The sequence below is a fragment of the Micromonospora halotolerans genome (genome assembly GCF_032108445.1).
Classification (GTDB): domain Bacteria; phylum Actinomycetota; class Actinomycetes; order Mycobacteriales; family Micromonosporaceae; genus Micromonospora; species Micromonospora halotolerans.
Map to the genome: position 1 here is coordinate 1 of NZ_CP134876.1, position 55,397 is coordinate 55,397.

General features: G+C 72.7%; 55 protein-coding genes, 2 rRNA genes and 1 riboswitch (1 of these 58 running past the window's edge). Of the genes, 15 read left to right on the forward strand and 42 right to left on the reverse strand.

From position 1 onward, the window contains the following. From RMN56_RS00005 to tyrS, 3 genes are all read right to left on the reverse strand, one after another. A 23S ribosomal RNA gene (locus tag RMN56_RS00005) occupies positions 1 to 2,994 on the reverse strand. Between the two features lie 372 nt (positions 2,995 to 3,366). Continuing rightward, positions 3,367 to 4,881: ribosomal RNA gene (locus tag RMN56_RS00010) — 16S ribosomal RNA — on the reverse strand. The 16S and 23S rRNA genes sit together here, the layout of an rRNA operon. 648 nt (positions 4,882 to 5,529) lie before the next feature. Continuing rightward, on the reverse strand, positions 5,530 to 6,813 hold the full coding sequence (gene tyrS / locus RMN56_RS00015) for a tyrosine--tRNA ligase (protein ID WP_313724611.1): 1,284 nt from the start codon (positions 6,811 to 6,813) through the stop codon (positions 5,530 to 5,532). Between the two features lie 103 nt (positions 6,814 to 6,916). Between tyrS and RMN56_RS00020 the strand changes: the two genes are divergently transcribed. The 4 genes from RMN56_RS00020 to RMN56_RS00035 all read left to right on the forward strand — a co-directional run bounded on the left by RMN56_RS00020 (position 6,917) and on the right by RMN56_RS00035 (position 9,297). Then, complete coding sequence (locus tag RMN56_RS00020; RefSeq protein WP_313721712.1) at positions 6,917 to 7,306, forward strand: PaaI family thioesterase; 390 nt, start codon at positions 6,917 to 6,919, stop codon at positions 7,304 to 7,306. A gap of 83 nt (positions 7,307 to 7,389) precedes the next feature. Next, positions 7,390 to 8,616, forward strand: coding sequence for an NRAMP family divalent metal transporter (locus tag RMN56_RS00025; RefSeq protein ID WP_313721713.1), 1,227 nt, complete (start codon positions 7,390 to 7,392; stop codon positions 8,614 to 8,616). After that, positions 8,613 to 8,993, forward strand: a complete 381-nt coding sequence (locus tag RMN56_RS00030; RefSeq protein WP_313721714.1) for a hypothetical protein — start codon at positions 8,613 to 8,615, stop codon at positions 8,991 to 8,993. The genes RMN56_RS00025 and RMN56_RS00030 overlap by 4 nt, the downstream gene beginning before the upstream one ends. Then, the gene (locus tag RMN56_RS00035) at positions 8,980 to 9,297 is read left to right on the forward strand and encodes a PRC-barrel domain containing protein (RefSeq protein ID WP_313721715.1); all 318 of its coding nucleotides are present in this window, start codon (positions 8,980 to 8,982) and stop codon (positions 9,295 to 9,297) included. Before RMN56_RS00030 ends, RMN56_RS00035 begins: the two co-directional genes overlap by 14 nt. Before the next feature lie 2 nt (positions 9,298 to 9,299). Here the strand turns inward: RMN56_RS00035 and RMN56_RS00040 are convergent, their stop codons facing one another. From RMN56_RS00040 to RMN56_RS00050, 3 genes are all read right to left on the reverse strand, one after another. Continuing rightward, on the reverse strand, positions 9,300 to 10,643 hold the full coding sequence (locus RMN56_RS00040) for a hemolysin family protein (protein WP_313721716.1): 1,344 nt from the start codon (positions 10,641 to 10,643) through the stop codon (positions 9,300 to 9,302). 124 nt (positions 10,644 to 10,767) lie between these two features. Next, the gene (locus RMN56_RS00045; RefSeq protein WP_262287266.1) at positions 10,768 to 11,394 is read right to left on the reverse strand and encodes a YgjV family protein; all 627 of its coding nucleotides are present in this window, start codon (positions 11,392 to 11,394) and stop codon (positions 10,768 to 10,770) included. Between the two features lie 10 nt (positions 11,395 to 11,404). After that, complete coding sequence (locus RMN56_RS00050; protein ID WP_313721717.1) at positions 11,405 to 11,908, reverse strand: GNAT family N-acetyltransferase; 504 nt, start codon at positions 11,906 to 11,908, stop codon at positions 11,405 to 11,407. Positions 11,909 to 12,066: 158 nt separating this feature from the next. Between RMN56_RS00050 and RMN56_RS00055 the strand changes: the two genes are divergently transcribed. Then, positions 12,067 to 12,363, forward strand: coding sequence for a hypothetical protein (locus tag RMN56_RS00055; protein WP_313721718.1), 297 nt, complete (start codon positions 12,067 to 12,069; stop codon positions 12,361 to 12,363). Here the strand turns inward: RMN56_RS00055 and RMN56_RS00060 are convergent. Further along, positions 12,333 to 12,809 (reverse strand): cyclic nucleotide-binding domain-containing protein, encoded by a 477-nt coding sequence (locus RMN56_RS00060; protein WP_313721719.1) that lies wholly within the window; start codon positions 12,807 to 12,809, stop codon positions 12,333 to 12,335. The two genes, RMN56_RS00055 and RMN56_RS00060, sit on opposite strands and share 31 nt — an antisense overlap. 208 nt (positions 12,810 to 13,017) lie before the next feature. On the opposite strand from RMN56_RS00060, the gene RMN56_RS00065 reads away from it, so the two are divergent. Beyond that, positions 13,018 to 13,914, forward strand: a complete 897-nt coding sequence (locus RMN56_RS00065; RefSeq protein WP_313721720.1) for a universal stress protein — start codon at positions 13,018 to 13,020, stop codon at positions 13,912 to 13,914. A gap of 108 nt (positions 13,915 to 14,022) precedes the next feature. Beyond that, a complete protein-coding gene (locus tag RMN56_RS00070; RefSeq protein ID WP_313721721.1) occupies positions 14,023 to 14,913 on the forward strand; it encodes a universal stress protein in 891 nt (296 codons plus the stop codon). A 63-nt stretch (positions 14,914 to 14,976) separates the two neighbouring features. Here the strand turns inward: RMN56_RS00070 and RMN56_RS00075 are convergent, their stop codons facing one another. From RMN56_RS00075 to RMN56_RS00095, 5 genes are all read right to left on the reverse strand, one after another. Beyond that, positions 14,977 to 15,603, reverse strand: a complete 627-nt coding sequence (locus RMN56_RS00075) for an FMN reductase (protein WP_313721722.1) — start codon at positions 15,601 to 15,603, stop codon at positions 14,977 to 14,979. Beyond that, positions 15,600 to 16,739 carry an LLM class flavin-dependent oxidoreductase gene (locus RMN56_RS00080; RefSeq protein WP_313721723.1) on the reverse strand — a complete coding sequence of 380 codons (1,140 nt, stop codon included), beginning with the start codon at positions 16,737 to 16,739 and terminating at the stop codon, positions 15,600 to 15,602. The genes RMN56_RS00075 and RMN56_RS00080 overlap by 4 nt, the downstream gene beginning before the upstream one ends. A gap of 227 nt (positions 16,740 to 16,966) precedes the next feature. Beyond that, the gene (locus tag RMN56_RS00085) at positions 16,967 to 17,242 is read right to left on the reverse strand and encodes a ubiquitin-like small modifier protein 1 (RefSeq protein ID WP_262287219.1); all 276 of its coding nucleotides are present in this window, start codon (positions 17,240 to 17,242) and stop codon (positions 16,967 to 16,969) included. Continuing rightward, positions 17,243 to 18,325 carry a WD40/YVTN/BNR-like repeat-containing protein gene (locus RMN56_RS00090; RefSeq protein ID WP_313721724.1) on the reverse strand — a complete coding sequence of 361 codons (1,083 nt, stop codon included), beginning with the start codon at positions 18,323 to 18,325 and terminating at the stop codon, positions 17,243 to 17,245. A gap of 82 nt (positions 18,326 to 18,407) precedes the next feature. Continuing rightward, a complete protein-coding gene (locus RMN56_RS00095; protein WP_313721726.1) occupies positions 18,408 to 19,025 on the reverse strand; it encodes a DNA-3-methyladenine glycosylase in 618 nt (205 codons plus the stop codon). Between the two features lie 91 nt (positions 19,026 to 19,116). On the opposite strand from RMN56_RS00095, the gene RMN56_RS00100 reads away from it, so the two are divergent. Continuing rightward, a complete protein-coding gene (locus tag RMN56_RS00100) occupies positions 19,117 to 19,542 on the forward strand; it encodes a DNA-binding protein (protein WP_313721727.1) in 426 nt (141 codons plus the stop codon). A gap of 94 nt (positions 19,543 to 19,636) precedes the next feature. Further along, positions 19,637 to 19,990: an MmcQ/YjbR family DNA-binding protein gene (locus tag RMN56_RS00105; protein WP_313721728.1), complete on the forward strand. Its 354-nt coding sequence runs from the start codon at positions 19,637 to 19,639 to the stop codon at positions 19,988 to 19,990. Between the two features lie 39 nt (positions 19,991 to 20,029). Here the strand turns inward: RMN56_RS00105 and argH are convergent, their stop codons facing one another. From argH to argC, 8 genes are read right to left on the reverse strand one after another with little or no spacing between them, the layout of a single operon-like run. Continuing rightward, a complete protein-coding gene (gene argH / locus RMN56_RS00110) occupies positions 20,030 to 21,493 on the reverse strand; it encodes an argininosuccinate lyase (protein WP_313724612.1) in 1,464 nt (487 codons plus the stop codon). A gap of 14 nt (positions 21,494 to 21,507) precedes the next feature. Beyond that, positions 21,508 to 22,713, reverse strand: coding sequence for an argininosuccinate synthase (locus RMN56_RS00115; RefSeq protein WP_313721729.1), 1,206 nt, complete (start codon positions 22,711 to 22,713; stop codon positions 21,508 to 21,510). Next, entirely contained in the window at positions 22,710 to 23,225 is a 516-nt protein-coding gene (locus RMN56_RS00120; protein ID WP_313721730.1) for an arginine repressor, read from the reverse strand. Before RMN56_RS00120 ends, RMN56_RS00115 begins: the two co-directional genes overlap by 4 nt. After that, entirely contained in the window at positions 23,222 to 24,199 is a 978-nt protein-coding gene (argF, locus tag RMN56_RS00125) for an ornithine carbamoyltransferase (RefSeq protein WP_313721732.1), read from the reverse strand. The genes RMN56_RS00120 and argF overlap by 4 nt, the downstream gene beginning before the upstream one ends. Beyond that, positions 24,196 to 25,392, reverse strand: coding sequence for an acetylornithine transaminase (locus RMN56_RS00130; protein WP_313721733.1), 1,197 nt, complete (start codon positions 25,390 to 25,392; stop codon positions 24,196 to 24,198). Before RMN56_RS00130 ends, argF begins: the two co-directional genes overlap by 4 nt. Further along, the gene (argB, locus tag RMN56_RS00135; RefSeq protein WP_313721734.1) at positions 25,389 to 26,276 is read right to left on the reverse strand and encodes an acetylglutamate kinase; all 888 of its coding nucleotides are present in this window, start codon (positions 26,274 to 26,276) and stop codon (positions 25,389 to 25,391) included. Before argB ends, RMN56_RS00130 begins: the two co-directional genes overlap by 4 nt. After that, complete coding sequence (gene argJ / locus RMN56_RS00140; protein ID WP_313721735.1) at positions 26,273 to 27,445, reverse strand: bifunctional glutamate N-acetyltransferase/amino-acid acetyltransferase ArgJ; 1,173 nt, start codon at positions 27,443 to 27,445, stop codon at positions 26,273 to 26,275. Before argJ ends, argB begins: the two co-directional genes overlap by 4 nt. Then, positions 27,442 to 28,443: an N-acetyl-gamma-glutamyl-phosphate reductase gene (argC, locus tag RMN56_RS00145; protein ID WP_313724613.1), complete on the reverse strand. Its 1,002-nt coding sequence runs from the start codon at positions 28,441 to 28,443 to the stop codon at positions 27,442 to 27,444. The genes argJ and argC overlap by 4 nt, the downstream gene beginning before the upstream one ends. Positions 28,444 to 28,674: 231 nt before the next feature. On the opposite strand from argC, the gene RMN56_RS00150 reads away from it, so the two are divergent. Continuing rightward, positions 28,675 to 30,390, forward strand: a complete 1,716-nt coding sequence (locus tag RMN56_RS00150; RefSeq protein WP_313721737.1) for a beta-1,3-glucanase family protein — start codon at positions 28,675 to 28,677, stop codon at positions 30,388 to 30,390. A 48-nt stretch (positions 30,391 to 30,438) separates the two neighbouring features. Here the strand turns inward: RMN56_RS00150 and pheT are convergent, their stop codons facing one another. The 10 genes from pheT to RMN56_RS00200 all read right to left on the reverse strand — a co-directional run bounded on the left by pheT (position 30,439) and on the right by RMN56_RS00200 (position 39,380). Then, positions 30,439 to 32,988: a phenylalanine--tRNA ligase subunit beta gene (gene pheT, locus RMN56_RS00155; protein ID WP_313721739.1), complete on the reverse strand. Its 2,550-nt coding sequence runs from the start codon at positions 32,986 to 32,988 to the stop codon at positions 30,439 to 30,441. A gap of 40 nt (positions 32,989 to 33,028) precedes the next feature. Further along, positions 33,029 to 34,102 (reverse strand): phenylalanine--tRNA ligase subunit alpha, encoded by a 1,074-nt coding sequence (gene pheS, locus RMN56_RS00160; protein ID WP_313721740.1) that lies wholly within the window; start codon positions 34,100 to 34,102, stop codon positions 33,029 to 33,031. A gap of 171 nt (positions 34,103 to 34,273) precedes the next feature. After that, positions 34,274 to 35,158, reverse strand: a complete 885-nt coding sequence (locus tag RMN56_RS00165; RefSeq protein ID WP_313721741.1) for a TrmH family RNA methyltransferase — start codon at positions 35,156 to 35,158, stop codon at positions 34,274 to 34,276. Positions 35,159 to 35,190: 32 nt separating this feature from the next. Further along, positions 35,191 to 35,583 (reverse strand): 50S ribosomal protein L20, encoded by a 393-nt coding sequence (gene rplT, locus RMN56_RS00170; protein ID WP_030335718.1) that lies wholly within the window; start codon positions 35,581 to 35,583, stop codon positions 35,191 to 35,193. 32 nt (positions 35,584 to 35,615) lie between these two features. Continuing rightward, positions 35,616 to 35,810 (reverse strand): 50S ribosomal protein L35, encoded by a 195-nt coding sequence (rpmI, locus tag RMN56_RS00175; protein WP_313721742.1) that lies wholly within the window; start codon positions 35,808 to 35,810, stop codon positions 35,616 to 35,618. 19 nt (positions 35,811 to 35,829) lie between these two features. Beyond that, positions 35,830 to 36,480 (reverse strand): translation initiation factor IF-3, encoded by a 651-nt coding sequence (infC, locus tag RMN56_RS00180; protein WP_313721743.1) that lies wholly within the window; start codon positions 36,478 to 36,480, stop codon positions 35,830 to 35,832. A gap of 317 nt (positions 36,481 to 36,797) precedes the next feature. Beyond that, a complete protein-coding gene (locus RMN56_RS00185) occupies positions 36,798 to 37,271 on the reverse strand; it encodes a PH domain-containing protein (RefSeq protein ID WP_313721744.1) in 474 nt (157 codons plus the stop codon). Then, positions 37,268 to 38,230 (reverse strand): DMT family transporter, encoded by a 963-nt coding sequence (locus tag RMN56_RS00190; RefSeq protein ID WP_313721746.1) that lies wholly within the window; start codon positions 38,228 to 38,230, stop codon positions 37,268 to 37,270. Before RMN56_RS00190 ends, RMN56_RS00185 begins: the two co-directional genes overlap by 4 nt. Then, positions 38,227 to 39,072 (reverse strand): ATP phosphoribosyltransferase, encoded by an 846-nt coding sequence (gene hisG, locus RMN56_RS00195; protein ID WP_313721748.1) that lies wholly within the window; start codon positions 39,070 to 39,072, stop codon positions 38,227 to 38,229. Before hisG ends, RMN56_RS00190 begins: the two co-directional genes overlap by 4 nt. Positions 39,073 to 39,116: 44 nt before the next feature. After that, positions 39,117 to 39,380, reverse strand: coding sequence for a phosphoribosyl-ATP diphosphatase (locus RMN56_RS00200; protein ID WP_091263821.1), 264 nt, complete (start codon positions 39,378 to 39,380; stop codon positions 39,117 to 39,119). Between the two features lie 135 nt (positions 39,381 to 39,515). Between RMN56_RS00200 and RMN56_RS00205 the strand changes: the two genes are divergently transcribed. Both RMN56_RS00205 and RMN56_RS00210 read left to right on the forward strand, forming a co-directional pair. Continuing rightward, entirely contained in the window at positions 39,516 to 40,124 is a 609-nt protein-coding gene (locus RMN56_RS00205; RefSeq protein WP_313721750.1) for a winged helix-turn-helix domain-containing protein, read from the forward strand. After that, a complete protein-coding gene (locus RMN56_RS00210) occupies positions 40,121 to 41,419 on the forward strand; it encodes an MFS transporter (protein WP_313721751.1) in 1,299 nt (432 codons plus the stop codon). Before RMN56_RS00205 ends, RMN56_RS00210 begins: the two co-directional genes overlap by 4 nt. Positions 41,420 to 41,584: 165 nt before the next feature. Here RMN56_RS00210 and RMN56_RS00215 read toward each other — a convergent pair whose 3' ends face one another. Continuing rightward, the gene (locus tag RMN56_RS00215) at positions 41,585 to 42,259 is read right to left on the reverse strand and encodes a response regulator (RefSeq protein WP_313721752.1); all 675 of its coding nucleotides are present in this window, start codon (positions 42,257 to 42,259) and stop codon (positions 41,585 to 41,587) included. 1 nt (position 42,260) lies between these two features. After that, positions 42,261 to 43,271, reverse strand: coding sequence for a GAF domain-containing sensor histidine kinase (locus RMN56_RS00220; protein WP_313721753.1), 1,011 nt, complete (start codon positions 43,269 to 43,271; stop codon positions 42,261 to 42,263). Positions 43,272 to 43,284: 13 nt separating this feature from the next. Here RMN56_RS00220 and RMN56_RS00225 point away from each other — a divergent pair, with 13 nt between their 5' ends. Further along, a complete protein-coding gene (locus tag RMN56_RS00225) occupies positions 43,285 to 43,413 on the forward strand; it encodes a hypothetical protein (RefSeq protein WP_313721754.1) in 129 nt (42 codons plus the stop codon). A gap of 90 nt (positions 43,414 to 43,503) precedes the next feature. Here the strand turns inward: RMN56_RS00225 and ribH are convergent, their stop codons facing one another. The 7 genes from ribH to rpe all read right to left on the reverse strand — a co-directional run bounded on the left by ribH (position 43,504) and on the right by rpe (position 49,701). Further along, positions 43,504 to 44,001 (reverse strand): 6,7-dimethyl-8-ribityllumazine synthase, encoded by a 498-nt coding sequence (gene ribH / locus RMN56_RS00230; RefSeq protein ID WP_313721755.1) that lies wholly within the window; start codon positions 43,999 to 44,001, stop codon positions 43,504 to 43,506. Between the two features lie 2 nt (positions 44,002 to 44,003). Further along, entirely contained in the window at positions 44,004 to 45,272 is a 1,269-nt protein-coding gene (locus RMN56_RS00235) for a bifunctional 3,4-dihydroxy-2-butanone-4-phosphate synthase/GTP cyclohydrolase II (protein ID WP_313721756.1), read from the reverse strand. Further along, complete coding sequence (gene pnuC, locus RMN56_RS00240; protein ID WP_313724614.1) at positions 45,269 to 45,964, reverse strand: nicotinamide riboside transporter PnuC; 696 nt, start codon at positions 45,962 to 45,964, stop codon at positions 45,269 to 45,271. Before pnuC ends, RMN56_RS00235 begins: the two co-directional genes overlap by 4 nt. Beyond that, entirely contained in the window at positions 45,964 to 46,575 is a 612-nt protein-coding gene (locus RMN56_RS00245; protein WP_313721757.1) for a riboflavin synthase, read from the reverse strand. Before RMN56_RS00245 ends, pnuC begins: the two co-directional genes overlap by 1 nt. Position 46,576: 1 nt before the next feature. Further along, positions 46,577 to 47,638 carry a bifunctional diaminohydroxyphosphoribosylaminopyrimidine deaminase/5-amino-6-(5-phosphoribosylamino)uracil reductase RibD gene (ribD, locus tag RMN56_RS00250; protein WP_313721758.1) on the reverse strand — a complete coding sequence of 354 codons (1,062 nt, stop codon included), beginning with the start codon at positions 47,636 to 47,638 and terminating at the stop codon, positions 46,577 to 46,579. Positions 47,639 to 47,808: 170 nt separating this feature from the next. Further along, a riboswitch (FMN riboswitch) is annotated at positions 47,809 to 47,981 on the reverse strand. A gap of 81 nt (positions 47,982 to 48,062) precedes the next feature. Next, on the reverse strand, positions 48,063 to 49,091 hold the full coding sequence (locus RMN56_RS00255; protein ID WP_313721759.1) for a GGDEF domain-containing response regulator: 1,029 nt from the start codon (positions 49,089 to 49,091) through the stop codon (positions 48,063 to 48,065). After that, positions 49,021 to 49,701 (reverse strand): ribulose-phosphate 3-epimerase, encoded by a 681-nt coding sequence (rpe, locus tag RMN56_RS00260; protein ID WP_313721760.1) that lies wholly within the window; start codon positions 49,699 to 49,701, stop codon positions 49,021 to 49,023. The genes RMN56_RS00255 and rpe overlap by 71 nt, the downstream gene beginning before the upstream one ends. A gap of 259 nt (positions 49,702 to 49,960) precedes the next feature. Between rpe and RMN56_RS00265 the strand changes: the two genes are divergently transcribed. Both RMN56_RS00265 and RMN56_RS00270 read left to right on the forward strand, forming a co-directional pair. Then, complete coding sequence (locus RMN56_RS00265; RefSeq protein WP_313721761.1) at positions 49,961 to 50,848, forward strand: septum formation family protein; 888 nt, start codon at positions 49,961 to 49,963, stop codon at positions 50,846 to 50,848. A gap of 88 nt (positions 50,849 to 50,936) precedes the next feature. Continuing rightward, positions 50,937 to 51,827, forward strand: a complete 891-nt coding sequence (locus RMN56_RS00270) for a septum formation family protein (RefSeq protein WP_313721762.1) — start codon at positions 50,937 to 50,939, stop codon at positions 51,825 to 51,827. 43 nt (positions 51,828 to 51,870) lie between these two features. Here the strand turns inward: RMN56_RS00270 and RMN56_RS00275 are convergent, their stop codons facing one another. From RMN56_RS00275 to fmt, 3 genes are all read right to left on the reverse strand, one after another. Then, positions 51,871 to 53,607: a M28 family peptidase gene (locus RMN56_RS00275; RefSeq protein WP_313721763.1), complete on the reverse strand. Its 1,737-nt coding sequence runs from the start codon at positions 53,605 to 53,607 to the stop codon at positions 51,871 to 51,873. A 213-nt stretch (positions 53,608 to 53,820) separates the two neighbouring features. After that, entirely contained in the window at positions 53,821 to 55,377 is a 1,557-nt protein-coding gene (locus RMN56_RS00280) for an RsmB/NOP family class I SAM-dependent RNA methyltransferase (RefSeq protein ID WP_313721764.1), read from the reverse strand. Then, positions 55,374 to 55,397, reverse strand: partial view of a methionyl-tRNA formyltransferase gene (fmt, locus tag RMN56_RS00285; RefSeq protein WP_313724615.1) — the end only. The gene runs 903 nt beyond the window's last position; 24 of the gene's 927 nt are visible here — the last part of the coding sequence; the start codon falls outside the window, past its right edge — the gene reads right to left on this strand; the stop codon is at positions 55,374 to 55,376. Before fmt ends, RMN56_RS00280 begins: the two co-directional genes overlap by 4 nt.

Consider the following 55,397-nt stretch of genomic DNA (forward strand, 5'->3'; position numbering starts at 1 on the left):
GAAATCTCATCTTGAAGCGAGCTTCCGCTTAGATGCTTTCAGCGGTTATCCCTTCCGAACGTAGCTAACCAGCCGTGCCCTGGCGGGACAACTGGCACACCAGAGGTTCGTCCGTCCCGGTCCTCTCGTACTAGGGACAGCCCTTCTCAAGTATCCTACGCGCACGGCGGATAGGGACCGAACTGTCTCACGACGTTCTAAACCCAGCTCGCGTACCGCTTTAATGGGCGAACAGCCCAACCCTTGGGACCTGCTACAGCCCCAGGATGCGACGAGCCGACATCGAGGTGCCAAACCATCCCGTCGATATGGACTCTTGGGGAAGATCAGCCTGTTATCCCCGGGGTACCTTTTATCCGTTGAGCGACACCGCTTCCACATGCCAGTGCCGGATCACTAGTCCCGACTTTCGTCCCTGCTCGACCTGTCAGTCTCACAGTCAAGCTCCCTTGTGCACTTGCACTCAACACCTGATTGCCAACCAGGCTGAGGGAACCTTTGGGCGCCTCCGTTACCCTTTAGGAGGCAACCGCCCCAGTTAAACTACCCACCAGACACTGTCCCTGAACCGGATAACGGTCCGAAGTTAGATACCCAAATCAACCAGAGTGGTATTTCAAGATTGCCTCCACCCATACTGGCGTATGGACTTCACCGGCTCCCACCTATCCTACACAAGCTAACTCAAGTACCAATGTCAAGCTATAGTAAAGGTCCCGGGGTCTTTCCGTCCTGCCGCGCGTAACGAGCATCTTTACTCGTAGTGCAATTTCGCCGGGCCTGTGGTTGAGACAGTGGGGAAGTCGTTACGCCATTCGTGCAGGTCGGAACTTACCCGACAAGGAATTTCGCTACCTTAGGATGGTTATAGTTACCACCGCCGTTTACTGGCGCTTAAGTTCTCCGCTTCGCCCCGAAGAGCTAACAGGTCCCCTTAACGTTCCAGCACCGGGCAGGCGTCAGTCCATATACATCGAATTACTTCTTCGCATGGACCTGTGTTTTTAGTAAACAGTCGCTTCCCCCTGCTCTCTGCGGCCATACAACGCTCCACCCGCGCGGGGCTTCACGTCTCCGGCCCCCCTTCTCCCTAAGTTACGGGGGCAATTTGCCGAGTTCCTTAACCACAGTTCGCCCGATCGCCTCGGTATTCTCTACCTGACCACCTGTGTCGGTTTGGGGTACGGGCCGCTAAGAACTCGCTAGAGGCTTTTCTCGGCAGCATAGGATCACTGACTTCACCTGAATCGGCTCGGCATCACGTCTCAGCCTTAATGCGCCGCGGATTTGCCTACGGCACGGCCTACACGCTTACCCCGGCACAACCACCGGCCGGGCTCAGCTACCTTCCTGCGTCACCCCATCGCTTGACTACTACCCGCCAGGTTCCCACGCTCCCCACCATTGACCCGAAGGTCGCCGGCGGTTCGGGTGGTTAGCACAACGAGGTTCGTCAGGGTCGCTCTTTCGCGGGTACGGGAATATCAACCCGTTGTCCATCGACTACGCCTCTCGGCCTCGCCTTAGGTCCCGACTCACCCAGGGCGGATTAGCCTGGCCCTGGAACCCTTGGTCATCCGGCGGAAGGGTTTCTCACCCTTCTTTCGCTACTCATGCCTGCATTCTCACTCGTGCCGCGTCCACAACTGGGTCACCCCGTTGCTTCACTCGCGGCACGACGCTCCCCTACCCATCCACACACCTGCACAAGGAATCAAGTCCAAGCGAGGTTAAAATGTGAATGCCACAGCTTCGGCGGTGTGCTTGAGCCCCGCTACATTGTCGGCGCGGAACCACTTGACCAGTGAGCTATTACGCACTCTTTAAAGGGTGGCTGCTTCTAAGCCAACCTCCTGGTTGTCTATGCGACCCCACATCCTTTTCCACTTAGCACACGCTTAGGGGCCTTAGCTGGTGATCTGGGCTGTTTCCCTCTCGACTACGAAGCTTATCCCCCGCAGTCTCACTGCCGCGCTCTCACTTACCGGCATTCGGAGTTTGGCTGATTTCGGTAAGCTTGTGGGCCCCCTAGACCATCCAGTGCTCTACCTCCGGCAAGAAACACGCGACGCTGCACCTAAATGCATTTCGGGGAGAACCAGCTATCACGGAGTTTGATTGGCCTTTCACCCCTAACCACAGGTCATCCCCCAACTTTTCAACGTTGGTGGGTTCGGCCCTCCACGCGGTCTTACCCGCGCTTCAGCCTGCCCATGGCTAGATCACTCCGCTTCGGGTCTAGAGCATGCGACTAAAGAGCGCCCTATTCAGACTCGCTTTCGCTACGGCTCCCCCACACGGGTTAACCTCGCCACATGCCACTAACTCGCAGGCTCATTCTTCAAAAGGCACGCCGTCACCCCGCAAGGCTCCGACGGATTGTAGGCGAACGGTTTCAGGTACTATTTCACTCCCCTCCCGGGGTACTTTTCACCATTCCCTCACGGTACTCGTCCGCTATCGGTCACCAGGAAGTATTTAGGCTTACCAGGTGGTCCTGGCAGATTCACGGCAGATTTCAGGGGTCCGCCGCTACTCGGGAACACCCACAGAAGGTCAGCAACTTTCACCTACCGGACTATCACCGTCTACGGTCAGCCTTTCCAGACTGTTCGACTAGCCACTGACTTTGTAACTTCTCGAACAAGTGTCAGCTTGTTCAGCAGGGTCCCACAACCCCGACCACGCAACCCCTGACAGGTATCACACGCAGCCGGTTTAGCCTCAATCCGCTTTCGCTCGCCACTACTCACGGAATCACTCGTTGTTTTCTCTTCCTACGGGTACTGAGATGTTTCACTTCCCCGCGTTCCCCCCACACACCCTATGTGTTCAGGTGCGGGTGACACCACATGACTGGTGCCGGGTTTCCCCATTCGGACACCCTGGGATCACAGCTTGGTTGACAGCTCCCCCAGGCCTATCGCGGCCTCCCACGTCCTTCATCGGCTCCTGGTGCCAAGGCATCCACCGTTCGCCCTTGACAACTTGACCACAAAGATGCTCGCGTCCACTGTGCAATTCTCAACAAACGACCAACCCACAACCCGATCCGCCCCACACCAGCAACCCCTAACCAGGGATCCGGTATGCGAGGCCAGGTCATGCCTGGCGCCGGCGGAACTCTCGGTTCCGCTCACGGCTCTGAAAGACAACCGAGGTTGTTCCTTCAGGACCCAACAGGGTGCTTTGCACTCGCCGCCAGCCGCACCAGGACCCCGTTCCACACCACCGAAGTGGCCGTACTAGAAGGAACCTGGCCGTTGCCGGCACCGAGCTCGCCAGTGTCTCCGCCATTGAGCACCCCGACCCGACATTCGCGGGCCGCGGGCTCCTTGCACCCTTTCGGGTGAAGGTGCTCCTTAGAAAGGAGGTGATCCAGCCGCACCTTCCGGTACGGCTACCTTGTTACGACTTCGTCCCAATCGCCAGCCCCACCTTCGACGGCTCCCTCCACAAGGGTTGGGCCACCGGCTTCGGGTGTTGCCGACTTTCGTGACGTGACGGGCGGTGTGTACAAGGCCCGGGAACGTATTCACCGCAGCGTTGCTGATCTGCGATTACTAGCGACTCCGACTTCACGGGGTCGAGTTGCAGACCCCGATCCGAACTGAGACCGGCTTTTTGGGATTCGCTCCACCTCGCGGTATCGCAGCCCATTGTACCGGCCATTGTAGCATGCGTGAAGCCCTGGACATAAGGGGCATGATGACTTGACGTCATCCCCACCTTCCTCCGAGTTGACCCCGGCAGTCTTCGATGAGTCCCCGCCATAACGCGCTGGCAACATCGAACGAGGGTTGCGCTCGTTGCGGGACTTAACCCAACATCTCACGACACGAGCTGACGACAGCCATGCACCACCTGTGACCGCCCCCGAAGGACCTCACATCTCTGCGAGTTTTGCGGCCATGTCAAACCCAGGTAAGGTTCTTCGCGTTGCATCGAATTAATCCGCATGCTCCGCCGCTTGTGCGGGCCCCCGTCAATTCCTTTGAGTTTTAGCCTTGCGGCCGTACTCCCCAGGCGGGGCGCTTAATGCGTTAGCTGCGGCACAGGGAACCGGAGAGGCCCCCCACACCTAGCGCCCAACGTTTACAGCGTGGACTACCAGGGTATCTAATCCTGTTCGCTCCCCACGCTTTCGCTCCTCAGCGTCAGTATCGGCCCAGAGACCCGCCTTCGCCACCGGTGTTCCTCCTGATATCTGCGCATTTCACCGCTACACCAGGAATTCCAGTCTCCCCTACCGAACTCTAGCCTGCCCGTATCGACTGCAGGCCCGCAGTTGAGCTGCGGGTTTTCACAGTCGACGCGACAAGCCGCCTACGAGCTCTTTACGCCCAATAAATCCGGACAACGCTCGCGCCCTACGTCTTACCGCGGCTGCTGGCACGTAGTTGGCCGGCGCTTCTTCTGCAGGTACCGTCACTTACGCTTCGTCCCTGCTGAAAGAGGTTTACAACCCGAAGGCCGTCATCCCTCACGCGGCGTCGCTGCATCAGGCTTCCGCCCATTGTGCAATATTCCCCACTGCTGCCTCCCGTAGGAGTCTGGGCCGTGTCTCAGTCCCAGTGTGGCCGGTCGCCCTCTCAGGCCGGCTACCCGTCGTCGCCTTGGTAGGCCATCACCCCACCAACAAGCTGATAGGCCGCGAGCCCATCCCAGGCCGAAAAACTTTCCACCTTCCCTCATGCGAGGAAGGGTCATATTCGGTATTAGCCCCGGTTTCCCGGGGTTATCCCAAAGCCTAGGGCAGGTTGCTCACGTGTTACTCACCCGTTCGCCGCTCGAGTACCCCGAAGGGCCTTTCCGCTCGACTTGCATGTGTTAAGCACGCCGCCAGCGTTCGTCCTGAGCCAGGATCAAACTCTCCAACAAAAATCTTTGTTGAACAATCATCCTGACAACAAAAGTGTTGCCAAAGGAATCCCAACCAGCAAAGCCTCCAAAAGAAGACCTGCCAGTCCGGGGTATAAATCAATTTGGCACTGGCTTATCAAGCACCCTGTTGAGTTCTCAAAGAACAACCACACACCATCCGAAAACCCCACACCGTGAGGCCCCCGTCCGGGGCATTTCGTTCAACCGCACCCGCCGCTCTCGCGCCGGGCACTTTTACTACGTTACCCGCTGGTTTCTGCCGTGTCAAACCGGTGTTTCGCGGTTTGTCATGCTTCCACCCTATTAACCGGGCACCACCAATCGACCGGCTGGCGCCGGGCGCTTCGTGGGTTTCGGCAGGACGGCCGCCGCGGTTTCCCGCTCGCTCGTCCGTGTCCCTGCCGGTCGACAACCTTACCCGGTCGGTTCCGCCTCACCAAATCCGCCTCCCGGCGAATCGGGGCACCGCCCGGTCCAGGGTCCGATGGAGTCAACCATCCTCACCCGGTCGTCATTCCCGCGCTCCGGCCTCCAGGTCTTTCGCCTGTTTCGTCCGTTCCGCGCTGGCAGAGAGAAAGCTACGCGCCCGGCGGATTGATCGTCAAATCCGCCGGGCGCGTCCCGCGTCACACCGTCGACGGACGGCTATCTGCCCAGCTCGACGCCGGCGAAGTTGCGCTTGCCCCGGCGCAGCACCAGGTAGCGGCCGTGCAGCAGGTCCGCCGGCGACACCGTCGCGTCCACCTCGGCGATGCGCACGTTGTTGACGTACGCGCCGCCCTCGGCGATGACCCGGCGGGCCTCCTTCATGCTCGGCACGAGACCCGACTCCTTGAGCAGGCCCGCGACGTCGGGCAGCTCGTCGAGGTGCACCAGGCCGGCCTCGGTGAGCGCGGCGCGCAGGGTCTCCGGAGCCAGTTCGTCGAGCGCGCCGCGACCGAAGAGCGCCTGGCTCGCCGCGACCGCCTGGGCCATCTCCCGCTCGCCGTGCACCAGGGCGGTCAGCTCCTCGGCGAGGGCCCGCTGGGCGAGCCGCGCCTGCGGGCGTTCCGCCGTGGCCTTCTCCAGCTCCTCCAGCTCCTGCCGGGAGCGGAAGCTGAAGTACCGCAGGTAGCGGGTGACGTCCCGGTCGTCGGCGTTGACCCAGAACTGGTAGAAGGCGTAGGGGCTGGTCATCTCCGGGTCGAGCCAGACCGCGCCGGTCTCGCTCTTGCCGAACTTGGTGCCGTCCGACTTGGTGACCAGCGGGGTGGTGAAGGCCTCCACCGGTCCGGCGCCACGGCGCCGGATGTAGTCCACCCCGGCGGTGATGTTGCCCCACTGGTCCGAGCCGCCGTACTGGAGCTGGCAGCCGTGCCGCCGGTGCAGCTCGAAGAAGTCGTTGGCCTGGAGCAGCTGGTAGCTGAACTCGGTGTAGCTGATCCCGGTCTCCAGCCGGGCCTTGACCACCTCCCGGGCCAGCATCTTGTTCACCGGGAAGTGCTTCCCCACGTCCCGGAGGAACTCCACCACCGACATCTCGCCGGTCCAGTCCAGGTTGTTGACCAGCTGGGCCGCGTTCTCCCCCTCGTACGTCACGAAGGGCGCGAGCTGGTCGCGGATGCGCTGGACCCAGCCGGCGATGACCTCGGGCGGGTTCAGGGTGCGCTCGGCGCTCTCCTTCGGGTCGCCGATCTGACCGGTGGCGCCGCCGACCAGCAGCAGCGGCCGGTGCCCGGCGAGCTGGAGCCGGCGCGCCATGACGACCTGCATGAGGTTGCCGACGTGCAGGCTGGGCGCCGTCGGGTCGAAGCCCACATAGAAGGTGGTGCTCCCGCCGTCGAGCAGCGCGCGCAGCTCGTCGAGGCCGGTCGAGTCCTGGATGAGGCCCCGCCACAGCAGGTCTTCGGTCAGGGAGTCCCGCCCCTGCGGGTGGTTGCTGTCGGTCACGGTCACCGATTCTCCCCCATCGCGGGCCCGGACCCGTACCGGGTTTGGCGACATCGGTGCCGACTAGGCTGGCGACGCCGTCGCGCGAGAGGGAGGGATCGCTGTGGAGGAGCCGGATCTGACCGGGGGCTTCGTCGCCCTGCTGGGCCTGAAGTTCGACGAGGTGAGCGGGGACCGGGTGGTCATCCGCTGGCAGGTCCGTCCGGAGCTGCACCAGCCGTACGGGATCCAGCACGGCGGGGTCTACTGCTCGGTCGTGGAGACGGCGGCCAGCATCGGCGGCGCCCTGTGGCTGGGCGACAAGGGCAAGGTCGTCGGGGTGTCCAACCAGACCGACTTCCTGCGCGCGGTCCGCGACGGGGAGCTGACCGCGGTCGGGACCCCGATCCATCGTGGCCGCAGCCAGCAGCTCTGGCTCGTGGAGATCACCGACGAGGGCGGCCGGCTGGTGTCGCGCGGCCAGGTGCGGCTGCAGAACCTCACCTCCGCCTGATCGCGGGCTGATCGATTCGCCCCAGATCGGGGATCTGACGCCGATATCGTCGCGTCGATGAGCCCGGCCACTCCCGACCCGACGTGAGGAAACTCTTCGCGGCCACGCTCGGCGTGCTGTCCGCCGTCGGCGGCTTCGTCGACATCGGCGACCTGGTGGCGGCGAGCCAAGCCGGCGCCCGCTTCGGGATGGCCCACGCCTGGGTGCTGCTTGTCGGGGTGGTGGGCATCTGCGCGTACGCGGAGATGGCCGGCCGGATCGCGGCGGTGAGCGGCCGGGCCGTGTTCGACCTGGTCCGGGAGCGGCTGGGGCCGCGGGTGGCGCTGCTCAACCTGGTCGCCTCCTGGCTGGTCACGGTGATCACCCTGGCCGCCGAGCTGGGTGGGGTGGCGCTGGCGTTGCAGCTCGCGACCGGGTGGAGCCACCTGCTCTGGGTGCCGGTGGCCGCCGTGGCGGTCTGGCTGGTGTTGTGGCGGATGCGTTTCGAACTGATGGAGCGGGTCTTCGGTCTGGCCGGGCTGGCGCTGCTGGTCTTCGCGGTCGCGCTGTTCGCGCTGCCCACGGACTGGGCGGAGCTGGGGCACGGCGCCTTGCGCGTCAGCTCCGCCGGCGAGAGCTGGTCGGTGTACTGGTTCGTGGCGGTGGCGCTGTTCGCGTCGACGGTCAGCCCGTACGAGGTGTTCTTCTTCTCCTCCGGCGGGGTCGAGGAGCGGTGGAGCGCCGCCGACCTGGCGCACGCCCGGTCGAACGTGCTGATCGGGTTTCCCGTCGGGGGCTTCCTGGCGCTGTCGCTGATCGCCGTGGCGACGGTGGCGTACCACCCGTCCGGGGCGTCGCTGGACACCCTCGACCAGGTGGCCCGGCCGGTGGTGACCGCGCTGGGCGGGGCCGGCCTGGCCGCCGCGGTGCTGGCGTTCTTCGCGGTGACCTTCGGGGCGGCCCTGGAGACCGGCCTGTCCGCCGCGTACGCGGCGTCGCAGTACTTCGGCTGGCAGTGGGGGAAGCGGGTCAGCCCCCGGGAGGCGGCCCGGTTCCACAGCGTGCTGCTGGTCGGGCTGCTGCTCGGGGTGCTGCTGCTGATGACCAGCGTGGACCCGATCCGGCTCACCGAGTACATGCTGGTGCTCAGCGCCGTGGTGCTGCCGCTGACGTACCTGCCGATCCTGGTGGTGGCGAACGACCGCAACTACCTCGGTGACCGGGTCAACGGGTGGTGGACGAACCTGCTCGGGGCGCTGTTCCTGCTGCTCATCGTCGCCGCCTCGGTGGCGGCGCTCCCGTTGGCGATCATCACGAGGATGGGGCGATGAGGATCCAGCTCGCCAAGCAGTTGCTCGACCGGCAGATCGTCGACGTCGACGGCCGGTTGGTCGGGCGGGTCGACGACATCGCGTTCGCCGTCGACGAGGACGGCTACCCGTACGTGGACTGCCTGCTCACCGGGCAGGAGGCGCTCGGGCAGCGGATCGGGGGCCGGATCGGGCGGCTGCTGGTGGCCGTCGCCGACCGGTTCACCGACGACCCGCCGGTGCCTCCGCTGCGGGTCGCGCTCACCCAGGTCGACCGGGTCGACAGCGTGGTGTGGCTGCGCTGCCCGGCGGCGGACCTGCCGCCCTCGCCGGTGGAGTCCTGGCTGCGCCGGCACCTGATCGACCGGATTCCCGGAGCGGGCCGTGCGAGCGGGTGAGCTGCTCGGCCGGACCGCGTACGACCTGCACGGGCGGCGGTTGGGCCGGGTCGTCGACGTGGTGGTGCGGGGCGGCTGGCCACCGGAGCGGCTGCGGATCACCGACGTGATCGTCGCCGGCCACTGGTGGACCCGGGTCACGAGCCGGCTGATCGGGCCGGAGCGGCATCCGTCGGGGCCGTGGCTGCTCCGCGCGATCGCCCGGGTGCTGGGGCGCAGCACCCTCCAGGTGCCCGCCGACTCGGTGCAGCTGCTCCCACCGGTGTCCGGCTTCCCGTTCGGCCCGCCGGCCGGGCGCCGCTGAGGTCAGCCCCGGGCCTCGTCGAGGACCGGCGTGCCGTGGCCGTCGGCACGCTCGGCGTCCTCGACGTGGTCGCGGCGGGTGTGCCGGCGGATCCGGACCTCGGTGATGGCGTGGTGGTCGACGCCGCCCACGGCCAGGTCCCAGCCGTCGACCCGGACCCGCTCCCCGGCCACGGTGGGGATGTGCCCGAGGCAGATGAGCACGAGCCCGGCGATCGTGGTGTAGTCCCCCGGCGGCCGGTTGGGCAGCTCGACGCCCAGGTCGGTGAGGTCGTGCACCGGGAAGGTGCCGGGCAGCACCAGCGTGCCGTCCTCCTCCGTGCGGACCGAGCCGAGGTCCCGGTCGGTCTCGTCGTAGATCTCGCCGACGATCTCCTCGAGGATGTCCTCCAGGGTGACGATGCCGTCGACGGCGCCACGCTCGTCGACCACCAGCGCGATGTGCTGGCGTTCCGCCTTGAACTGGCGCAGGGCGTCGACCACCGGCAGCGAGTCGGGCAGCAGCATGGGGGGTCGCGCGATCTCGTCGACCGGCCGGTCGTCGGGGACGCCGACCAGGTCGCGCAGGTGGATCACTCCGACCGCGTCGTCCAGGCCGCCGTGCCGGACCACCGGCGCCCGGGAGTGGCCGGTCGCGGCGAGGACCAGCCGGGCGGCCTCCGCGGTCGTCCCGCTGTCCAGGGTGAAGACCTGCAATCGGGGTACGAGCACCGCGCGCAACTGCCGGTCGGCGATCTCCACGGCGCCGGCGATGATGGTCCGCTGCTCCTTGGTGAAGCCGTGGTTGCCGGCCACGATGTCACGCAGTTCGTCGGGGCCGATCTCGTCCGGCTCGTGTTTCGGGTTGAGCCCGAACAGGCGGACCACCAGGTCGCTGGTGGCGCCGAGCGCCCAGACCGCCGGTCGGGTCACGCTGGCCAGCAGGTCGAGCGGGCGGGCCACGACGAGGGCCCACCGCTCGGCGGACTGCATGGCGATCCGCTTCGGGGCCAGCTCGCCGAAGACCAGGGTCACGAACGTCAGCGCCAGGGTGACCCCGACGATGGCGACCGTCTCGGCGGCGTCACCGAACGCCCCGAGCAGCGGGACGAGGGGCTTCGCGAGGGACACCGCCGCGGCGGCGGAGGCCAGGAAGCCGGCCAGGGTGATCCCGATCTGGATGGTGGCCAGGAACCGGTTGGGGTCCTTGGCCAGCCGGGCCAGGGTGCGCCCGGCCCGGCTCGCGCGTTCCAGCCGCTGGAGCTGGCTGTCGCGCAGCGACACCAGGGCCATCTCGCTGCCGGCGAAGGCCGCGTTGACGATCACCAGAACTGCGACCAGGGCCAGCTGGCTCCAGTAGCTCTGCACGCGCGGTTCTCTCCCTCGACCCGACCCGGGCCGGCCGCCGTGGCCGACCCGTCGCCGACCGTGGCCCGGGCGGCGTCGCCCCTCTGTGCCCCGCGGGCGGGCCGCGCAATCCTCCGGTCGCGGGTCAGGCGGGCGCGGGCAGGTCCAGCACGTACGCGTCGCCCTCCGGCCGGAAGCCCAGCCGGTGGTAGTAGGGGGCGACCATGCCGCGCGGGCTGACGACCCGGCGAAAGCCGCGGTCGGTGAACAACCGGCTGCGCCGGTAGACGAACTCGCCGGGGGTGAAGTCGCGGAACGGCGGGGTCACGTAGTCGAGGTCGATCTGCGCCACCCCGCCGGCCTCGGCGTGCGAGACCACCACACCGACCACCTCGTCGGCGCGGACCACCAGGAACGCCGAGCGGTCGGCCGCGGCCGGGTCCCAGCGGAAGTCGGGGTTGAACCGGGCGATGTCGGCGGCGTGCACCCGCAGGGTGTGGGCCAGGAAGGCGTCGCCGGTGCCCACCTCGACCACCTCGTAGGTCTGCGCGTCGTGGCGGGTGGCGAGCATCGTCCGCAGGTACCAGACGTTGATCACGGCGAGCACCACGTTGAGCCCGACCATGGGCCACACGTGCACGGCGGCGTTGTAGCCGATCAGGATGAGGCAGCCGACCAGGTTGAGCGCGCGAAGCCGCAGGATGCGGGTCTGCAGCAGCGACCAGACCAGCAGCGCGGAGCCGGCCCAGCCGACGAGTTCCAGCCAGTTCACCCCGGGGAGACTAGTGGTCACCCAGGTCAGCCGGCGCGGCGGGCAGCTCCAGCAGGTGTTCCTCGACCTCGGCGCCGCGGCTCTCCGCGTACCCCGAGTCCTCGCCGACCACGACGAAGCCGCACTTGCGCAGCACCGCCAGGGAGGCGGCGTTGTCCTTGGCGGCGCGGGCGTGCACCGGCCGCTGCGGCAGCTCGCGCAGCAGCGCGGCGAGCGCCGCGGTGGCGTGGCCCCGACCCCAGCGGGCGGGGTCGATCCAGTAGCTGACCTCGGTGCGCTCCCCCACCGGGAAGGCGGCCACGCGCCCGACCACCGCGCCGTCGACCGTCACCGTGCGGTTCACGATGCGCGGGTCGGCCCGGATGCGGGCCCAGTGGGCGTCGAAGGCGGCCCGGTCGGCCGGGTCCTTCGGGCCGAACGCGGCCATCCAGTTGGCCTGCGGATCCTGCTCGTGGGCGAAGAACGCCGGCAGGTCCTCGTCGCGTACCGGGCGGAGCCGCACCTCACTGGTCATCGCCGGAGGATACGCGGACCCACCGACGGAACCGGGGGTTCGGGCCGCCCGCTCGTGTCGGCGCCGGAGGAACGGCCGGCGGGCGTCGCATCACCCGGGCGATGGACCGGCGCCGAAGTCGGTGCCGGACGGACCGGGTGGGAGCAGAGGATCCACGGATGAACAGGATGCTGCACCGCCCGCGGCGCCGGGCGTTCCCGATGCGTACCGTCCGACCTTCCGTCGTCGGCCCCACGGCGGCCGGCCCGCGTGCCCTGGGCCCGACGGCGGCCGCGCCCCTGGCGCTCGCCGCGGCGGCGATCGGGGCCGTGGCGATCGGCCGGCTGATGATCGCGCGCCTGGCCGTCCGCCGGGCGGTGATCCGGGAGCTGCGGATCGGCCGGCTGGAGGTGGACGAGCTGGTCGTCCACCGGCACGCGGCAGGTCAGCCGGTCGGCGGAAGCGCCGTCGGGTAGCCGTACAGGTCCAGCAGTCGCACCCGGGACGCCTGCAGCCGGTCCACCACGACGCTCATGAAGCGGGTGGTGAGCTGCCGGCCGACGGCGTCGTCGGACTCCATCAGCCGGCGCACCCCCGCGGCGCTGAACTCGACCGCGGTGCTGCGCTGGACGGCGACCGCGCCGAACTGCCAGCGGTAGGGCGGGAACAGCCACGACCAGCCGAGCACCCCGCCCGGGCCGATCGTCTCGATCCCCACGTCGCCGCGGCCGGGCACCGGGAAGTCCAGCGCCACCTGGCCGCCGCGGACCAGCCAGAACCGCTCGGCCGGCTGTCCCGCGCGGAACAGCCGGTGCCCGGGGTGCCAGACCACCGGCCGGGCGTAGCCGGTCAGCGGGGGCAGCCACTCCTCCGGCAGCCCGGCGAGGAAGGGGTGTACACGGAGCATCTCCAGCGGGGTCATCGGTCGCTCGCCTCCCAGGGTCGGACGGGGGACCCCGGCCGCCCACCGGGTCAGGGTGCGCACGCGGCACGGGCGGATCGTCCCGACTCCATCGGACTCCGGTCCGGCCCGGACCGTCAGGGCCGTTGGTCCCGAACCGGCCGGGTGCAAGGCCTCTGCCGGCGGGACGCCGACCGGAGAACCCTGGAGGTGAACGAAGGAGGACGTGATGACCGACAGATCCGGCGCTCCCGTCGTCGTGGGCGTGGACGGTTCCCCCACCGCTCTGGACGCGGTCCGGGTGGCCGCGCGGACGGCGGCCACCCGGCACCGGCCGCTGCGGGTGGTGCACGCGTTCCAGTGGCCGCTGCTCGGCACCCCGCTCGGCCCGGTGGCGGCCGCCCTCCCGCACGAGGAGCTGCGGCAGGAGGCGGAGAAGGTGGTCGCCGAGGCGCTCGACGAGGCCCGCAAGGTCGAAGCCGAGCTGCCGGTGACCGGCGCGGTACGCGACGGCGCCGCCGTCCCGGTGCTGCTGGACGAGAGCCGGGACGCCGCGCTGCTGGTCCTCGGCCACCGCGGGCTCGGCGGGTTCGCCGAGCTGCTGGTCGGCTCGGCGGCCGTCGGGCTCTCCGCCCGGGCGGACTGCCCGGTGCTGGTGGTGCGGGGCGAGCCGCGCGCCGACGGCCCGGTCGTGGTCGGGGTGGACGGCTCGGCGCTGTCCACCGAGGCCATCGGCTTCGCGTTCGCCGAGGCGGCCCGGCGCGGCACCGACCTGGTGGCGGTGCACGCCTGGCTCTACCCGGCCCCGGTCGGCCCCGGCGACATGGTGCCGCTGGCGTACGACCTCGAGGCGCTGCGCGCGGAGGAGGAGCGGGTGCTCGCCGAGGCGGTCGCCGGCTGGGCCGCGCGCCACCCCGAGGTGCGGGTACGGCGCAAGCTGGTCGCCGCCGCCCCGGCGGCGGCGCTGGTGGCGGAGTCCGCCGACGCCCAGCTCGTCGTCGTCGGCGCGCACGGCCGGGGCAGCCTGGGCGGGCTGCTGCTCGGCTCGGTCAGCCACGCGGTGCTGCACCACGCCCGCAGCCCGCTGGCCATCGTCCGACACCGCCGGGGCCCCGCCGCGGGCTGACCGTCCCCCGTCCGCGCCGGCCCCTTCCCCCCTCGGCCGGCGCGGACGGCCGCGTTCGGGCTCGGCGGGCGGGGTCGTCGTCGACAATGGGCGGAGCCGACCGGAGGGATGCCGATGAACCGACCTGTCGTGGTGGGTGTCGACGGATCGTCGACCAGCCTCACCGCCGCCGAACACGCCGCCCGGGCCGCCGTGGCGCGGTCCCGGCCGCTGCACGTGGTGCACGGCTACCTGCACCCGCTCGGCTACGGGGTGCCGCTCAACCCGTACGACCTCGGGGTGCCGGCGCCCACCGAGGAGGCGCAGAAGATGTTGGAGCAGGTGGCCACCGAGCTGGTCGACCGGCATCCGGGCCTGCGGGTGGAGGTGCGCCAGGTGGCCGGTGGCCCGGGCGCCGCCCTGATCGAGGAGTCCCGCCGGGCGGAGCTCGTGGTGGTGGGCAGCCGGGGTGTGGGCGGCTTCGCCGGGCTGCTGCTCGGCTCGGTGAGCAACCAGGTGGCGCAGCACGGGCACTGCCCCGTGCTGGTGGTCCGCCCGGCGGAGCAGCCCATCCCGGTGCGGGGGCCGGTGCTGGTCGGGGTGGACGGGTCCGAGTCGGCCGCGTACGCCGTCCGGATCGCCGCCGACGAGGCGGTCCGCCGGGACGCCGATCTGGTGCTCGTGCACGTCCGCACGCCGGAGCGGGGCGCGGTGGCGCCGGACGCCGCGGCGGAGGCCACCGCCGCCGCGCAGGCTGAGTCGGCGGAGCTGCTGGCCGGGGCGGCTGCCCGGATCCGCACGGACCATCCGGTGCTGAGCGTGGCCGAGCGACCCGTGCGGGGCACGTCCCCGGAGCAGGCGCTGATCGAGGCGAGCGGGGAGGCGGCGCTGGTGGTCGTCGGCTCCCGGGGCCGGGGTGGCTTCGCCGGGCTGCTGCTCGGCTCGGTCAGCCAGGCGCTGGTGCAGCACGCCCACTGCCCGGTGCTGGTCGCGCACCCGTACGAGCCGGACGGCGACTGAGGCCGCCGGCCGGCCGTCGGGTCGCGGCCCGGGCTGACCGGCCGTCGGGTCGCGGCCCGGTTTTCAGGCCGGGTCGCGGCCGGCGAGCAGGTCCTCGAAGCTGGTGGTGAGTGCGAACGGGTCGGCCGGCCCGGTCGCCGCCGGGCGGCGGTCGACCTGCTCGGCCAGCTCGATGCCGGCCCGGCGGATCCGGGAGCGCAGCGCACGGTCGGCGCCGTCGCCGGCCCAGTCCTCCGGGGCGGCGAACACCGCCGTGGGCAGCACGACCGCCCGCAGGTACGTGAACATCGGCCGGACCGCGTGCTCCAGGGCGAGCGAGTGCCGGGCGGTGCCACCGGTGGCCCCGATGAGCACCGGCCGGTCGGCCAGCGCCTCCTTCTCGACGACGTCGAAGAACGACTTGAACAGCCCGCTGTAGGACGCGTTGAAGATCGGGGTGACCGCGATCAGGCCGTCCGCGCCCGCGACGGTGTCCAGCGCCGCCCGCAGGGCGGCCGGCGGGAAGCCGGTGAGCAGGTGGTTTACGACGTCGTGGGCGTGCTCGCGCAGGTCCACCGTGTTGATCTCCACCTCGGCGCCGCGCCGGACCAGCTCGTCGCGGGCGGCCGCGGCGAGCTGGTCGGCGAGCAGGCGGGTCGACGAGGGCTGGCTGAGGCCGGCCGAGACCACGGCCAGGGTGCGGCGGGTCATCGGGCCTCCTCCGGCGCCCTGCCGGTCACGTCGTCGACGGCGTGGACCGTGCTGTCCTTGGCGCCACCGGCCGCGGCCAGCAGCGACGCGTGGGTCGGCGCCTCGGGCACGTGCGCGGGGCGCAGCGAGTCGAACTCCTTGCGCAGCACCGGGACGACCTCCTCGCCGAGGAGGTCGAGCTGCTCCAGGACGGTCTTCAGCGGCAGCCCGGCGTGGTCCATGAGGAAGAGCTGGCGCTGGTAGTCGCCGACGTACTCCCGGAAGCTCAGCGTGCGGTCGATGACCTGCTGCGGGCTGCCCACGGTCAGCGGGGTCTCCCGGGTGAACTCCTCCAGCGACGGCCCGTGCCCGTAGACCGGGGCGTTGTCGAAGTACGGCCGGAATTCGCGGACCGCGTCCTGCGAGTTCCTGCGCATGAAGACCTGGCCGCCGAGGCCGACGATGGCCTGGTCGGCGGTGCCGTGGCCGTAGTGCGCGTAGCGCTGCCGGTAGAGGGCGACCATCCGCTGGGTGTGCTCCTTGGGCCAGAAGATGTGGTTGGCGAAGAAGCCGTCGCCGTAGTACGCGGCCTGCTCGGCGATCTCGGGGCTGCGGATCGAGCCGTGCCAGACGAACGGCGGCACGCCGTCGAGCGGGCGCGGCGTCGAGGTGAACGACTGCAACGGGGTGCGGAACCGGCCCTTCCAGTCGACCACGTCCTCCCGCCACAGCCGGTGCAGCAGGTCGTAGTGCTCGATGGCGAGCGGGATGCCGTTGCGGATGTCCTGCCCGAACCAGGGGTAGACGGGGCCGGTGTTGCCGCGGCCCATCATGAGGTCGACCCGGCCGTCGGCCAGGTGCTGGAGCATCGCGTAGTCCTCGGCGATCTTCACCGGGTCGTTGGTGGTGATCAGCGTGGTCGAGGTGGACAGCAGCAGCCGCTCGGTGCGGGCCGCGATGTGGCCGAGGATGGTGGTGGGCGACGACGGCACGAACGGCGGGTTGTGGTGCTCGCCGGTGGCGAACACGTCGAGCCCGACCTCCTCGGCCTTGAGCGCGATGGCCACCATGGCCTTGATCCGCTCATGCTCGGACGGCAGCCGCCCGGTGGTCGGGTCGACCGTGACGTCGCCGACGGTGAAGACTCCGAACTGCATGACCAGCTCCTCGGGTGGGTCCGGACCGCCCCGGCCCGGAATCGCTCCGCACAACATATTTGACGAAGCAACTATTCCACCCGGGCCCCACCCCCGGGTGGGCGGCCTCACCCTAATCCCACGGCCCAGTTGACCAAGAAGTTTGCGTCACCGACGAGCCCGATCCCGGCGCAAACTTCTTGATCAACGACGCTGCCCCCGGCGGTCCGGGGGGTCGGTGGGGTGGGTCAGCCGCCTGCTACCGAGGGGAGGATCTGGATCTCGGCGCCCTCGGGGACCCTGGTGTCGAGGGCGCCGGTGTGGCGGCAGTCCTCGCCGTCGACGTAGACGTTGACGTAGCGGCGCAGGTCGCCGCGCTCGTCGCGGATCCGGCGGGCCAGCCGCGGCCACGTGGTGGCCAGTTCGTCGAGGACCGCGCGCAGCGTGCCGGCGGCGGCCACCGCGAGGCGGCCCTCACCGCCCGTCTCGGCGCGCAGCGGACCGGGCAGCAGCACGGTGACCACTCAGACCTCCGCGGCCCGGACGCAGAGCACGTCCGGCAGGTGCGCGGCGACCAGCGACCAGGAGTCGCCCTCGTCGGCGCTGGCGTAGACCTCGCCGGAGCGGGTGCCGAAGTAGACGCCGGCCGGGTCGTGGTCGTCGGCGCACATGGCGTCGCGCAGCACCGCCGGATAGAACGGGCCGTCGGGCAGGCCGGCGGTCAGTGGCTCCCAACTCGCGCCCGCGTCGGCCGAGCGGTAGACCCGGCAGCGCCGGTCGGTGGGGAACCGCTCGCCGTCGGCGGTCAGCGGGAAGGCGTAGACGGTGCCCGGGCGGGACGGGTGGGCGACGATCGGGAAGCCGAAGTCGCTGGGCAGGCCCGCGGCGATCGAGGTCCAGCTGCGCCCGTCGTCGTCGGAGCGGTAGACCCCGTGGTGGTTCTGCGCGTACAGCCGCTCGGGGTCGCCGGCGTCCCGGGCGATCTTGTGGACGCACTGGCCGAACTCGGGCCACTCGTCAGGCAGGAAGTAGGCCCGGATCCCGGTGTTGCCCGGCGCCCAGCTCGCCCCCGCGTCCTCGGTGCGGTAGACCCCGCCGGTGGACATGGCCACCGCCATCCGGCCCGGGTCGCCCGGGTGCGGGAGCACGCTGTGCACGGCCTGGCCGCCGAAGCCGGCGCCCCACTGCTCCCGGTGGGGGTGGTCCCAGAGCGCCCGGACCAGGCTGAAGCTGCGCCCGCCGTCCTCGGAGCGGAACAGCGCGGACGGCTCGGCGCCCGCCCAGACCACGTCGGGCTGGTCCGGGCCGGCCGGGGTGAGCTGCCAGACCCGCCCCAGGCTGGCGCCGGTGTCGGCCGGGAACGCGACCGGCGCCTGCTCCGGCTCCTGCCAGGAGCCGCCCAGGTCGTCGCTGGTGGCCACGCTGGGGCCGAAGTGCGAGCTGGTCATGCCGGCCAGCAGCCGGGGCCGGCCGGGGCGCTTGTCGACGGTGACCGCGTAGACCCCGGTCATCGGGAAGTGCGGGCCGCTCACCGCCCAGTCGCGCCGGTCGGAGCTGGTGGCCAGGAAGAGTCCCTTGCCGGTGCCGATCGCGAGCAGCGTCGTCATGCCGGTCCTCCCTCATCGACGGGTGCGGTGATTATCGCCACACCCACCGACAGGATTCAGCCCCGGCGCGCCGGGCTCCCGGTCAGCGCCGGGTCCGGGGCACGTGCCGGCGGTACGCGCTCACCGTCTCCTCGCCCGTGAGCCAGAAGCGCCAGGGCACGTCGTGGGCGCCGGTGACGCCGACCCGGGGGCCGACGGAGACCGCCGCCTCGGGCACCGGCGCGAGCGGGGGCCGCAGCCGCACCGGACCGTCGCCGAGCAGGTCGGCGCCGTAGACGGACCGGTCGATGCCGAGCGCCGCGCAGAGCCGGGCCGGCCCGCGGGCGAGATCGGTGTCCCGGCGTACGGCGGGACGCCGCTCCCGCGCGACGTCGACGCCGTCGACCACCTCGCCGGCGCGCAGCAGCACGGCCGAGGCCTCGCCGTCCGGTCCGGTCACCACGTTCACGCACCAGTGCATGCCGTAGGTGAAGTAGACGTAGGCGTGCCCGGCCGGGCCGAACATCACCGCGTTGCGCGGCGTGCGGCCCCGGTGGGCGTGCGAGGCCGGGTCGCCGGCGGTGCCGGCGTACGCCTCGACCTCGGTGATCCGGACGGTGACCCCGTGCCCGGTGAGCCGACAGCCGAGCAGTCCCCGGGCGGCGGGAACCACCGGGCCGGCGAGCAGGTCGGAGAGGGCGGAGAGGTCGGTGGTGGTCACCGGGAAACCCTAGCGGGATCCGCGCGGGAGGCACGAATTGCTTTCAACGAACTGTTGACAAAATGTCGTTCAAGGGTGTGGAATCGACGACATGGTCACGATGGACAACGACCCGTTCACCGCTCCGGATGCTGCCCAGGCCCGGGCGCACCGCAACTACGCGGCGCTGCTGCGGATCGCCGAGCGGCACGCCGGCAGCGACGCCCGCCGCCGGCGCTACGCGCACCCCGACGTCCCCGACGCCTACGAGGCGGCGACGCTGGTCATGGCGCTCGCGGGCGGGGCGGAGCTGGCCGAGGGCGAGGAGCCGGTCGACCAGGCCGACCTCATGGCCGCGCTGACCCTGATCCCCCACGTGCGCGCCGAGGTCGACGCCCTGGAGGCGGGCCTGCTGCAGGTGGCCCGCGGCCGGGGTCTGACGTGGCAGGCGATCGCGTTCGGGCTGGGGCTGGGCAGCGCGCAGGCGGCCCGGCAGCGCTACGAGCGGCTCACCCTGCGCACCGGCACCGGCGACTGACCCCGGTGCGGCAGGGCTCGGCGACGTGGCGGCGCCCGGCGACTGTCACAGCGGCGGGTGAGACTGTGCCGGTGACCGGCACGGGAGGGATGCGATGACGCGCGAGGAGATGCTGTCCTACTGCCTGGCCAAGCCGGGCGCCTGGCTGGACCGGCCGTGGGAGGGCGACGAGGTGGTGAAGGTCGGCAGCCGGATCTTCGCGTTCCTCGGCGCGCCCGAAGGCGAGGCCCGGGTGGGGGTCAAGTGCGGCCCGTCCCGGGAGGTGGCCGACGAGTGGCTGCACCGGTTCCCCGAGGACGCCCGCTCCTCCCCCTACATCGGCCGCTCGGGCTGGAACACCCTGCGGCTCGGCGGGCGCATCCCCGACGAGGAGCTGATCGAGGCGGTCGACGGGTCGTACGACGCGGTGGTGGCGAAGCTGCCCAAGCGCGAGCGGCCGACGGCCTGATCCCGCGCGGCGGCCGGGCCACCGCGCGGGATCGCACGCTCAGCGGGGCACGACCCGCTCGGCGGTCCAGTCCCGCCAGCCGGCCAGCTTGTCCGCGGCGGCGGCGAGCTGATCGGCCACCGGAGCGGGGCCGGTGGAGCCGGGGGTGATCCGGGCGGCCAGGGCGGAGCGCACCGAGAGCACGTTCCGCACCGAGGGGTCGAGGTGCTCGCTGACCGCGGCCAGGTCGGAGTCGGAGACCTCGTCCAGGGCACAGTCGCGGGCCACGCAGAGCGCCACCAGCCGGCCGGTGATCTCGTGCGCGTCGCGGAACGGCACGTTCTGGCGGACCAGCCAGTCGGCCACCTCGGTGGCGAGCGAGAAGCCCACCGGCGCGGCGGCCACCAGGCGGTCGACCCGGACCGTCATCGTGGAGATCATCCCGGCGAGGGCGGGGAGCAGCAGCTCCAGGGTGTCGACCGCGTCGAAGGCCGGCTCCTTGTCCTCCTGCATGTCCCGGTCGTAGGTCATCGGCAGGCCCTTGAGCATGGTGAGCACGCTCATGAGGCCGCCGACCAGGCGCCCGGACTTGCCCCGGGCCAGCTCGGCGATGTCCGCGTTCTTCTTCTGCGGCATGATCGACGACCCGGTGGCGAACGCGTCGTCCAGCTCGACCCAGCCGAACTCCTGCGAGGTCCAGAGCACCACCTCCTCGCCGAGGCGGGACAGGTGCACGCCGATCATCGCGGTGACGAAGAGGAACTCGGCCACGAAGTCCCGGTCGGCCACCGCGTCCATCGAGTTGGCGAAGGACGTGCGGAAGCCCAGTTCCTTGGCGACGGCCGCCGGGTCCAGCGGCAGGCCGGAGCCGGCGAGCGCGCCCGCGCCCAGCGGGCTGACGGCGCACCGGTGGTCCCAGTCGCGCAGCCGTTCCAGGTCCCGCAGGAGCGGCTGCACGTGGGCGAGCAGCCAGTGGCCGAAGGTGACCGGCTGGGCGTGCTGGAGGTGGGTCATGCCGGGCGCGGCGGTCTCCACGTGCCGCTCCGCCTGCTCCACCAGGGCCTCGGCCAGCTCGACCAGCCGGGCGGCCACGCCGCGGGCGTGGTCGCGCAGGTAGAGCCGCAGGTCGGTGGCGACCTGGTCGTTGCGGGAGCGGCCGGCCCGCAGCTTGCCGCCGAGGCTCCCGAGCCGCTCCAGCAGGCCGCGCTCCAGCGCGGTGTGCACGTCCTCGTCGTCGATCGTGGGCCGGAACGTCCCGGCGGCGCAGGCGGCCTCCAGGTCGTCCAGCGCGGCCAGGATCCTCCCCAGCTCCTCGGGGTCGAGCAGGCCCGCGCCGGCCAGGACCCGGGCGTGCGCCCGGGAGCCGGCGATGTCGTACGGGGCGAGGCGCCAGTCGAACTGGACGCTCACCGACAGCCGCGCGAGCGCCTCGGCGGGTCCGCCGGCGAACCGGCCTCCCCAGAGGCTCGTCCGGTTGGCGGGGGCGCTGTTCTCGGTCAGGCTCTTGTCGTCCACCCCACCCATTGTGCTGGTCACGATCACGCGCCGCCGAGCCGGGCGTCCCGGGCGGCGGCCATCTTGCTGGGCAGACCCCAGAGCTGCACGAAACCCTTGGCCAGGGACTGGTCGAAGGTGTCGCCGGTGTCGTAGGTGGCCATGCCGAAGTCGTAGAGGCTGGCCTCGGAGCGCCGGCCCGTGACGGTGGCCCGGCCGCCGTGCAGGGTGAGCCGCACCTCGCCGGAGACGTGCTGCTGGGCGTCGTCGATGAACGCGTCGAGCGACCGCTTGAGCGGTGAGAACCAGAGGCCGTCGTAGACCAGCTCGCCCCAGCGCTGGTCGACGCCGCGCTTGAACCGGGCCAGGTCCCGCTCGACGGTGACCGCCTCGAGCTCCTGATGGGCGGCGATCAGCGCGATCGCGCCCGGGGCCTCGTAGACCTCGCGGCTCTTGATGCCGACGAGGCGGTCTTCGACCATGTCGAGCCGGCCGACGCCCTGGGCGCCGGCGCGCCGGTTCAGCTCCAGGATCGCCTGGTACGGGGTGACGGTCTCGCCGTCGACGGCGACCGGCACGCCGGCGTCGAAGGTGATGACCACCTCGTCGGCGTCCCGCTCCTGCGCCGGGTCGGCCGTGTAGGAGTAGAGGTCCTCGATCGGGCCGTTCCAGATGTCCTCCAGGAAGCCGGTCTCCACCGCGCGTCCCCACAGGTTCTGGTCGATGGAGTACGGCGACTTCGCCGACACGTCGATCGGCAGGCCCTTCTCCTCGGCGAAGGCGATCGCCTTGTCCCGGGTCCAGGCGAAGTCGCGGGCCGGCGCGATGATCTTCAGCTCGGGGGCGAGCGCGGACAGGCCGACCTCGAAGCGGACCTGGTCGTTGCCCTTGCCGGTGCAGCCGTGCGACACGATGGTGCCGCCGTGCTTGCGCGCCGCGGCCACCAGGTGCTTGACGATCAGCGGCCGGGACAGCGCGGAGACCAGCGGGTAGCGGTCCATGTAGAGGGCGTTGGCCCGAATGGCCGGCAGGCAGTACTCGGCGGCGAACTCGTCGCACGCGTCGACCACCTCGGACTCGACGGCGCCGCAGTCCAGCGCGCGCTGCCGGATGGCGTTCAGGTCCTCGCCGCCCTGGCCGACGTCGACCGCCACCGCGATCACCTCGGCGCCGGTCTGCTCGGCCAGGTAGGGAATGGCGACGGAGGTGTCGAGACCCCCGGAGTACGCCAGGACGACCCGCTCGGTCATGGTGTGGTGCTCCCTTCAACGTTCTCTTCCCGGCGGGCCCAGGCGGCGAGCTTGTCGCCCAACGCGGCGCCGCCGTCGGCCTCGCGGGCCACGACGAGGATGGTGTCGTCGCCGGCGATGGTGCCGACGATCTCGGACAGGCCCGCTCGGTCCAACGCGCTGGCCAGGTACTGGGCTGCGCCCGGCGGGGTGCGCAGCACGGCGATGTTGCCGCTGGAGTCGACCCCGTTGAGCAGCTCGCGCAGCAGCCGGACGAGGCGGGCCGGCGCCGCCTCGGCGTCGCGCAGCGGCCGGTGGCCGTCCTCCGGGATCAGGTAGACGCCCCGCCCGTCGCCGCCGCGCGCGGTGACCGCCCCCAGTTCCTTGAGGTCCCGGGAGAGGGTGGCCTGGGTGACCTGGATGCCGTCACCGGCGAGCAGGTCGGCCAGCTCGGTCTGCGAGTGGATGGCCTTGTCGCGGATCAGCTCGACGATGCGGCCGTGCCGCGCGGCACGGGTCAGCGGGGCGGTCACTGAGCCTCCTTGGTCGCGACTGCGGGGCTCGCAAGGTCACTCCTCGCGCTCCCGGATGCCTCCAGGAGAAACGTCAGCAGCGCCTTCTGGGCGTGCAGGCGATTCTCCGCCTGGTCGAAGACGGCGCTGTGCGGCCCGTCGAGCACCTCGTCGGTGATCTCCTCGCCCCGATGGGCGGGCAGGCAGTGCAGCACGATCACCTCGGCCGCGGCGTGGCCGAGCAGCGTGTCGTCGACCCGGTACGGCCGGAACGGCGTGACGCGGTCCTGGCCGTCGGACTCCTGGCCCATCGAGGTCCAGGTGTCGGTGGCGACGACGTCGGCGGCGCGGACCGCCTCGACCGGGTCGGTGAGCACCCGGACCGAACCGCCGGTGCCGGCGGCGATCTTCTCGGCCCGCGCGACGATCTCGGCGTCCGGCTGGAAGCCGGCCGGGCCGGCGATCCGCACGTGCATCCCGGCGGTCGCCCCGGCCAGCAGGTAGGAGTGCGCCATGTTGTTGGCGGCGTCCCCGACGTACGCCAGGGTGCGCCCGGCGGTGCCGCCGCAGCGTTCCCGGACGGTGAGCAGGTCGGCGAGGAGCTGGCAGGGGTGGTAGGTGTCGGTGAGCGCGTTGACCACCGGCACGGTGGCGTGGCTGGCGACCTCGGCGATCCGGTCGTCGCCGTGGGTGCGCAGCACGATCGCGGCGACGTAGCGGGACAGCACCCGGCCGGCGTCGGCGAGGGTCTCGCCCCGGCCGAAGTGGGTGACCTGGGTATCCACCACGAGCGGGTGCCCGCCCAGCTCGGCGATGCCCGCGTCGAACGAGATCCGGGTGCGCAGGCTCTGCTTGTCGAACAGCACCGCCACCGACCGCGGGCCGGCCAGGGGCTTGTGGGCGAACCGGTCGGCCTTCATCCGGGCGGCGAGGTCGAGCACGGCGGCCTGCTCGGCGGGCGCGAGGTCGTCGTCCCGCAGGAAGTGGCGAATCATGCGGGGACCTCCGTGGCGGCGGGTGCGGGGGCGGCGGCGTCGAGGGCGGCGGGCAGCGCGGCGAGGAAGGCGTCGACCTGCTCTGCCGTGAGGATCAGCGGAGGAGCGAGCCGGACCACGCCCGGCTGCACCGGGTTGACCAGGAACCCGGCCTCGCGCAGCGCGCCGGTCACCGCGCCGGAGACCGGCGCGGCGAGCACGATGCCGAGCAGCAGGCCGGCGCCGCGGACCTCGGCGACGAGCGAGTGCCCGAGCCCCTCGACGCCGCGCCGCAGCCGCTCGCCGACCCGCTTCACGTGGTCGAGCAGCCCCTCGTTGGCAATGGTGGCGACCACCGCGAGCGCGGCGGCGCAACTGACCGGGTTTCCCCCGAACGTGGTGCCGTGCGAGCCGGGCGTGAGCAGGTCGGCGGCCTGCCCGAACGCCAGGCAGGCGCCGAGCGGCAGCCCGCCGCCGAGCCCCTTGGCCAGGGTGACGACGTCCGGCTCGACACCCTCGGCCTGGTGGGCGAACCAGTGCCCGGTGCGGCCGACCCCGGTCTGCACCTCGTCGAGCACCAGCAGCGCGCCGTGCGCGGCGGTGATCCGGCGGGCCTCGGCCAGGTAGCCGGGCGGCGGGACGACGACGCCGTTCTCCCCCTGGATCGGCTCGACGATCACCATGGCGGTGGCGTCGGTGACCGCCTCGGCCAGGGCCGCGGCGTCGCCGTACGGGACGTGGGTGACCTCGCCGGGCAGCGGGCGGAACGGGTCGGCCTTGGCCGGCTGGCCGGTCAGCGCCAGCGCCCCCATGGTCCGGCCGTGGAAGCCGCCGTGCGTGGCCACCACGTGGGTGCGGCCGGTGAGCCGGGAGAGCTTGAACGCGGCCTCGTTGGCCTCGGCGCCCGAGTTGGCGAGGAACACGCGGCCGGGGCGGCCGGCCAGCGCCAGCAGCAGCTCCGCCAGGGCCACCGGCGGCTCGGCGACGAACAGGTTCGACACGTGCCCGAGGGTGGCGACCTGCCGGGACACGGCGGCCACCACGGCGGGGTGGGCGTGCCCGAGGGCGTTGACCGCGATGCCGCCGAGCAGGTCGACGTACTCCCGGCCGGCCTCGTCGACCACGACGGCGCCGGAGCCGGAGACGAGCGCCAGCGGCGGGGTGCCGTAGTTGTCCATCATGGCCTGGCCCCAGCGTTCGACCAGCGTGCTCATGAGGAGATCACCATCGTGCCGAATCCTTCCGACGTGAACACTTCCAGCAGCGTCGAGTGGGCGACCCGGCCGTCGACGACGTGCGCGGCGGGCACTCCCCCGCGCACCGCCCGCAGGCAGGCCTCCATCTTCGGGACCATCCCGGACTCCAGGGACGGCAGCAGCTTCGCCAGGTCGTCGGTGGTGATCTCGCTGACCAGGCTGGCCGTGTCGGGCCAGTCGGCGTAGAGGCCGGGCACGTCGGTGAGGACGACCAGCTTGCGCGCGTCCAGGGCGACGGCGAGCGCGGCGGCGGCCGTGTCGGCGTTGAGGTTGTGCAGCACCCCGTCGGCGTCCGGCGCGACCGTGGAGATGACCGGGATCCGGCCGGCCGCGATGAGGTCGGCCACGGCCGAGACGTCCACCGACTCCACGTCGCCGACCTGCCCCACGTCGACCGGCTCCCCGTCCACGTACGCCGGGCGGCGCACCGCGGTGAACAGGCCGGCGTCCTCGCCGGAGAGGCCGACCGCGAACGGGCCGTGTGCGTTGATCAGGCCGACCAGCTCGCGGCCGACCTGCCCCACGAGGACCATCCGGACGACGTCCATGGCCTCGGGGGTGGTGACCCGAAGGCCGCCCTTGAACTCGCTGGCGATGCCGAGCCGGCCGAGCATGGCGGAGATCTGCGGGCCGCCGCCGTGCACGACGACCGGCTTGAGGCCGGCGTACCGGAGGAAGACCATGTCCGCGGCGAACGCCCGCTGCAGCTCGGGGTCGACCATGGCGTTGCCGCCGTACTTGACCACGACGGTGGCGCCGGAGAGCCGGGCCAGCCACGGCAGGGCCTCGATCAGCGTCGCGGCCTTGGCCTGGGCCCGGGTGAGGTCGGCGGTGAGGCTCATGACGAGTACGCCGAGTTCTCGTGCACGTACGCGTGCGACAGGTCGGTGGTCCAGATCGTCGCCTCCGCGTCACCCGCGTGCAGGTCGATCCGGATGGTCACGTCGCGGCCGGTGAGGTCGACCTTGGCCCGGTCCTCGGCGGCGGCGCCGCCCCGGCACACCCAGATCCCGTTGACGGCGACGTCCACGCCGTCCGGCTCGAAGGCGGCGGCGGTGGTGCCCACGGCGGCGAGGATCCGCCCCCAGTTCGGGTCGTTGCCGAACAGCGCGGTCTTGACCAGGTTGTTCCGGGCCACCGAGCGGCCCACCTCGACCGCGTCGTCCTCGTCGGCGGCGCCGGCCACCTCGATGGCGATCTGCTTGGTGGCGCCCTCGGCGTCGGCGATCAGCTGCTGGGCCAGGTCGTGGCAGGCGGCGGTCACCGCGGCGGTCAGCTCGGCGGCGGTGGGCTCGATGCCGGCGGCGCCGCTGGCCAGCAGCAGCACCGTGTCGTTGGTGGACATGCAGGCGTCGGAGTCGACCCGGTCGAAGGTGACCCGGGTGGCCGCCCGCAGCGCGGCGTCCAGGGTCTCCGGCCCGGCCACCGCGTCGGTGGTGAGCACGCAGAGCATGGTGGCCATGGCCGGGGCGAGCATCCCGGCGCCCTTGGCCATGCCGCCGACCGTCCAGCCGCTGCCCCGGGCCACGGTGGTCTTGGGGCGGGTGTCGGTGGTCATGATCGCCTCGGCGGCCGGCCGGCCGCCCTCGCGGGACAGGCCGCGCACCGCCCCGCGGACGCCCGGGAGGAGCTTCTGCATGGGCAGGCGCTCGCCGATCAGGCCGGTGGAGCAGACCGCCACCTCGCCGGCGCCGACCATGAGCCGGGGGCTGCTGGCGGTGAGCGCGGCGGCGGTGTGCTCGGCGGTGGCGTGGGTGTCCTGGAAGCCGGCCGGGCCGGTGCAGGCGTTGGCCCCGCCGGAGTTGAGGACCACGGCGCGGACCACGCCGCCGCGGACGACCTGCTGGGTCCAGAGCACCGGGGCGGCCTTGACCCGGTTGGCCGTGAAGACGCCGGCGACACCGGCGTCGGGGCCGTCGTTGACGACGAGGGCGACGTCGCCGGCACCGCTGGCCTTGAGGCCGGCGGCCACGCCGGCGGCGCGGAAGCCCCGGGGGGTGGTGACGCTCATGGGGCTACTCCAAACACGGGCAGTCCGGTGGTCTCGGGGAGGCCGACCATCAGGTTGGCGTTCTGCACGGCCTGGCCGGCCGCGCCCTTGCCCAGGTTGTCGATGGCGCTCACCACGATCACGCGGCCGGAGTCGGCGTCGACCGTGGCCTGGAGGTGGCAGGAGTTGCCGCCGGCGGTGGCGGCGGTGTGCGGCCACGTCCCCTCGGGCAGCAGGTGCACGAAGGGCGCGTCGGCGTACGCCGCTGCGAGCACCTCGCGCGGGTCGGCCGCACCGGTCGGGACGGCCGTGACGGTGGCCAGGATGCCCCGCGGCATGGGGGCCAGGACCGGGGTGAAGGAGAGGCTGGTCGCCCCGGTGGCCTGCTTGATCTCCGGCACGTGCTGGTGGGCGCCGACCTTGTAGGGCGACAGGTCGCCCATCACCTCGCTGCCCAGCAGGTGCGGCTTCGCGGCCCGGCCGGCGCCGGAGGTGCCGGAGGCGGCCACCACCACCACGTCGGTGGGGAGGACGGCGCCGGCGGCGATCAGCGGGGCGAGGGCCAGGGTGGTGGCGACCGCGTAGCAGCCGGTGCTCGCGACCCGGTCGGCCGCCGCGATGGCCGCCCGCTGGCCGGGCAGCTCGGGAAGGCCGTAGGTCCAGGCGCCCGCGTGGTCGCCGCCGTAGTAGCGGGCCCAGGCGTCGGCGTCGCGCAGCCGGTGGTCCGCGCCGAGGTCGACCACCTTGACGGCGGCGGGCAGAGCCGCGGCGAGGGCCGCCGACTGGCCGTGCGGCAGGGCCAGGAAGACCAGGTCGGCGTCGGCCAGGGTGGCCGGGTCGGTCGCTCCGAGGACCAGGTCCAGCCCGGCGAGCTGCGGGTGCACGGCGGCGACGGGCCGGCCGGCCGAGGCGTGCGCGGTGGCGGTGACCAGCTCGAACTCGGGGTGCCCGGCGAGCAGCCGAAGCAGCTCGCCGCCGGCGTAGCCGCTCGCGCCGGCGACCGCGACCCGGATGCCCATACTCACCTCCGCATGACTATGCACTGAACGGTAGCAGCGATGATCCGCCCCTGCAAGTTCATACGGTGTGGCGCATGAAACTGCACCAACGCGCCTCGCATTGACAGCCACCCATGTGTGGCAGATCCTGAGAGAGCGCTCTCACGGGTGGTCCCGCCCGCGTACGCGCACCACCACACCGCCCACCACCCCGCGCCCGCCGCAGGCCGCGGCGGGTGGAAGGAGCCTCCCGTGCCCACCCCCAGGACACTGCTGCGCGCCCTGCTCGCGCTCGCGCTGGCCACCACCGGCGCGGTGGCGGCCGCCTCGCTGGCCCGCGCCACCGGCCCCGCCCTGCTCCCGCTGACCGTCACCAACGCCACCGGTCGCACCGAGCCCACCTGGCTGTACGTCCTCGGCACCGACCTGGCCACCGGCCGGCTCGGCTACGTCACCGCCGGCGGCGCCTTCACCCCCTGGCCGGCCGGCGGCCTGCCACCCACCCCCGCACCGGACGTCGCCGTGCCCGGCCCGGCCACCGGGGCGAGCACCGTGCTGCGGCTGCCCCGCAACCTCTCCGGCCGGGTCTACTTCTCCTTCGGTGCCAAGCTGAAGCTCTTCCTCACCCCGGACGGCCTGGTCCAGCCCGCGCCCTGGGCGGCCGGCGACCCCAACCGGGACCTGCTGTTCGACTGGTCCGAGTTCACCTACAACGACGCCGGGCTCTGGCTCAACAGCTCCCAGGTGGACATGTTCGCCGTGCCGCACGCGGTGAGCGTCACCGGCGCCACCGGGACCACCCGGCGGACCGGCCAGCCGGTCGACGACGGGCGCAACCGGGTGATCGCGGCGATCCGCGCCCAGGCGGGCTGGAGCGGGGCCGTGCAGACCCGTTCCGACGGCACGGTGCTGCGGGTGCTCGCCCCCGGCAAGGCCGCCGACGCCGGGCTGTTCAGCCGCACCTACCTCGACCCCTACATCGCGTCGGCCTGGCAGGCGTACGCGACGCGGACGCTGACCGTGGCGCCCTTCACCGACCAGCCGGCCGTCCGCTACTACGGGCGGACCAGCGGGGACGTGATGGCCTTCACCGACGGCGGCGGCCGGCAGGTGGCCACGTTCCGCCGGCCGTCCAGCGCGGACGTGTGGGGCTGCGACGGCGCGCTTGCCGCCCCGAACGACCAGGTGGTCGGCCCGATCGCCCGGACCCTCTGCGCCGCGCTGCACCGCAACACGCTGGGCACCCTGGACCTGCAGCCCTCCGGCGGCCCGGCCGACTTCTACCGGGGCGCGCTGACCAACCACTACTCGCGGATCGTGCACGGCAACATGGCCGACGGGAAGGCGTACGGGTTCGCATTCGACGACGTGCTGAACCAGGAGTCGCTGGTGCACGACGGTGACCCGCGGGCAGCCGGCATCACGCTCAGCCCGTTCGGCCCCGGCGGCGGCCCCAGCCCCTCCCCCAGCCCGTCCACCACGGCCACCCCGGGCCCGTTCGACGCCACCCGCTACATGCGGGCCGGCGGCGCGCTCGACCCGGGCACCGGCGCGCCCGGCACCGTGACCGTGGCCGCGGCCGGGGGCAACCACGACGGCACGCCCACCAACCCGCAGGTCTTCACGGCCCGTGGCCTCACCGGCCGGTGGACCGGCGGGTTCACCGCCTTCGACCTCTCCGTCGACGCCGGCACGGCGGTGGGCGACGGGGTCCAGGTGCGGATCTCGTACGACCGGACCGGTGACGGCGGCTGGGACCGGGTGGAGACGTACGCCTACTTCGCCACCGACCCGGTGCCCGGCTGGGAGCACTACCGGCAGACCCAGGGGCTGCGCTCGGCCACCGGCGCCCTCGGCGACCTGACCGGCGGCACGGTGCGGGTCGAGGTGTGGAACGCCATCGGCGGCACCCCGACCACGCTGGGCGTCGGCGCCTCCTCCCGGATCGTGCTGCCGTACATCGGCTGAGCACGCGGACGGGCCCACCCGTGGTGGGTGGGCCCGTCCGGTCCGCCGTCAGGCGCCGCGCAGGGTGGCGCCGAAGCGGCGGGCCGCCTCGGCCACCGCCGCGTCCCGCGCGGCCACCGCCTCCTCGCCCGCGAGGGTGCGGTCCGGGGCCCGGAACGTCAGCTTGTACGCCAGCGACCGGCGGCCCGCGCCGAGCTGCGCGGACGCGTAGACGTCGAAGAGCCGGACGTCCTCCAGCAGCGGGCCGGCCCCCTCGACGAGGGCCCGCTCCACCTCGGCGGCCGGGACCGACTCGTCCACCACGAGCGCCACGTCGATGAGGGCGGGCGGGAAGGTGGAGACGGCCGGGCCGGACACCACCGGCGCGGCGGGCAGCGCGTCCAGGTTCAGCTCCATGGCGCTGGTGCGCCGGGGCAGCTCCAGGGTCGCCACCACGTTCGGGTGCAGCTCACCGGCGTAACCGACCACCGTGCCGTCGACCAGCAGTTCGGCGCAGCGGCCGGGGTGCCAGGGCGCGCGCTCGGCGGCCCGGACGGCGACCCGGTCGGCCGGGATGCCGGCCGCCGCGAGCACCGTCCGGCCGGCCTCCACGGCGTCCGCCCAGCCGGCCGGGCGGCCCGCGCCCCACCAGCCGCCCGGCTCCATCTCTCCGGTGAGGGCCACCGCGACGTGCCGCGGCTGATCCGGGACCACCGCGTCGGCGCGGGCGAACTCCTCGTCGGTCGGGCGCCGGTCCACGCCCATGGCCGGCGGGGCGCCGGCGCCGGGACGCGGGTGGAACACCGTACCCATCTCGTAGATCGCCACGTCCCGCTGGCCCCGGCCGATGTTGCGCTTCAGGATGCCGAGCAGCGGGCCGAGCAGCGTGGTGCGCAGCAGCGGCTCCTCCTCGGACAGCGGGTTGGCCAGCCGCACGGCGGGGCGGCGCGGGTCGTCGGCCGGCATGCCGAGCTGGTCGGCCAGCTCCGGGGCGACGAACGGGTGCGCCAGGACCTCGACGTAGCCGCGCTCGGCGAGCGACCGGGCGACGGCCCGGCGGCGCTGCTGCGCCGCGGTGAGGCCACGGCCGGGGGGCGCGGTGGGCAGCACCGACGGCACCCGGTCGTAGCCGTCGAGGCGGACCACCTCCTCGACCAGGTCGGCCGGGTCGGTGAGGTCGGGCCGCCAGCTCGGCGGGGTGACGCTCAGCACGGCACCGCCGCCCGCGGCGGCGACGCCGGTCTCGCCCGGGTCGTCGCCGAGCCGGTCGGCGCCGCGGGTGACCGCGCAGCCGACCTGCTCCAGCAGCTCCACCACCCGCTCCGGCGGGTACGCCACGCCGATCCGGCGCGACGGCAGGTCCACCGGCAGGGCCACCGGGGTACGCGGCGGGACGTGGTCGAGGTCGAGGATCTCGGCGCCGACGGTGCCGCCGGCGTGCTCGGTGAGCAGCCGGACGGCCTTCTCCAGCGCGACCAACGGCAGCGCCGGGTCGACGCCCCGCTCCCAGCGCTTGGCCGCCTCGCTGAACAGCTTGTGCCGCCGCGCGGTGCGCCCGACCATGGCCGGGTTCCAGTGCGCCGCCTCGAAGAGCACGTCCGTGGTGGAGGCGACGACCTCGCTGGTCTCGCCCCCCATCACGGCCGCGAGCGAGATCGGCCCGGTGTCGTCGCAGATCACCATGTCCTCGGCGACCAGCGTGCGGGTGACACCGTCCAGCGTGGTCAGCTTCTCCCCCGGCTCGGCCCGGCGGACCACCAGCGGGCCGCTGATCCGGTCGGCGTCGAACGCGTGCATCGGCTGGCCGAGTTCGAGCATCAGGTAGTTGGTGATGTCGACCGGCAGGGAGATGCTGCGGACGCCGGCCACGCCGAGCCGCCGGGACATCCAGGCCGGCGTCTGCGCGGTCGGGTCGACGCCGCGGACCATCCGGGCGGCGAACCGGTCGCAGCCGACGGTGTCCCGCACGTCGACCGGGTACGCCGGCTCGGCGGTCCCGCCCGGGGCGGGGATGTCGGCCGGGTCGCGGAACGGCACCCCGAGGGCGTGCGACAGCTCGCGGGCGAGACCCCGGACGCTGAGCGCGTACCCGCGGTCCGGGGTGATCTCCAGCTCGACCACGACGTCGTCGAGGCCGACCACCGGGCGGGCGTCGTCGCCGGGCAAGGCCTTGGTGTCCTCGGGCAGCACGATGATGCCCGAGTGGTCGTCGCCCAGGCCCAGCTCCTTCGCGGAGGTGATCATGCCGGCGGAGGTGCGCCCGTAGGTCTTGCGCGCACCGATGTGGAAGTCGCCGGGCAGCACGCCGCCGGGGAGGATCACCACGACCCGGTCGCCCGGGGCGAAGTTGCGCGCCCCGCAGACGATCTCCTGCGGCTCGCCGGTGCCGTTGGCGGCGCCGACGTCCACCTTGCAGTAGCGGATCGGCTTCTTGAAGCCGGTCAGCTCCTCGATCTCCAGCACCTCGCCGACCACCAGCGGGCCGGTGACGGTCTCCCGCAGGTCCACCACGGAGTCGACCTCGATGCCGAGGTCGACCAGCGCCTGCTCCAGGTCGCCGGTGGGCAGGTCGGCCGGGAGGTCGACGTACTCCCGCAGCCAACTGACAGAAACTCGCATGACTGTTAAACCACCGTCTCCGTAACTCGTGCCCGCACCGTCAGACCCCGAACGCGCGGGTGAACCGCACGTCGCCCTCGGCCATGTCCCGCATGTCGCTGACCCCGTGCCGGAACATCACGGTCCGGTCGATGCCCATGCCGAAGGCGAATCCGGAGTAGACCTCCGGGTCGATGCCGCAGGCGCGCAGCACCCGCGGGTTCACCATGCCGCAGCCGCCCCACTCGACCCACTGCGGACCGTCCCGGTGCTCCGGGAACCAGACGTCGAACTCGGCGGACGGCTCGGTGAACGGGAAGTAGTGCGGCCGGAACCGGGTCTTCGCGCCCTCGCCGAACATGGCCCGGGCGAAGTGGTCCAGCGTGCCGCGCAGGTGCGCCATGGTGATGCCCTTGTCGACGACGAGGCCCTCGACCTGGTGGAAGACCGGGGCGTGGGTGGCGTCCAGTTCGTCGGTGCGGTAGACCCGCCCGGGCACCACCACGTAGATGGGCGGCTTGCGGGTCAGCATGGTGCGCGCCTGCACCGGCGAGGTGTGGGTACGCAGCACCAGGCCCGAGCTGTCCGCGCCGGCCTGCGGTGCGATGTGGAAGGTGTCCATGAGGCCGCGCGCCGGGTGGTCGGCCGGGATGTTCAGCGCGTCGAAGTTGGTCCACTCCAGCTCGACCTCGGGGCCCTCGGCCACCTCGTAGCCCATCCCCACGAACAGGTCGCTGATCTGCTCCATGAGGGTGCTCAGCGGGTGGCGGGCGCCGCGCGGACGCCGGTCGTAGGGCAGGGTCACGTCGACCCGCTCCTCGACCAGCACCCGCTCGGCCTGCTCGCGCTCCAGGATCTCCTGCCGGGCCGCGTACGCGGTCTCGATGGCGCGGCGGGCCTCGTTGACCCGCTTGCCGGCGTCGGACTTCGCGGCCGGCGGCAGCGCGCCGATCTCCCGGCGCGCCAGCGACACCGGGGACCGGTCCCCGAGGTGCGCGGGGCGCAGCGCGGTCAGCGCGTCCGGTTCGGCGGCGGCGGCGAACGCCTTCTCGGCGTCGGCCACGGCCGCGGCCAGGGCGTCCGGGTCGAGCAGGGCGACCTGCTTCGGGTCGTACGGATCGTTGCGGTAGCTCATGGCGTACGGGCACTCCCTCACGGCGGCGCCGGCCCTCACGGGCGGCTAGGCGAGTCTACGGACGCGCGGCTTCGCCGCAGCCCGCCGGTGGGAGATCGCGCAGGAGGAAGGGTCAGGCCCGCCGCCCGCCGACACCGGCGGGCTGGCTAAACGAACGCCGTGGCGCGTTCATCATCCGGCTGACTCCCCTGCTGTGTGGCCGCGCCGACCCGCGGGTCGGCGCAGAGCTCTCGCTGAAGCGTACAGGCAGACGGCCGCGGCCGCAGCCAGGTTCAGGCTCTCGGCGCGCCCGTGCAGCGGCACCCGGACCCGGGCGTCGGCCGCGGCGGTCAGCTCCTCGGGCAGCCCGTGCGCCTCGGAACCGAAGAGCCAGGCGGTCGGTGCGGCCAGCCGGCCGGCGTCGGTGAGGTCGTCGAGGTCGCTGTCGCCGTACCCGGTCGTGGCCAGGACGGTGAGCCCGGCGGACCGCAGCGCCGCGACCACGGCGACCGGGTCGGTGGCGCGGACCACGTCGACGTGGAACAGGCTGCCGGCGGAGGCCCGCACGCACTTGCCGTTGTAGGGGTCGACGGCGTCACCGGCGAAGATCACCGCGCCCGCGCCGGCCGCGTCGGCGGTGCGCAGCACGGTCCCCGCGTTGCCGGGGTCACGGATCTCGGCGAGCACCGCGACCAGGCGCGGTCCGCGCGCCAGGGCGTCGTCCAGGGGTACGTCGAGGTGCCGGCAGACCGCGACCAGGCCCTGCGGGGCGACGGTCTCGGCGAGCGCGGCGAGAGCCTCGTCGGTGACCTCGGAGACCGGCACGTCGGCCCGGGCGGCGAGCGCGGCGAGGTCGGCGTGCCGGTCCAGGGCCGCCGGGGTGCCGAACAGCTCGACCACGGTGCCGGCGCGGGCGAGCGCCTCGCGGACGGCCTGCGGCCCCTCGGCCAGGAACCGGCCGGTGGCCTCCCGGTCCCGCCGGCGCTGGAGCCGGCGGGCGGCGACCACCCGCGGGGTACGCGGGGTGAACGGGCCGGGAACAGCGTCGAGGCGCCTCCCGTGCGGTGCTGACGGCATGGGAGACGCCTCGATCTGCTGGTGCGGGTGGATCAGGCGGCCTGGGCCGCGGCGCCACCGGTGCCCTCGGCCGCCACGGCGGCGCGGGCCAGCTCGACGATCGCGGCGAACGCCGCGGCGTCGTTGACGGCCAGGTCGGCCAGGATCTTGCGGTCGACCTCGATGCCGGCCAGGCGCAGGCCCTGGATCAGCCGGTTGTAGGTCATGCCGTTGGCCCGGGCGCCAGCGTTGATCCGCTGGATCCAGAGCTGCCGGAAGTCGCCCTTGCGGTCGCGGCGGTCCCGGTAGGCGTACTGCATCGAGTGCAGCACCTGCTCCTTGGCCTTGCGGTAGAGCCGGGAGCGCTGACCGCGGTAGCCGCTCGCGGTCTCCAGCAGGGTACGACGCTTCTTCTGGGCGTTCACAGCCCGCTTGACGCGTGCCATCTCAACTCCTTCTTCGGTTCAGGTGGCGCGCGTCAGCGGCCGAGCAGCTTCTTGATGCGCTTGACGTCAGCCTTGGCCAGCTCGACCGTGCCGGTCAGCCGGCGGGTGTGGGTGGAGGGCTTCTTCTCCAGCTTGTGGCGGAGGCCGGCCTGCTGGGCGACGATCTTGCCCCGGCCGGTCACCTTGACCCGCTTGCCCATACCCGTGTGGCTCTTCATCTTCGGCATGTGGAACGTATCTCCCCTGTTACTGGCCGCTGGTGTCAGCGGTCGTGCCGGTCTCGCCGGCTGCTGCGGTCTCGCCGGCCGCCGGGGTCTCGCCACCTGCCGGGGCGGTCGACTCCTCCGCGGCCCGGTCACGGGGCCCGCCGCGGGACGCCGTGGCGGCGACCGCGGAGGCCTTCACGGCCCGGTGCGGAGCGAGAACCATGATCATGTTTCGACCGTCCTGCTTCGGAGCGGCCTCGACGTATCCCAGGTCCGTGATCTCGGACTCGAGCCGACGCAGGAGCCGGTAACCCAGCTCCGGGCGGCTCTGCTCGCGACCGCGGAACATGATCGTCACCTTGACCTTGTCGCCCGCCTTGAGGAACCGCACCACGTGACCCTTCTTGGTCTCGTAGTCGTGCGGGTCGATCTTCGGCCGGAGCTTCATCTCCTTGATGACGGTCTGCTGCTGGTTACGCCGCGCTTCGCGCGCCTTGAGTGCGCTCTCGTACTTGAACTTGCCGAAGTCCATGAGCTTGCACACCGGCGGGCGCGCCATCGGCGCAACCTCGACCAGGTCCAGGTCGACGTCCGCGGCCAGCTGCAGGGCGCGCTCCAGCGGGACGATGCCCACCTGCTCACCCTCAGGGCCGACCAGTCGGACCTCACGTGCCCGGATCTGTTCGTTCACGCGTGGTTCGACGCTGATGGGGCCTCCTCGAGTCGAGTCTTCCGTGGTGCCGACTCCGCGGGCTCCCGGACGGGAGCCGACCCGGAAAGCAGAAGGCCCCGGCGCATGCCAGGGCCCACTCGACCGGTCGGCACGATCACAGGATCGCGCATCCGGATCCGGGACGTGCCCGGAACCGGGAGACCGGGACCCGGCCACCTACGGGGGCGACTCGGGTGGGAGCAGGCGCTCCGCTTCAGGACCGCCCACAGGACGGTCTGGTCGACTCCGCAACACTACACCCTCGGACCAGCCCGCCCCAAACCGGGGCGCGGCGGTCAGCGAGGGGCGGCCGGGCCGCCGACCAGGGCGGCCAGGTGGGCCTGGTGCAGGCGACGCAGGGCGCGGACCGCCTCGACGGCGCGCTCCTTGTCGGCGGCCTGCAGGGCGACCATCGGCAGCAGGTCGTCGTCGTGCAGCTCCAGGCTGGCCCACGGGGCGCCCCGGTCGAACCGGACCCCGCGGATCACCTCCCAGGGCAGCTCGTAGGAGCTGATCACGTTGCGGATCCGGACACCCCGGGCATCGGCCACCACCCGGGGGCGGGTGAAGAGCAGGAAGCCGAGGGCCCCGAAGACGCCCAGCCCCACCATGGCGAGCTGGTCGCCCCGCTGGAAGCTGCCGTACCCGTCGCCGGTCGCCCCGCTCAGGGAGGTGGCCACCAGGCTGAACACCACCAGCAGCGTGACGGCCGACGCCCAGCAGACCACCCGGACCCGCCGCGGCCGCACGGTCACCACTGAATCACTCACGGAACCAGTCTGCCATCCGGCTCGGGCTCGGGTTCCGCCGCCACACGGACCGGGCGGCGGCGCCGCCCCCCGGCCACGACCACCGCCGCCCCGGTGAGCACCGCCCCGGCCAGCACCGGCAGCCGCACCCCGGCCCCGCCGGGCACCGCCACGTCCAGCACCAGGGCGCCGCCGAGCTGGCCGGCCACCAGCGCCAGGCCGGTGCGCAGCACCCCGGCGGCCCGGACGCCGACCAGCAGGGCGAGCACGATGCCGACACCGAACAGGCCGCCGACGTAGAGCCACCACTGGGTGGGCCACGCCGGGCGGGTGGCCAGCGCCCCGGCCAGCGCCGCCACCGCGGCGATCACCGAGGTGCTGACCGCGAAGTTCACCGCCAGCCCGGCGGCCGGACCGATCGCCGCGGCGACCCGACCGTTGAGCGCGGACTGCAGCGCCACCGCCAGGCCGCCGGCCACCGAGAGCAGCACCAGACCGACCGCCAGGTCGCCGACCGGCCGGCCGAGCTGGGCCATGGTCACCGCGGCGATCCCGAGCAGCGCCCCGACGACCCGGGGCAGGGTGAGCGCCAGCCGGCCGGTCGCGGCCAGGCCGACCCGGTCGACGGCCAGCCCGCCGAGGCTGCCCCCGGCCACCTGGGCGATCGTGAAGACCGCCACCCCGAGCGCCGGCACCACGAACGGGCCGATCACCACGATGGCGGCGCCACCCAGCCCGCCCAGGTAGGCCCACCAGGGCAGGCCGGAGTGGCGCAGGCCGGCCAGCCCGGCGCGCATGGACGGGACGGCGACCAGCCCGAGCAGCACGATGAGGCAACCGCCGAGGTTGTTGACCATGGCGCCCACGAGAGGGTCGCCGGCCCGCTCCCCCAGCTCGGCGTTGACCACGCCCTGCGCGGCCGAGGCCACCCCGCCCAGGACGACCACGGCCAGGGCGGCCGGGACCGGCAGCGGCCTCACAGCCGGCAGGCGTGGATGTTGGTGACCAGGATGGCCCGGGCACCCAGCTCGTAGAGCTCATCCATGATCCGGTGCACGTCCTCGCGCAGCACCATGGCCTGCACGGCCACCCAGCCCTCCCGGTGCAGCGGGGAGACGGTCGGCGACTCGATGCCCGGGGTCAGCGAGCTGGCCCGGTCCATCAGGCCGGCCGGCACGTCGTAGGCGAGCATCACGTAGCGGCGGGCGACCAGCACGCCGTGCAGCCGCCGCAGCAACTGCTCCTGCTGGGCACAGCCGGCGGCGCCGGCCCGGCGGACCACCACCGCCGAGGACCGCAGCAGCGGTTCGCCGAAGACCACCAGGCCGGCCTGGCGCAGGGTGGCCCCGGTCTCCACGACGTCGGCGACCACGTCGGCCACGCCGAGCCGGATGGCGTTCTCCACCGCGCCGTCCAGCCGGATCACCTCCGCCTTGACGCCCAGCTCGGCCAGGTGCCGCTCGACCAGCCCCGGGTACGCGGTGGCGATCCGGTGCCCGCCGAGCTGCTGGACCGAGTCCACGTCGTCGGGGCGGGCGGCGAACCGGAAGGTGGCCCGGCCGAAGTTGAGGTCGACGACCTCCTCGGCCGGCGCGCCGGAGTCGACCAGCAGGTCCCGGCCGGTGATGCCGACGTCCAGGTCGCCGGAGCCGACGTAGGTGGCGATGTCCTTGGGGCGGAGGTAGAAGAACTCGATGTCATTGGGCTCGTCCCGGCAGACCAGGTCCTTCGGGTCGGTGCGCTGGCGGTAGCCCGCCTCGCGCAGCATCCCGGCGGCCGACTCGGCCAGGGCGCCCTTGTTGGGTACGGCGACACGCAGCATGGGAGTGCTCCTTCGATCGACGAGATGATCAGCGGATCGGGCACTCACAAATGTCGGTAGACGTCCTTCAGCTCGAGGCCGGTGGCCAGCATCAGCACCTGGGCCTGGTAGAGCAGCTGGGAGATCTCCTCCGCGGCCCGCTCCGGACCCTCGTGCTCGGCCGCCATCCACGACTCGGCCGCCTCCTCGACGACCTTCTTGCCGATGAAGTGCACGCCCTTCTCCAGGGCGGCGACCGTGCCCGAGCCCGGGGCGCCGGCGGCGGCCTTGGCCTGCAGCTCGGCGAACAACTCCTCGAACGTCTTCACGGAAGGCGATTCTTCCAGCCGCCCCGGGTGACGCCTCTCCCCGGGTATGCCACACGCCGACCGCGACCACATACTGGACCCGACTTTGAAAAGAGAGGTTTCGAAAGAGGCCTTTCGAAGGCTAACCTTCAATGCATGGCAGACCAGTCACCCCGCCGGATCACCGACGTCGACACGCTCCGCGCCCTCGCGCACCCGCTGCGGCTGCGCATCCTCGACGCCGTGGGTCTGCACGGCCCGCTGACCGCCACGGAGGTCGCCGAGCGGGTCGGCGAGAGCCCCGCCAACTGCTCATGGCACCTGCGCCAGCTCGCCAAGTACGGCTTCGTCAGCGAGGCGGGCGGCGGCACGGGCCGACAGCGGCCGTGGCGGCTGGTCACTGACGGGCACCGGTGGGGCGACGGCGAGGAGAGCCCGGCGTTGGCGCGGGCCGGGGACGCGGCCTTCCTGACCCTGCTCGACCTGGAGTACCGCAAGCTGCGGGACTGGATGACCGTCCGCCGCCAGCAGCCCCCCGCCTGGCGCGACGCCGCCTTCCTCCACCAGTTCATCAGCTGGTACACGCCGGAGGAACTGCACGAGCTGCAGGAGGAGCTGCGCGGGGTGCTCGGTCGCCACCTGGACCGGCTCGGCGACCCGGCGACCCGGCCGCCCGGTTCCCGGCCGGTACGGCTGATGGCCTGGAGCGCGCCCGAGGTCGACGGGCCCACCGACGCCGACGCCGACGGGAACGGGGACCGATGAGACAACTGCTGCGCCGGCCGGAGTTCCGGCTGTTCTTCGTCGCACTGACCGTCAGCATGATCGCCGAGTCGATCCTGCTGCTGGCCCTCGCGATCTGGGTCAAGGAACTGACCGGCTCCGACGGGCTGGCCGGCGCCACCTTCCTGGCGCTGACCGCGCCGATGGTGCTCGCCCCGCTGGCCGGCTGGGTGGTCGACCGGGCGCCGCGCCGTCGGCTGTTCGTGGCCCTCAACGCGGGCACCGCTGTCCTGCTGCTGCCGCTGCTGGCCGTCCACGACCCCAGCGGGCTGTGGATCGTCTACGCGGTCGCCGCCGGCTACGGGCTCTCGTACATCGCGCTCGGCGCGACGGTCACCGCGCTCGTGCAGGAACTGGTCCCCGCGGAGTTGCTACCCGACGCCAACGGCGTGTCCCAGACCGTCAAGCAGGGACTGCGGCTGGTCGGCCCGCTGCTCGGCGCCGGCCTGTTCGTGCTGCTCGGTGGCCCGGCGATGGCGGCCGCCTGCACGCTCGGGTTCCTGGTGGCCGGCGCCGTGGGGCTGGCGGTGCGCCCGCCGCCGAGGGCGGGTGAGATCGGGGCCGCCGGAACGGCCCCACCGCGCGCGGCCGGGGTGCGGGCCCCCGGAGACGGGCGCGGGGAACTGGTCGCCGGCGTGCGACACCTGGTGAGCGAGCCGGCGCTGCGCCGGGCGCTGCTGGCGGTCGTGCTCGCCACCATCGGCCTCGGCTTCGGGGAGACGCTGTGGTTCGCGTACGTCGACCAGGGGCTCGGACGGGAGCCGGCCTTCCTGGGGGTGCTGGTCTCCCTGCAGGGCGTCGGTGGCCTGATCGGAGGGCTGGGTTCGGCGGCGCTGGTGCGCCGGCTCGGCGAGTTGGGCGCCATGGCGCTCGGCGTGGCCACCATCGCCGTGGGCTTCCTGGCCCCGGTCTGGCCGGTGCTCGGGTTCGCCGTCGCCGCTGCGGTGCTGATCGGCCTCGGCCTGCCGGTCGCCCTGGTGGGCACCATGACGCTGGTGCAACGGAACACTCCACCGGAACTGGTCGGCCGCGTCTCGGCCGCGCTGGACGCCCTGGCCAGCGGACCGCAGGCGGTGGCGATCGGGGCGGGCGCCCTGGTGGTCGGCCTGGTCGACTACCGGCTGCTCTATGCCGCTATCGGGGCGCTGCTACTGGCTGCCGGGGCGTACCTGCTGACCGGCCGCCGCCTCACCATCCCATGCACCGGAGGACGCTACGAACCTGATGACGCAGACGATTCACCCGGGCCGGCGACACTCCCGGTGCGACTCGGGTGACCACGGCTGTGGAGGCGCCCGGTCGTGACGGGCGGCGGGACGGTGAATCACCCACGTCATCACGTTCGTAGCGTCCCGCGAGTCATACGCAGGCAGCTCGGACACACCCCTGGTTGGCCGCGTCGACACCGGCGGGTCACCGCCGGCTGCCCGCCGACGCCGACCTCACCCGGTGGCCGCCGGCCGCCCGGGCAGTTGCCCGAGCCCGGCGGCACGGGCCCGGGCCACGGCTTCGCTACGGTCGGCGGCGTGCAGCTTGCCGAGGATGGTGGAGACGCTGTTGCGGACGGTCTTCGGGGCGACCGACAGCTTCCGGGCGATCGCCTGGTTGCCGAGCCCCTGCGCCACCAGGTCGAGGATCTCCATCTCCCGCGGCGTGAGTTCCGGGAACGGCCGGGCCGACGGCGACCGGGGCCCCTCGGCGAAGAACCGCAGGACGCGCTGGGCGACCTCGGTGCCGAAGACGGCTTCGCCGGCCGCCACGGCGGAGACCGCCCGCGTCACGTCGGCCCGGGCGGCGCCCTTGAGCAGGTAGCCGGCAGCGCCGGCGCGGATGGCGGCGTAGACCGACTCGTCGTCGGCGTGCATGGTCAGCACGAGCACCGCCGCGTCGCCCCGAGCGGTGATCCGCCGGGTGGCCTCGACGCCGCCCATGCCCGGCATGGCGAGGTCCATCAGCACGACGTCGGGGCACAGGTCCCCGACCGCGACCACGGCCGTCTCGCCGTCGGCCGCGGTGCCGACGATCTCGATCTCGGGCAGCCCGTCCAACGCCGTGCACAGCCCGTCCAGGAAAATCGGGTGGTCGTCCACCAGGAGCACCCGCACCGGGTCCGGCATGTCAGCTCCTCCCCGCCACGACGGGCACCGGCAGTTCGGCCCGGACGCTCGTACCCCCGCCGGGCGGCGGCTCGATGGTGAACGTGCCGCCCAGCTCGTCGGCCCGCTCCCGCATCGACGACAGGCCGACGCCGTCCCGGTGCGGGACGACCAGCCCGCAGCCGTCGTCGGTGATCTCCAGCCGCAGCCACCCGTCCCGCAGGCCCATCCGGACCCGGCACGTGGTGGCGCGGGCGTGGCGGGCCACGTTCGTCATCGCCTCGGTGACGATGCGGTAGGCGGCGACCTCCACGGCCGCGCTGGTGACCCGCAGGTCGTCGCCGCAGTCCACCTCGACGGCCAGCCCGGTGGCCCGCAAGGCGGCGGCGTGTTCGCGGACCACGCCCAGCAGCCCGAGATCGTCCAGGGACGGCGGACGCAGTCCGTGCACGATCTCCCGCACGTCCGAGACGGACTGACCGATCACCGACTTGATCTTCGCGGCCAGCGGCTGGGCGGCCGGGTCTTCGGCGACCCGCTCGGCGAGCACGTCGACCTGGAGACTGGCCGCCGCGAGCAGCGGTCCGAGGCCGTCGTGCAGGTCCCGGCGCAACCGTCGCCGCTCCTCCTCCCGGACGATGCGCTCCCGCGACTCGCGCAGGTCCTCCTCCAGCCGGGCCGCCCGCACGGCGACCGCGATCTGCCCGGCGAGGTCGGCCAGCAGGTCCAGCTCGCGCGGCTCGAACGGCGTCCCGCCACTGCGCCGCCCGACCAGCAGGATGCCCTCCTGGCGGCCGTTGCTGACCAGCGGGAACGCGTGCGCGTCGGTCGGGGGGTCGGCCGGCTCATCCGGCACCACCCGGGCGTACGGGACGCGCAGCATGGTGGTGAGGGTTTCCGTGACGGTGTGCAACAGCTCGTCCAGCGCCTCGGTCCGGGACAGCCGCTCGGCCAGCCCCGTGACCACCTCGTAGGGCCGGTCCCGGTCACCGAAGAGCAGCCGGTCGATCCCGCTCATCGTCCTCGCGGTCATCGGTTTCAGCAGCGTGCTCGGGCTGGTCGTGCCGTCGCCGGTCTTCCAGACCACCTGGCTGGTCGGGCTCTACGCCTGGGTGCTGTGGCCGCTGCTCGCGTCGATCGCGTTCGCGGTGCGCCTGCGTCGCCGACGCCGCTGAGGCGCTGACACCCGGGCAGCGCGGAAACGCCGACGGGCCGCCCGAGGGCGGCCCGTCGGCCGTGTGTGTGGGGAGTCGTGTCGCGTGCGCTCAGGCGCCGAAGCCGACCCGGTGGGCGTTGGCGTCCAGGCCGCGGACGGCCAGCGCGGCGTCCAGCGCCGCCACCGTGGCCGCCCAGCCCTTGTCCTCGGCCGAGCCGGGCAGCCCGGCCCGGTCCCGGGCCTGCTCGATGGTGTCCACGGTGAGGACACCGTGGGCCACCGGCTTGCCCTCGTCCAGCGCCACCCGGGTCAGCCCCTCGGTGACCGACTGGCAGACGTAGTCGAAGTGGGCGGTGGCGCCCCGCACCACCACGCCGAGGGCGACCACCACGTCGTACCGGCGGGCCATCGCCTGGGCCACCACGGGCAGCTCGACCGAGCCGGCCACCCGGGCCACCACGGACCGCGCGCCGCACGCCTCGGCGGCGGCCACCGCCCGGTCGACCATGTGGTCGGTGAGGTCGCCGTGCCAGCGTGCGGCCACGATGCCGACGGTCAGCCCGCCGGCGTCCACCGCGGTCACGCCCGGTTCGCCGAATCCCGCCATGTCTACGCTCCGATCTCGTCGCCGGCGACCGGGCGGCCCATCGGCGCCTCGGTCACCTCGTCCAGCCCCTCCAGGAGGTGGCCCATCCGGTCCCGCTTGGTCCGCAGGTAACGCACGTTCTCCGGGTTGGACCGCACGGGCAGCCCTTCCCGGCCGCTCACCGTGAGGCCGTAGCCCTCCAGGCCGGCGCGCTTGGCCGGGTTGTTGGTCAGCAGCCGCATGGAGCGGACGCCGAGGTCGTAGAGGATCTGCGCGCCGGTCCCGTAGTCCCGCGCGTCGGCGGGCAGCCCCAGGTCGAGGTTCGCGTCCACGGTGTCCCGGCCCTGGTCCTGGAGCTGGTACGCCTGGAGCTTGTGCAGCAGGCCGATGCCGCGCCCCTCGTGCCCGCGCACGTAGAGCACCACCCCGCGCCCCTCCTGGGCCACCCGGGCCAGCGCGGCCTGCAACTGCGGGCCGCAGTCGCAGCGCAGCGAGCCGAAGACGTCCCCGGTGAGGCACTCGGAGTGCACCCGCACCAGCACGTCCCTGCCGTCGCCCAGGTCGCCCATGACGAGCGCCACGTGCTCGGCGGTGTCGTGCTCGGCGCGGTAGCCGAGCGCCTGGAACACCCCGTACGGGGTGGGCATCCGCGCCTCGGCGACCTGCTCGACCTGCTTTTCGGTGCGCCGCCGGTAGGCGATCAGGTCGGCGATGGTGATCAGGGTGAGCCCGTGCTCGGCGCAGAACTTCTCCAGGTCGGGCAGGCGCATCATGGTGCCGTCGTCGTTGACCAGCTCGCAGAGCACGCCGGCGGGGCGCAGCCCGGCCAGCCGGGTCAGGTCGACGGCCGCCTCGGTGTGCCCGGGGCGGCGCAGCACGCCACCCTGGCGGGCCCGCAGCGGCACCACGTGCCCGGGGCGGGCCAGGTCGGTCGGGCCGGTCGACGCGGCGGCGAGCAGCCGGATGGTGTGCGACCGGTCGGCCGCGGAGATGCCGGTGCTGACCCCCTCCCGCGCGTCCACGGTCACCGTGTACGCGGTGCCCCGCCGGTCCTGGTTGGTGTGGTGCATGGGCGGCAGGTCCAGCCGGTCGCACTCGCTCTCGGTGAGCGGCACGCAGATGTAGCCGGAGGTGTAGCGGACCATGAACGCGACCAGCTCCGGGGTGGCCAGCTCGGCCGCGAAGATCAGGTCGCCCTCGTTCTCCCGGTCCTCGTCGTCGACCACCACGACGGGCCGGCCGGCGGCGATGTCCGCCACCGCCTGCTCGATGCTGCCGAAGGTGCTGCTCATGCCACGGCCTCCGAGTACGTCGACGGGATCGGGGTGCGGGCGGGCGGGGTCGCCCGGGACGTGCGCCACCAGGCGTACAGGCCGGCGAGGCAGAACCCGCCGTAGACCAGGTACATGGCGGCCGAGGGGTAGAAGCCGCCCTGGAGCAGCAGCGGCACGCCGACCGCGTCCACGGCGATCCAGATCAGCCAGAACTCCACCCAGCCGCGGGCCATGCCGTAGGTGGCGAGCAGGCTGCCGACCAGGATCCAGGCGTCCGGCAGCGGCCCCCACGAGCCGAGCGCGGCGAGCACCGGGTACGCGGCCGCGGTGCCGACCGCCGCCGCGGCGAGCAGGCCGAGCCGCTCGCGCCAGGTGGCCCAGCGCGGGACGACCGCCGGCTGCTCGCCGCCGCCGGAGCGGCGGTTGCGCGACCAGCGCCACCAGCCGTAGACGCTGACCGCGAAGAAGAAGACCTGCCGGCCCGCCTGGCCGTAGAGGTCGTGCGCCTGCGGGGTGGTGAACACCCCGCCCAGGAAGACGGTGAACAGCAGCGCGTTGCCGATCATGCCGACCGGCCAGGCCCAGACCACCCGGCGCAGCCCGAGCAGCGCCGAGGCGAGGCCGAAGACGTTGCCGACGATCTCCCGCACCAGCACCGGCGAGCCGGCCACGTGCACCTGGGCGTCGAGCAGCCAGCCGAGCGGGCCCATCATCGGGCACCTCCGGCCGCGCGCTCGCCGAGCAGCCGCTCGACGTACTTGGCCAGCACGTCCACCTCGAGGTTGACCGGGTCGCCGACACCCTTGGCGCCGAGGGTGGTGAGCTTGAGCGTGGTGGGGATCAGCCCGACCGAGAACCAGTCGTCGCCGACCTCCGCGACGGTCAGCGAGATGCCGTCGACGGTGATCGAGCCCTTCTCCACCACGTAGCGGGACAGCAGGGCGGGCAGGCGGAAGCGGACCGTCTCCCACTGGGCGGCCGGCTCCCGGGACAGCAGCTCGCCGACCCCGTCGACGTGCCCCTGTACGAGGTGGCCGCCGAGGCGGCTGTTCAGCGCGGCGGCCCGCTCCAGGTTGACCGGGTCGCCGGGGCGCAGCGCGCCGAGCGCCGTGCGGCGCAGGGTCTCGCCCATCACGTCGGCGGTGAAGGTCCCGCCGTCGACGTCGACCACGGTGAGACAGACCCCGTTGACCGCGATGGAGTCGCCGTGCCGGGCGTCCGAGGTGACCAGCGGGCCGCGGACCGCGACCAGCGCCGAGTCACCCCCGGTCTCCGTGGTCCGGACGATCTCGCCCAGTTCCTCGACGATGCCGGTGAACATGTCAGGCCTCCCTCTTCCGGGGCAGCGCGGTGATCCGCAGGTCGGGGCCGACCTGCGTAACGTCGGTGAGCTCCAGGTCGATGGCGTCGGCGATGGTGGTCACGCCGGCGTCCAGCAGCGCGGTCGGGCCGGCGCCGAGCAGCTTCGGCGCGACGTACCCGACGATCTTGTCGACCAGGCCGGCGGCCAGGAACGCGCCGGCCAGGGTGGGACCGCCCTCCAGCAGCGCGGCCCGCACGCCGCGGTGGTGCAGCTCCGCGAGCAGCGCCGCGAGGTCGACCCGGCCGTCCGGGCCGGCGCCGACCTCCGCGGCGGTGGCCACCCAGGTCCGGGCGGCGCCGTCGCGGACCCGGGCCTGGGCCGGGGTACGCCCCGAGCTGTCCACCACCACCCGCAGCGGCTGCCGGATGGCCAGGGTGCCGTCGCGCAGGTTGCGGGCCGTGAGCCGGGGGTCGTCGGCGAGCACGGTGCCCACCCCGGCGATCACCGCGTCGACGGTGCCGCGCAGGGCGTGCACGTCGATCCGGGCCGCCTCCGAGGTGATCCACATGCTGGTGCCGTCGGCCGCGGCGGAGCGCCCGTCGAGGGTGGCCGCGTACTTCCAGATGAGGTACGGCCAGCCGCGGCGCATCGAGGTGAGCCAGGCGATGTTGCCCGCCTCGGCCTCGTCGGCGCGTACCCCCAGGTCCACCTGGACGCCGGCGGCGCGCAGGGTGGCCGCGCCGCCGGAGGCGACCGGGTTGGGGTCCGGGACGGCGACCACCACGCGGGCGACGCCGGCCGCGATGAGGGCGTGGCTGCAGGGGCCGGTGCGGCCGGTGTGGTCGCAGGGTTCCAGGGTGACCACGGCGGTGCCGCCGCGAGCGCGCCGGCCCGCCTGGGCCAGCGCGACGATCTCGGCGTGCGGGCCGCCCGCGTAGGCGTGGAAGCCCTCGCCGACGACCTCGCCGTCGGCGTCCAGCAGGACGCAGCCGACGACGGGGTTGGGGCTGGTGGTGCCGAGGCCGCGGGCGCCCAGCGCGATCGCGCGACGCATCGCCTCGTCCACGGAGACGCTCGCCATCGCCAGCCCTGCCCTCTCGCTCGCCGGTCGCGCGCGGGCGGGTCGGGGACAGAACGGCACGGGTGCCGCGGACACGCGGCGGCGGAGATCCGGGGACGGCACAGCCGACCCCGGGGAGCCCACGCGGCGGCTGAGGGTGCTCAGCGCCCGGCAGGGCTCTCCCCCGTCCCGCGCGCTGTCTCCCATCCGGACTTTCTGGGGGCGGACGAGCCGCACCCCAACCGTCGGCCCCGGATTCTCACCAGGTCCACCGTCCGGCCAAAGCCGTCCGGGTCGCGGGCTTACCACGGTCGGACCGTGGATCACCGCCGGTTCGGAATCTCACCGAGCCCCGCCAGCGCGTGGTGGGTACACCGGAAGTCTTACACGCCGGGCGGCGGGTCGCGCCACAGACGCGAGCTACCTCACAACGGGGGACGGTTCGTCACGTCACGCCCCGGCGGCGGTCGACCGCGACGTACGACCCGGGTTGGCTCTTGGCGACCGTCTTCATCTCGGAGGCCACGGCGATCGCCTCCAGGGGATCCGTGAAGCGTTTGCCCGCGTCGGAGAGGGAGACCCCGATCGAGAGGGTCACCAGGGCGGCCCGGCGGATGTTGCCCCGCCGGTCCTTCAGCTCGACGAAGCCGCGCTCCCGGTCGGTCGGGTCGTAGAGCGCGTCGGCGGCCTTCTCGAAGTCGACCACGGCCCGGCTGGTCAGCGGCCGGACCTGGGACGGGGTGCACACGATGACGAAGTCGTCGCCGCCGACGTGGCCGAGGAAGGCCGGCGGGAGGCCGATCGAGACCACCGCCCGGTGCAGGCTGCGGGCCAGCGCCGAGATGAACTCGTCGCCTCGGACGAAGCCGTAGCGGTCGTTGACGCTCTTGAAGCGGTCGATGTCGATGTAGCCGACGGCGTAGTCGACGCCGCTGCGCACCCGGTCGCTGATCTCCCGCCGGATCCGGCTGTTGCCGGGCAGCCCGGTCAGCGGGGAGACCTCCCGGAACTCCTTGTTGCGGCGCAGCGTGGAGCTGACCCGGGCGACCAGCTCGGCGGTGTCGAAGGGCTTGACCAGGTAGTCGTCGGCGCCCGCGCTGAGGCCGTTGACCTTGTCGGAGGTCATCCCCTTGGCGGTCAGCATGATCACCGGGAGGGCCGAGGTCATCGGGTCGGCGCGCAGCCGGCGGGTCAGCTCCAGCCCGTCGATCCGCGGCATCATGAGGTCGACCACGGCCAGGTCCGGCCGGTGCCGCTCGATGACCTCCAGGGCCTCCTGGCCGTCGCCGGCGTGCAGCACCTCGAAGCCGTGCAACCGCAGGTTGAACTCGACGAAGCGGGCGATGTCCTCGTCGTCGTCGACGACCAGGATCACGTCGGGTCGGTCGCCGGCCGGGTCCACCTCAGGCCCCGGTCGTCGCGCGTTCCGCCAGACCGCGCAGCCGGCGGACCGCCTCGGCCGGGTCGTCGGCACCGTAGACCGCGGTGCCGGCCACGAAGGCGTCGGCGCCCGCCGCGGCGGCCTGCTCGATGGTGTCCGCGGCGATCCCGCCGTCCACCTCGATGCGCAGCTCCAGGTGGCCGCTGGCGACGTGCCGCCGGGCGGCGCGCACCTTGTCGAGCAGCTGGGGGATGAACCGCTGGCCGCCGAAGCCGGCCTTGATCGTCATGATCAGCAGCGTGTCGAAGCTCGGCAGCAGGTCCAGGTACGGCTCGATCGGGGTGTCCCGGTCGATCGCCAGCCCCGCCTTCGCACCGGCCGAGCGCAGGTCCTTGGCCAGCGCCACCGGGTCGTCGCACGCCTCGGCGTGGAACGTCACGTTGTACGCCCCTGCGTCGGCGTATCCGGGCGCCCAGCGGCGCGGATCCTCGATCATGAGGTGCACGTCGAAGGGAAGCTGGGTGGCCGCCCGCAGGCTCTGCACCACCGGCAGCCCGATGGTCAGGTTGGGCACGAAGTGGTTGTCCATGACGTCCACGTGCAACCAGTCCGCGGCGTGCTCGACGGCGCGGACCTCGTCGGCGAGGCGGGCGAAGTCGGCGGCCAGGATGCTGGGCGCGATGATCAGCGGCGGTACGGTCACCGCGCCAGTGTACGAAGGCGGTCACCCGGCGTCCGCAGCGCGGCTCCGCCGGCAGCCCGCTGTGACCCGGTCGTGACCCGGCGTGCAGAATCGGCCGGCCGGGCGCGGAAAGTCGGTACGAAAAGTCATCCGCGACTGGCCGAACGATCGAAACAGGACGAAACTCCTACAGGGACTGTCACATATGCTGCACGCCCGGTCGCGCGGAACACCGCACGGACCGCGGCGACCGGCTGTCATCTCCCGGGAAGGGCGGACGATGCGACGGTGGCTCCTGGCGCTGGCGCTGGCCGGCACGGCGACGGTGGTCCTGACCGGCTGTGTCCCACCGCACCGGGCCGACGGGGACCTCACCGACGACTGGGCCGCGCTGCCGGCGCCGCGCCTCTTCGTTCCCGCCACGGAGGCCTGCCTGCCCCGGCTCACCCCCGTGGTGCACGCCGCCACCTACGAGACGGTCGACTGTGCGGGCAGCCATCTGGCCGAGACGGTGCACGTCGGCACCTTCACCGGACCGGCGGCGCAGGGCCCGCGGCCGGAGCCGGGCTCGCCCGGGCTGCGCGCCGCCCGCGCCGAGTGCGACCAGCGGGCCCGGGAGGTGATCGGCGGGGACTGGCACTCGGCCCGCCTCACCCTGAACATCGCGCTGCCCCCGGTGACCGCCTGGGTGAGCGGGGCCCGCTGGTTCCGCTGCGACCTGGCCGAGACCGACAGCATCGACAACACCCGGCCCGTCAACCGGGCGGGCAGCCTGCGGGGCGCCATGGTGGGCGACAGCCCGCTGGTGCACCGCTGTTTCGACCCGAAGCTGATCGGCGAGAACCTGAACTACATGGCCCCGGTGCTCTGCACCGAGCCGCACCGGGCCGAGTTCGTGGGCGTCTTCGAGGAACGCGACATGAGCTGGGCGGACTTCAACCGGTCCGCCGCGCAGGTGCACCGCCGCTGCATGGCGCTGATCGCCGCGTTCGCCGCGGTGCCGAACAACGCCGACCTGCCCTACCGGGCCGGTTCCATCTTCTACCCGCCGTCGCAGCGCGAGTGGGAGGAGGGCGACCGGGGGGTGCGCTGTTTCCTGTGGAGCGACGACCGGAAGCTGACCCGGTCGATGCGCGGGGCCGGCCCGGAGGGACTACCCGTCAGCTGAGCCCCCGGTGTCGTATGCTGCACCGCCGAGGCGTACCCGGTGCTCCGCGCCGGTCGGGCGACCACGGACGACGGGGAGGTCGGTCGGGATGCGGCGATGGTGGGCGGCGCTCGCCGTGGGTGTCACGGCGGTGTTGGCGCTCGGCGGCTGCGGCGCGCCGGCCGGGGTCGACCGCGACCTGGCCGACGACTGGCCCGCCTTCGGCGCCCCGGCGGCCTTCGTGCCCCAGGCCGGAGCCTGCCACCCCACCGTCCAGGACGTCGGCTACCTCAGCGGCTGGAACCCGGTCGACTGCGCCGCCGCGCACCGCGCCGAGACGCTGTACGTGGGCACCCTGACCGGCCCGGACGCCGGGCGCGGCGCTCCCCCGCGGGCCGGGTCGTCCGGCGCCCGGACCGCGCACGCCGAGTGCGCCACCCAGGTCAACAAGGCGGTCGGCGCCGAGTGGCGCTCGGGGCGGCTGCGGCTGTCGGTGGTCTTCCCCTCGACCCTGGCCTGGACCGGTGGGGCCCGCTGGTTCCGCTGCGACGCCTCCGAGGTGGCCAGCCTGGACGACGGCAGCGTCATCGCGCGCCGCGGCAGCCTGCGCAACGCCCTGAAGGCGGGCTCGCCGCTGGCGCTGGGCTGCTTCAACCCGAAGCTCAGCAAGGACGAGGTGGAGGAGATGCGGCCGGTCGCCTGCACCGCCAAGCACCACGCCGAGTTCGTCGGGGTCTACCGGTTCCCCGACCTCAGCTACGCCGAGTTCCAGCGCACCACGCTGCGGGCGCACAAGGGCTGCCGCGGGCTGATCGCGAAGTACGTGAAGGTGCCGAACAACAGCGACATGGTCTACCGGGCCGGCACGATCATCTACCACCCCTACGAGGAGGAGTGGCAGGACGGCGACCGGGGTGTGCAGTGCTTCCTCTGGGTCTCGGACCGGACGCTGACCCGCTCCCTCAAGGGCGGCGGCAGCAAGGCCCTGCCGGTCACCTGAGCGGGCACGGGGTGGGCCCGCGGGCCCACCCCGTGCGGGTCGCTCAGCCGACCTGGAGCGTCACGTCGTCGACGACGAAGCTGGTCTGGAGCGAGGAGTCCTCCACCCCGGTCCACTTCAGCGTGACGGCCTGCCCGGCGTACGCCGCCAGGTTGAAGCTGCGCTGGGCGTAGCCGCTGGCCGCGTTGAGGTTCGAGTACGTGGCCAGCGTGGCCGTGCCGACCTGCACGGTCAGCTTGTCGTACGCGGTGCTCGTGGTGGTCTCCGCGGTGTCGATGTGCAGCCAGAAGGACAGCGTGTAGCTGGCGCACCCGGCCGGGATGCTCACCGACTGCGACAGCGTGTCGGTGTGGGTGCTGCCGTAGCCGTCCAGCCACGCCTTGTAGGAGCCGGTCCGGGCCGCCTGGCTCGACGAGTTCGTGATGACGCCCGAGCTGGCCGTCCACGGCGTGCTGCCCGACTCGAAGCTGCTGTTGCCGATGAGCTGCCCGCCGGCGCAGCCGCCGGTGCCGGTCACCCTGAGGGTCCAGCCGGTGGTGCGGGTGACCGAGCCGGTGCCGGTGACCGTGATGGTGAAGGTGCCGGTGGTCGCCGTCGCGGAGGCGCTGACCGTCATGGTGGCCGAGCCCCCCGAGGTGACCGAGGACGGGCTGAAGCTCACCGTCACCCCGCTGGGGGCGCCCGTGGCCGACAGGCTCACCGTCTGAGCGCTGCCGCTGGTGGTGGCGGTGCCGACCGTCGCGGTGGTGGAACCGCCCCGGGCGACGCTGCCGGAGGTGGGGCTCACCGCGACGGAGAAGTCGTTGGTCGGGGTGCCGCCGCCGACCGCGAGCTGCCAGATCGCGTACGCCACACCGTCGGCGCTGCGGTTGAGCACCGTGGCGCTGACGTTGGCCGTGGTGTCGCAGGAGCGGTGGTAGCAGGAGTCGTACGCCGAGTTGGCCGTGCCGCCCCACTTGCTCGCCTGGGCGCTGGTCTTGCGGGCGCTGGCGCCGGCGGCGTACCCGGAGGTCGGGATGCCGGCCTGCTGGAAGGAGTAGTCGTCGGAGCGGCCCTGGCCCTCGACGTTCTCCTCCGGCTGGAGGTTCAGCGAGTCCCAGTACGCCTTCAGCGGCGCCGCCGTCGTGGAGGTGAGCCGGTTGATGAAGTAGCCGCCGTTGGTCGAGCCGACCATGTCGAAGTTGTAGTAGCCCTTGATGGCGCTCTTCTGGGTGGCGGTGAGCGAGTTGACGTAGAACTCCGAGCCGTTGAGGCCCTGCTCCTCGTCGGTCCACCAGGCGAACCGCACGCGCTTCGTCATGCTCGGGTTCTGGCTCGCCAGGACCAGCGCGTTCTCCAGGAGGGTGGCCGAGCCGGAGCCGTTGTCGTTGATGCCCGGGCCGGCGGAGACGCTGTCCAGGTGGGCGCCGAACATGACCACCTGGTCGGCGGGGCCCTGCGGCCACTCGGCGATCAGGTTGTTCGACCGGTAGGTGCAGGTGGTGCAGACCTGCTCGGAGACCGTGTAGCCGGCGGCCTGGAGCTTGCCCTTCACGTAGGCGACCGAGGCGGTGTAGCCGGCCGAGCCGGCCCGCCGGTTGCCCCCGTTGCTGCTCGCGATGCTGTTGAGCTGGGTGAGGTGGGCCTGGACGTTGGTCACCGAGATGTCCGGCGCGGCGGCGGCGAGCGCGGGGGCGGCGCTGATCGGGGTGGCGCCGGCCGGTGCGGGGGCGGCCAGGGTCGCCGTCACGGCGGCGAAGAGGGCGAGCGCGAGGCCCGCGGTCGGCGTTCTGCGTCTCATGGTGACTCCTCGTGGGGGTCGGCGGGACGTGCTGGCGGGGGTGGCGCGACCCGTGGGCCCCGGTGGGAACCTCGGGGTCGAACTGATCGGAACAGTTACATGTATCGATGTAAGAGTCAACGGTGCTGTCACATGACACAAAGCGGGACCGGCGTCGCCGGTCCCGCTTATGTGTTCACCTGTGGACATTCGGCCCGTCGACCGGGCCCGCCCTCAGCCCCGGCGCAGCACCGCCAGGAACATCGCGTCCGTGCCGTGCCGCTGCGGCCACAACTGGACCGTGGGGCCGTCGCCCAGCCCCGGCATGCCGGCGGGCAGCAGCGGGCGGGCGTCGACGAAGTCGACCGGGAAGCCGCACCGGCGGGATGCCTCGGTCACCGTCACGTGCGTCTCCACGGTGTGCGGCGAGCAGGTCACGTACGCGACCAGGCCACCGGGCCGGACCGCGCGCAGCGCGGCGGTGAGCAGCTCCCGCTGCAACCGGGTCAGCGGCGGCAGGTCCGACGGCTGGCGGCGCCAGCGCGACTCCGGCCGGCGGCGCAGCGAGCCGAGGCCGGTGCAGGGGGCGTCCACCAGCACCCGGTCGAAGTGCCCCTCCGGCAGCTTCGGATCGGCACCGACCGTGCGCCCGTCGGTGTGCACCACGGCCACCGGCAGGCCCCGGGTGGCCTGGGCGACCAGCCGGGCCCGGTGCTCGGCCACCTCGACCGCGGTGAGCCGTGCGCCACGCTCCGCGGCCAGGGCGCCGAGCAGGCCGGCCTTGCCGCCGGGGCCGGCACACAGGTCGAGCCAGCGGCCGTCCGGGCCGTCCAGCGGCGCCACCGCGAGGGCGTTCGCCACCAGCTGGGAGCCCTCGTCCTGGACGTGCGCGCGCCCCTCGGTGACCGCCGCCAGCTCACCCGGCGCGCCGCCGGAGAGGTAGACGGCATACGGCGAGAAGGCGCCGGGCGCCCCGCCGACCTCGTCGGCCAGCGCCACCGGGTCGGCCAACCCGGGCCGGGCGCACAGGTGCACCGGCGGGCGCTCGTTGTCCTCGATGAGCAGGCGGGCCGTCTCGCGCAGGTCGCCGCCGAGCGCCTCGGCGAAGGCCCGCACGATCCACTGCGGATGGCTGTACGCCAGCGCGAGGTGGCCGATCGGGTCGGTCTCCTCGGACGGGGCGAGCTTCGCCACCCAGCCGTCGACGTCGCGGCTCGCCACCTCGCGGAGCACCGCGTTGGCGAAGCCGGTGGCCCCGGGCCCCACGGTCCGCACCAGGTCCACGGTGGACGACACGGCCGCGTGCGCCGGCACCCGCGTGTGCAGGAGCTGGTACGTCCCGAGCCGCAGCGCGTCCCGCACCGGCGGGTCGATCCGCTGCACGTCCCGGCCGGCCGCGTCGGTGATGATCGCGTCCAGGGTGCCGGTGTGGCGGAGCGTGCCGTAGGTCAGCTCGGTGGCGAAGGCCGCGTCCCGGCCGGTGAGCCCCTCCTCGCGGAGCATGGCCGGCAGCACCAGGTTGGCGTACGCGTCGTCCCGGTGCACCGCCGCGATCGCCTCGAACGCGACCTGCCGGGGCAGGTCGACGGCCGGCCGGACCGGACGCCGGGCGCCACCGCGCCGGTCGGCGCCGAAGCGCCCCTCGCGTGGCGGGCCGTCGCCCCGGCGGCCCGGACGCTCGCCATGCTCCGGGCGGCCACGGTCCCGGGACCGCTCACCGCCGGTGAACCGCCCGGCGTCGTCGGAGCGGCCACCGCGGGGAGCGCCGGCGGACTCGGACGGCCCGGTCACGCGAGCACCTCGCCGGCCGC

Bases quoted from the DNA above. Each gene is read 5' to 3' on its own strand.
- RMN56_RS00115 (WP_313721729.1), bottom strand. From the start codon at position 22,713: ATGACCGAGCGGGTCGTCCTGGCGTACTCCGGGGGTCTCGACACCTCC.
- RMN56_RS00220 (WP_313721753.1), bottom strand. From the start codon at position 43,271: ATGACCGCGAGGACGATGAGCGGGATCGACCGGCTGCTCTTCGGTGAC.
- RMN56_RS00235 (WP_313721756.1), bottom strand. From the start codon at position 45,272: ATGAGCAGCACCTTCGGCAGCATCGAGCAGGCGGTGGCGGACATCGCC.
- RMN56_RS00080 (WP_313721723.1), bottom strand. From the start codon at position 16,739: ATGCAGTTCGGAGTCTTCACCGTCGGCGACGTCACGGTCGACCCGACC.
- RMN56_RS00215 (WP_313721752.1), bottom strand. From the start codon at position 42,259: ATGCCGGACCCGGTGCGGGTGCTCCTGGTGGACGACCACCCGATTTTC.
- RMN56_RS00245 (WP_313721757.1), bottom strand. From the start codon at position 46,575: ATGTTCACCGGCATCGTCGAGGAACTGGGCGAGATCGTCCGGACCACG.
- ribD (WP_313721758.1), bottom strand. From the start codon at position 47,638: ATGGCGAGCGTCTCCGTGGACGAGGCGATGCGTCGCGCGATCGCGCTG.
- rpmI (WP_313721742.1), bottom strand. From the start codon at position 35,810: ATGCCGAAGATGAAGAGCCACACGGGTATGGGCAAGCGGGTCAAGGTG.
- rplT (WP_030335718.1), bottom strand. From the start codon at position 35,583: ATGGCACGCGTCAAGCGGGCTGTGAACGCCCAGAAGAAGCGTCGTACC.
- pnuC (WP_313724614.1), bottom strand. From the start codon at position 45,964: ATGGGCCCGCTCGGCTGGCTGCTCGACGCCCAGGTGCACGTGGCCGGC.
- RMN56_RS00165 (WP_313721741.1), bottom strand. From the start codon at position 35,158: ATGCCGTCAGCACCGCACGGGAGGCGCCTCGACGCTGTTCCCGGCCCG.
- RMN56_RS00050 (WP_313721717.1), bottom strand. From the start codon at position 11,908: ATGACCAGTGAGGTGCGGCTCCGCCCGGTACGCGACGAGGACCTGCCG.
- RMN56_RS00075 (WP_313721722.1), bottom strand. From the start codon at position 15,603: ATGACCCGCCGCACCCTGGCCGTGGTCTCGGCCGGCCTCAGCCAGCCC.
- argB (WP_313721734.1), bottom strand. From the start codon at position 26,276: ATGAGCCTCACCGCCGACCTCACCCGGGCCCAGGCCAAGGCCGCGACG.
- RMN56_RS00265 (WP_313721761.1), top strand. From the start codon at position 49,961: ATGCGACGGTGGCTCCTGGCGCTGGCGCTGGCCGGCACGGCGACGGTG.
- ribH (WP_313721755.1), bottom strand. From the start codon at position 44,001: ATGGCGGGATTCGGCGAACCGGGCGTGACCGCGGTGGACGCCGGCGGG.
- RMN56_RS00065 (WP_313721720.1), top strand. From the start codon at position 13,018: ATGACCGACAGATCCGGCGCTCCCGTCGTCGTGGGCGTGGACGGTTCC.
- RMN56_RS00070 (WP_313721721.1), top strand. From the start codon at position 14,023: ATGCCGATGAACCGACCTGTCGTGGTGGGTGTCGACGGATCGTCGACC.
- RMN56_RS00270 (WP_313721762.1), top strand. From the start codon at position 50,937: ATGCGGCGATGGTGGGCGGCGCTCGCCGTGGGTGTCACGGCGGTGTTG.
- argF (WP_313721732.1), bottom strand. From the start codon at position 24,199: ATGATTCGCCACTTCCTGCGGGACGACGACCTCGCGCCCGCCGAGCAG.
- RMN56_RS00055 (WP_313721718.1), top strand. From the start codon at position 12,067: ATGAACAGGATGCTGCACCGCCCGCGGCGCCGGGCGTTCCCGATGCGT.
- hisG (WP_313721748.1), bottom strand. From the start codon at position 39,072: ATGCTGCGTGTCGCCGTACCCAACAAGGGCGCCCTGGCCGAGTCGGCC.
- RMN56_RS00130 (WP_313721733.1), bottom strand. From the start codon at position 25,392: ATGAGCACGCTGGTCGAACGCTGGGGCCAGGCCATGATGGACAACTAC.
- argH (WP_313724612.1), bottom strand. From the start codon at position 21,493: ATGGGTGGGGTGGACGACAAGAGCCTGACCGAGAACAGCGCCCCCGCC.
- pheT (WP_313721739.1), bottom strand. From the start codon at position 32,988: ATGCGAGTTTCTGTCAGTTGGCTGCGGGAGTACGTCGACCTCCCGGCC.
- RMN56_RS00100 (WP_313721727.1), top strand. From the start codon at position 19,117: ATGGTCACGATGGACAACGACCCGTTCACCGCTCCGGATGCTGCCCAG.
- pheS (WP_313721740.1), bottom strand. From the start codon at position 34,102: ATGAGCTACCGCAACGATCCGTACGACCCGAAGCAGGTCGCCCTGCTC.
- RMN56_RS00090 (WP_313721724.1), bottom strand. From the start codon at position 18,325: ATGACGACGCTGCTCGCGATCGGCACCGGCAAGGGACTCTTCCTGGCC.
- RMN56_RS00105 (WP_313721728.1), top strand. From the start codon at position 19,637: ATGACGCGCGAGGAGATGCTGTCCTACTGCCTGGCCAAGCCGGGCGCC.
- RMN56_RS00275 (WP_313721763.1), bottom strand. From the start codon at position 53,607: ATGAGACGCAGAACGCCGACCGCGGGCCTCGCGCTCGCCCTCTTCGCC.
- RMN56_RS00205 (WP_313721750.1), top strand. From the start codon at position 39,516: ATGGCAGACCAGTCACCCCGCCGGATCACCGACGTCGACACGCTCCGC.
- argJ (WP_313721735.1), bottom strand. From the start codon at position 27,445: ATGAGCGTCACCACCCCCCGGGGCTTCCGCGCCGCCGGCGTGGCCGCC.
- RMN56_RS00060 (WP_313721719.1), bottom strand. From the start codon at position 12,809: ATGACCCCGCTGGAGATGCTCCGTGTACACCCCTTCCTCGCCGGGCTG.
- RMN56_RS00030 (WP_313721714.1), top strand. From the start codon at position 8,613: ATGAGGATCCAGCTCGCCAAGCAGTTGCTCGACCGGCAGATCGTCGAC.
- argC (WP_313724613.1), bottom strand. From the start codon at position 28,443: ATGGGCATCCGGGTCGCGGTCGCCGGCGCGAGCGGCTACGCCGGCGGC.
- RMN56_RS00210 (WP_313721751.1), top strand. From the start codon at position 40,121: ATGAGACAACTGCTGCGCCGGCCGGAGTTCCGGCTGTTCTTCGTCGCA.